This window comes from Gardnerella phocaeensis (assembly GCF_048545075.1).
Lineage (GTDB): Bacteria > Actinomycetota > Actinomycetes > Actinomycetales > Bifidobacteriaceae > Bifidobacterium > Bifidobacterium vaginale_J.
Map to the genome: position 1 here is coordinate 18,124 of NZ_JBKQXS010000002.1, position 57,671 is coordinate 75,794.

Genomic DNA, 57,671 nt, shown 5'->3' on the forward strand with positions numbered 1-57,671 from the left:
TGCCTTCGTCTTTACCGACGAAGGCAGACCTCGCTTGCGTTGAAAGCACACCGCGCTTTCAACCCTAAGCAAGCTCGGCGCTCCGAATTGCTTTCGCGCGCGCTGTGCTGCGCTCAAGCAGGTCGTCAGCGCACACAAAACACAACTAAATTCCCAATAAATTACCACACTAACCTGCCCTGCCTTCGTCTTTACCGACGAAGGCAGACCTCGCTTGCGTTGAAAGCACACCGCGCTTTCAACCCTAAGCAAGCTCGGCGCTCCGAATTGCTTTCGCGCGCGCTGTGCTGCGCTCAAGCAGGTCGTCGCGCTCACAGAAACTCAGCCATAACAATCGGCAAACATTCAATCGCACCAACGCGCTGATAGTCTTTAGTGTAAATCAGCAGCTCGCGCGCAATACGCGAAGAAAACTTGTTCGAGAAAACATCAAGCGAAGCATGAGTTTTATAGCCAGAACTTTTCACTTCAATCGGCACAATTTTATTATTTTCCGCAATCAAAAAATCAATTTCGTAATTGCTCCTGCCACGCTTTTCCGTACTAATCGCAGCACCAACACTTGTGCCATCACCACTTGCGAAATCGCCTTCGTCAATCAGATCCTCCGCAAAAGTGTGATAATACAACTCGTGCCCATTCGCACTCAAGATTTGTGCAACCATATTCTCATAAACGTACCCAAGATTCGCTTGCAACTTACCGCTCAACAATCGCGCGTAAATATCATTGCTCGTAAACGACTTATCCTTAAAAGCCAGCGTAACAAACAATCCAGTATCCGCAAGAAAAAGCTTAAATTTAGTCAAATCCTTATATTGAGCCATTCCTGCAGAAGGGTCAGAAGTATGATTCGCAATGAGAACGGTTCCGGAATCCTTTAACTGTGCGAGTTGCTCAAGAATATCATCCGCACCTTTCCCAGCAAGAACACTAGAAACGTGGTATCGCGACGTATTAGACATGAGTTGTGCCGGAATAGCGTCGAAAATCGCGGAAATTTTACCAGTTGCGTCAATCTTCCTAAAATCATCCTCATACAGTGAAAGAATGTTGCGTTTCACTTGATCCACAGCACTAAAATCGTTAGTCTCAATATAACTTTCTACAGCTTGCGGCATCCCTCCAACCAGCATATAAAGACGAAAATCTCTCAGAATCTTCCTGTATGCAGCCTGACCGATTGGCTTTTTAGAATCATATAGTTTACGCAGAAGCGGAATCGTAACTTCATCACCAAGCGCTCGAGTGAACTCCTCATAATCCATCGGATACATTTTCAGCTTGTGTTCTTCGCTCGGAATAAGAATATCCTTAACATTTTTGTGAATCGAAATTAGCGAACCGGTTTCTATATAGTCATATCTTCCGTCGCTTACTAAAGCTTTTATGGCTTGACGTGCTTTAGGACAAAGCTGTACTTCGTCAAAGACAATGCAAGATTTGCGCTCTTTTAAGCTTGTTTTGTACGCTAGTTGCAGCTGCAAGAAAATATAGTTTACGTCCGAAAGATCGTCGAAGAGTTCCTTTACTTCTTTCGATGCGGTGTAAAAGTCAACAATAATGTAGCTTTCGTATTCATTTTGGACGAATTCTTTTACGATTGTCGATTTGCCCACGCGACGCGGACCTTCGATAAGCAGCGCTGTTTTACCGTTGGACTCGCGCTTCCAGGCGAGCATTTCGGAGTAGATTTTGCGTGGGAATTTTAGGGTTGATTTATCACCTTCGTAAACCATTGTAATTCCGCCTTTCTTCCCAAAATCGACAATTTTATTTTAGCAGATTACCCCAAAATCGACAATTTTATTTCGCAAATTTACCCCAAAATCAGCATTTTACTACTCTAATGTGAATAAGCGCATGTACATATACTCTGTACATTCAAAAGTTACTAACGCAGAAAACATGCTGCACTAATAACGATAATAAGCACAACACCGTTACTAACTCAGTCAACCAACTGAGAAAATAACAGCAATAAGCGAATATGAACATCTATTGCGTTGAAAGCACACCGTGCTTTCAACCCTAAGCAAGCTCAGCGATCCGAATTGTTTTCGCGCGCGCTATGCTGCGCTCAAGCAGGTCGTCGCGCTAACGCAGAAACAGTACTGCACCAGTGTCCCAAAACAAGCAACCAGAGACCCTAACGCAGAACGCCATCTGCGCCAATGTCGAAAAACGACAACACCGCGCGTTCTAAAAGCACTCGATATCAACCAACGCGCATAATCCTCGGCACACCAGCCTCAACAAGCTTCCGCTCAAGATTCTTAACGCCAACAACATACGCAAAATTAAAACGCACTACAACTTAGCAATGCTTAATTAATTCTTTCGAGAGTTACCATATTGAATCATATCGTTAACACTATCTCTACTAATCAAGAGTATAACGCGACAATATTTAGATGAGTCGATGTTGGAATTAATGTTTGCAAACATACCTGGATTATATATTCCACCGCACTTATCGGAAGAGTTATATCTCATGAATACTCCGTAGTCTCCATGAAAATAATAACCTACGTGTGGTTTCTTCTTATCATAATAAGTTTTAAATACTTTTAATTCATCTTTTAAAGCAGAATCATTCGGAGCAATAGAATCAGCTAAACAGTTTGCTTTATTATAAAAATCATCAAAAGACGAGAAATTATTCTTTATATAAATATCTTCCTTATTATATAACGGTTCCTTAGAAAGCTCGGTTATACCACAATTATTAGCAACTAAACTAATATTATTAACTACATTGTTTTTAACACTATTACCGTCTGAGCCGCAACTGCACAAACACATTACAACAACAGCCATTGCAACAGATGCAAACACTTTCTTAAACATACTCAAAAACTCCTTCGCATAAATAAAACCAACTACTTACTACCATTACGTTTAATAATCACTTCAAAAAATACTTGTTAAAATTATCAAAACTTAAAACACGAAATTCAACTGCATCATCCTCAACGCGTAACATCATTACATACGAACGTCCAACATAATTAATAAACGAGAGGTTATTTTCTTTAAGATAGTCCTTAAGATTATCAGGATTACACTTGCTAAGTTTTCTCTCAATTTTAGAAGCTAATTCTAAAGCCTTAGGATCATCATGATTTAATCCTCGAAGAATACATGGAATATCTTTAGTCAATAAATGAAAAGCCTTACTCCTCATTTCTTTAGAATAATCATGTGTATCATCGTCATCAGGGTCAATATATTCCATATCTAACGCGTAGCCATCAGAGAAAGCTCCATTGTCAATGACATTACTTTCGGGGATATTGCATGCAATAACTGTCTCTCTAAGAGTTACATTTTTAGAATGGTTAGTTACATTGTTAACAGAACCCGCAACAGTAGCACTATTTTGAACAGACTCACCACATGCGCTCAAACCACACATGCAACCAAGAGCCACAACCAAACAACCCGAAACAATACTATACTTACGCTTCACCTTCACACTCCTTATCACTACTTCGCGCTAGTTTGCACAACTTCGCACTACTTAACGCTACCTTGCAATATTTAAAAAATTCCGCAATATTCATTTCTTTTGATCCAACTGATCAAGATTGAACTTGTTTAAATCTTCTTTCGTCATAATGAAAATAGAATTAGAACAACTTTCCTTATAGGGATTTTTACCACAATTTAATAAAGGCAATGACCAGTTGTATAACCTAGAATCTTTAAAATCATCATTGTATTGTGCAATTGCAACAACATCCGAGTTTAAATATCTAAAAGAATTTTCAGTATCATCTGAACCAAGAAAACTAATATTATCTTGATTTGAGGTATAAATATTAGATTTTAGCAAGCACAATTTAGTTTTATTAAAATCCTTAAACGTTTTAAAACCCTTAATAATAGCCATATTGTATTTAGAATATACAGGATCCTTCATGACTTTTAATCCACACTCTGCAGCTAACGACTTAATAGGATCTCCCGACGGACTCGAAGAATTTATTTTATAATTATTCTCACCGCAACCAGATAAACCTGTTAAGGCTATTGATAAAGATGCTACAAAATATATAAATTTTTTTGCTCTACTCACAACTACTAATAACTCCATTATTTATACATATAAAAATCTAATAATCAATGTCTGATGCCGATATTATGAAATACGAACTAACTCAATAATATTCTTTTGACATTAAACAGATAATTAGCCAATAAAATACTTATTTAACTTTATCTATGTCTATTTCACTGTATGTAGAATATATATAATATGCGCTACTAAGATATGGTGGCATATACTTGGTATAGCCATCAGTATCAGCAGAGAAAAAAGAACTGATATCTGAAGATGCTATCTTATCACTGAATTTCTCTGCAATCGGATCTCCAGGATTGGCATTTTTTATAGCACAAGCATAATCTCTCTTAAAGGTTTCTCTTTCGCTAGAACTATCCTGATCTTCACCTATAGTAAGTGAGTCAGGTGCAGAATTTGAACTATGAGAGCCCAAAGACTCGAGACGCCAAAACTTGAAATTGCATTTTTTAGCTATATCTTTAAGAGATACATTTTTTGACAAATTCTTACTACTGGAGTCATCGGAAACGGAAAAACCGCTTGTAGAATTAGCATTGTTATTAGTTTGAACATACTTACCGCACGCGCTCAAGCTACACATGCAACTAAACACCAAAACTAAACAACCAGAAACAAGACTACACTTACGTTTCACCTTCACACTCCTTATCACTACTTAGAGCTAGTTTGCGCAACTTCGCACTACTTAACGCTACCTTGCATCACTTAGCTATATTCGCCATATTTCGCAATATTTCTCAGCATTTCGCAATATTTAAAAACATAGCAAAAGCAAAATTTTCTCTCAACACTTACAAATATACTCCAACCACCAAAAAACGCTGCTAGCCACGCAACACCGTTACGCACGCAGAACGCTATCTGCGCCAGTGTCCCAAAACAAGCAAAATGAGACACTAACGCAGAAACAGTACTGCGCCAGTGTCCGAAAGTAGGCAAAATGAGACACGCACGCAGAAAACAAACTGCGCCAGTAACGAAAAAACGGTAAAGCGTGCGCGTTCTAAAAGCGCTCGATATTATCCAACGCGCATAATCCGCGGCACACCAGCCTCAACAAGCTTCCGCTCAAGATTCTTAACGCCAACAACATCCGCAAAATTAAAGCGCACAATCTTACTCACGCCGCACTCCCTAAAAAGCACAGACTCACGCTCCGCCTGCCTATCAATATTGCGATTAATAGCGGCCTGATTGTAGGAATTACGCAACATTTGAGTATCAGACGAAGAATTAAAGTTGATATTCGCATGCGTAGAATTAGTCGAATCAACAAAATACTTGTCATACCCATCAAGCTCACCAACAATCAGGCCACCGCCCGAAACCCGCCACAAAAAATCACACCTATACTTAACCCTAGAATTTGGCGCAACAAACTCATGCTGCAACTCAGGCACCATAAACCCAAGATCAATCATCGTGCCGCGCGCAAAAGACTCGCCGCCATTCTCGCTTAAACCATTCTTAAAAAAGCAAAGGCGACGCAGCCTAAGAAGCGAATATTCCTCACTCCCAGATTTTCCGAACCCGCCGCCCACGAATGCATTCGCAAACGACTCCGCAGAATTAGCAGTAACTACACTCTTCTCACGAGTACGCAAATCTTCATACTCTTCATTGAATGAATCGTACTCATCATAAACGTCTTCCACGTATTGAAGCTCATTAACGCAACCATTTCTACGTCCACCAGCAAAAGTCCCGTATCTTCTACCGCAAATCTCAAGAACCTTGTTAAAGTTCACGTTATCACGCGCAGCAGAATCAAAAATCGGCAGCGCTGTCCTAAAATTCACAGTATTCGCAACATCAAAAAGCATCGTGCTCTTGTCAACAATATGACTTCTAATCTCATAACTTACCCTGTCACTTGAATGCGGAAGCGTAACGAGACGTCTACCATGATTTCGACTCGGCTGCACAATGCGCACGTCATCACTTGTACCATCCTGCTCTCTGCATGTTCGCATAATCCTATGCAAATACGGATTATCGTTAGCAGACTTGTGCACAGAACTACGAATATAAATCTTCGTTGAACTTACAGAAGAACTGAAGTTGCGCTGAATATTATCACTGCCATCTTCTACATCATCATAATTTTCCACAATATCATAGCCAAGTAGCGCAGCAGCAGTAGGACCAGTGAACTTCCATTCTGGATAAATCTCCATTAAAGAAATAGCTATGTGACGCATTTTTTCATACGGATATAGCTTCTTCCAGTACTCAGTTCGCGCGTAAAGATTGCGAAAAGTGCGCACAAAAGTGCCTTTTTTCACGCACCTATACGCATACTGCTTTTGCGCACTAGTAATTGGTCGTATGCAGTGATGATTACTTTCTGCATTTTCAATCATGCGTATTATTTCGTTACTGGTATTGCTCATACAATTTATTATTCAAAGATACAATATTTGCGCAATAAATTTTGAGCATTGTGGATAAAAGGTATTACAGGAAGATAGTGAGCGTTACTAACTCAGTCAACGAACTGAGAAAATAACAGTAATAGGCACAACACTGTTAAAAACTCAGTCAACCAACTGAGAAAATAACGGTAATAAGCACAACACCGTTAAAAACTCAGTCAAGTATCTGAGAAAATAACGGTAATAAGCAAAACACCGTTACTAACTCAGTCAACCAACTGAGAAAATAACAGTAATAGGCACAACACCGTTAAAAACTCAGTCAACAAACTGAGAAAATAACGGTGATTACTTGCCAGAAAGAGTTCGCCAGCGAGATTTGGTTAAAACGTTACGATGGCGCACGCGAGTTTCGTGCATAAGAGGCACGTCAACGGAAGAATCCACGCAATATGCTTCAAAACCACACTTTTCCTGAACTCGTTTCGACTTATTGTTGCCATCGTAATATCCGCACCAAATAGTCGTCATGTTAAGCCCGTCAAAACCGTACTGAATCAAAGCTTTCGCCGCCTCCGGAATATAACCGTTACCCCAAAAAGGCTTACCAACCCAATATCCAAGCTCACACTCATCATCTCTAGTAGTCATATCCGTATGACCGTTAAGCTTTAGCTCAATACATCCAATCGCCTTGTTACTCGACTTTAAGCACACAGCATAACATTCTTTTGCATTAAGAAAAACATTCTTAATAATAGATTTGCTATCCTCAATACTTTTGTGAACAGGCCATCCTGCAATAGGACCCACATCTGGATCCGTGGCATACTTAAACAAATCTTCAGCGTCATCTTGAGTCCAAGAGCGCAAAATTAATCTTTCCGTTTCGATTATCTGCTTACTCATTTTTACTCACAATCTTGTAAAAAGGTTCGAATTAAGCCAGCTGGCAACGCCGTCGTCATTGTTGGAAGCGCAAACTTCGTCCGCAATCGCAAGCAAACGCGAGTTGCTATTCGCCACCGCTACCCCGTAACCGCCGGCACGGAACATGTCGATGTCAATAACATCGTCACCAAAAACAACAGTACGGCTAGGCTTCACGCCCAAACGATCGCAAATAACGTTCAGCGCATGTCCCTTGTTTGCAAGAGGATTCGTGAGCATCCATAAAACGTCTTCGCTAATATGCAACGAAAAATCGTCCGGAAGAATGCGCTGAAGCTGCTCCTTCTCGCTATCTCGCGGAACAATAATTATTTTGTCTGCAGTTCCGCGCGGCACATTCGAAAAGTCGGTAATAACAAAATCCTGCTTACTCCAAAGCATACGAACGTCAAAATTCGTGTAACGAACGTCGTTCATAACAATACCAAGACGCAGCGTAGGGATTTTATCAAGCAAACGCAAACACACATCGCAAGCATGCTTAGAATCAAAACCAAAACGTAATAATGTGCTTATTTCACGCTGAGAAGTAAGCTCCGAAATCGTGCTATTAGCGCAATCAAAATCGATTAACGCGCCATTGAGATACGCACAAACTTGAGCATTTAAATCGTGAATAAAATCAAAAGCACTTCCGACAGGACGAGCCGTAATAATCGCAAGAGGAATTCCGTTTTCGCGCAAACACTTAGCTGCTTTCACAGTTTCGTTGCTTAAAAAGCGACTTTCAAAAGTATCGGCATCGTGAAGCATGGTGCCATCAAGATCCGCAATTACTAAAGAAGGAGAAAAACGCATAATATTAAACACTTATATAAATAAAAAGCGCACAATCTGACGACCATGCGCTTTTCAAAAAGAATACTCAGATGAGCGAGAACTTAGTCATTAAGTTTAAAGCCACAATCACAGCAACCCAAATTAATGCAATAATAACCGTCCAACGATTTAAGTTCTTTTCTGCAACACCAGAGCTACCAGCGTTCTTCGTTAAACCGCCGCCGAACATATCGGAAAGGCCGCCGCCCTTGCCCTTGTGCATCAAAATTAACAATGTGAGCAAAATGCTAGTGAGCACAAGCAACACCTGCAAAATAATCTTCACAGTGGACACAACCAACCTCCTGTTTTACAATACTCGGTTAAGTTTAATAATAACCTTTGACCGCTTAAGCTTATTTAGTTTCTAGACGCGTTTGCGCAGCCGTTAGTCGCACAATATTAGCAAGTTCTTGCGCATCAAGAGAAGCGCCACCAATTAAGAATCCATCGACATCTGGCTCTGCAATAAGACTTGAAGCATTAGAAGAAGTCACGGATCCGCCGTAAAGAATGCGGACAGTATCTGCAACATCGTCACCAAACGTAACACGCAAGTCTTCACGAATAGCCAATGCAGCTTCCTGAGCGGATTTAGCAGTGGCAACCATACCAGTACCAATTGCCCAAACTGGCTCGTACGCAATAATTAAACGCTTAGCTTGCTTCGCATCCAAATCGCGCGTAACGTCGTGAACCTGCCCTACAGCAAAATCGAGCGCAACACCCTGTTGTCGTTCTTTAAGACTTTCACCAACGCAAAGAATTGGCTGCATTCCTGCGGCAAGCACAGCTCGAACTTGATCAACTATATTTGCATCATCTTCAGGATGATACTTGCGTCTTTCAGAATGACCAACAATAACCATTGAGCATCCAAGACTTGCAAGCATATCTGCAGAAACATCACCAGTAAAAGCACCTTGAGCAGTAACAGAAACAGCTTGAGCTCCGTACAATATTGGCAAATGGTCAGACTCAACAAGAACTTGCACGCTTCTTATTGAAGTAAAAGAAGGCATAAGTGCAATTTCACAATCGTGATAGTCGTAATGCGCGTCACGAAGCAGCCACGCAAATTTTTGTATAAAATGCGTAGCTTCGCGGTGATTGAAATTCATTTTCCAATTACCAGCGACTAACGGCTTTCTTTTGGAAACCATAATCACCCTTAAAAGTTTACGATTGAGATTAATAGTATTGCGCAAATTAGTGTTATGCCGACCTCGATTTACAAAGCGGATTCATAAAATCGAAAGTCGGCATAAGCGGAAATATTTAGTTTATACTTGCTCGCGTAAATATTACTTACTCAAGCAATACTACATGCTCAAGCAATATTATTTACTCAAGTAACATTACTTACTCAAGCAATGTTATTTACTCAAGCACGCTCAAACCTGGAAGAGTCTTGCCTTCCAAGAACTCGAGGGAAGCGCCGCCGCCAGTAGAAATGTGCGAGAAGCCATCTTCCGCAAATCCAAGGTTGCGCACTGCAGAAGCAGAATCGCCACCGCCGACGATAGTGAAAGTGCCGTTCTTAGTTGCGTCAACCAAGCCCTGAGCTACAGCGCGAGTACCGGCTGCAAACTCTGGAACCTCGAACACGCCCATAGGACCGTTCCAAACAACAGTCTTGGAGTCAACAATCTTGTCGTGGAAAAGCTTCTGAGAGTCAGGACCAATATCCAAGCCCATCTTGTCTGCAGGAATAGCGTCTGCTGGAACTACTTCTGGAGCAACTGGAGTATCCCCTGCTGGGAAGCCAGCATTCACAACAATATCAGTTGGAAGCACAAGCTCAACGCCATTCTTCTTAGCGGTTTCAATGTAGCCCTTAACCTTTTCGAGCTGATCCTCTTCAAGCAAAGAAGTACCAACTTCGTGACCCAAAGCCTTGAGGAATGTGAACACCATACCGCCGCCAATAACAAGACGATCGGCCTTAGAAAGCAAGTTCTCAATAACGCCGAGCTTGTCGGAAACCTTAGAGCCACCAAGCACAACAGTCAAAGGACGCTCTGGGTTTTCAGTTGCGCGAGAAAGTGCCTTAACTTCCTTCTCAACAAGCAAGCCTGCAGCTGCTGGAAGATCGGCAGCAACATCGTAATTTGAACCCTGAGCGCGGTGCACAACACCGAATCCGTCGGAAACAAATACTTCGCCAAGAGAAGCAACCTTCTTAGCGTAAGCTGCGCGCTCGGAATCATCCTTGCTGGTTTCTTCGGCGTTGAAACGCACGTTTTCAAGCAAAACAACGTCGCCATTATTCATGGCAGCTACCTTAGCTTGAGCATCTTCGCCGTAAGTATCTGCAGCCAAAACAACATTTGTGCCGAGCAATTCACCTAAACGCTGCGCAACTGGAGCCAAGGAAAGCTCTGGAACAACCTGACCCTTTGGACGACCAAGGTGAGCCATCAAAATCACCTTAGCACCCTGCTCACGCAAAGCCTTAATGGTTGGTAAAGCAGCACGAATACGACCATCATCAGTAATCGTCGTACCCTTGAGAGGAACGTTAAAATCAGCGCGAACCAATACGCGCTTACCACTCAAATCTCCCAAATCTTTCAGTGTCTTCATTGGTATCCTTTCCAAACCATATTGGCTTACCATATTTGACTTACATACTGGCTTACCGTGCCGGCTTACTTCGTTCAACAAAACGCAAAATCAGCCTCAAACATCGACACATTGCCGGGTGCAATTATACCGCACATCTTCAACAATCCATCCTAACCACCAAACCACCCGCAGCAACAAAAAGCCGGGTAAAATTCCAACAACTGTTTCTGTAGCTTTGCACCAGTGCTCTGCAGACGGTGATTTTGTAGCTTTGCAGTAATGCTTTGCAAACGTTGCGTCTGAAGCTTTGCAGTAATGCTTTGCAAACGTCGATTATTTATTGCTTAGTGAACTTTAGCAGTATTGCTCTGCAGACGTTGAGTATTTATTGCTTAAAGAACACCAGCATTCATGCTGCTGCACACTCCACGCCAAGAATAATCTCCCAACCACCAAACCATCCGCAGCTTAATTTCGCTGCTCTAGTTGCACTTAGTAGGCAACGCATTTTGCGTAACTTTCTGCACGAGTCTATGAGTTTTGTGTTGTTGATTAATGTGTTGAGAGGCTGGAAAAATTGTGTTCAGTGCTAAAAGAGGACTGAGAAGCTACATTCTTTAAAGATAGGCGAACACACTAAACTCTTTTAGCAGCCAGAGCGCACGAAGGACGGGACGCACGCAAACACAAATTTTCTAGCCTCGTCAAAACCAAAAAACTAAATCAGTTACAAAACTCATAGACGAAACTCAAGAATATCGCAACCAAAAAAGCGCGAGAAGAAAAAACAACTCACGCAATTAAAAAATTAACTCTGCAATAATCACGCAAAATCAGCATTAAAGCTGCTGCATACGCGACTTCTCAACCTTCGCCGAAAGCTGCAAAAGTCTACGAATTCGCCCTGCAATCGCATCCTTTGTAATAGGAGGATCAGCCAAGTGACCAAGCTCTTCCAAACTTGCGTCGCTATGCTCAAGACGAAGCTTTCCAGCCATCAACAAATTATCTGGAATATCGTCGCCCAAAATATCGAATGCGTGACGAACTTTTTCGCATGCCTCAGCAGCAGCCTTAGCGCTACGACGCATATTCGCATCGTCGAAATTAGCCAAACGGTTTGCTTTTCCGCGAGCTTCACCGTCCGAACGCTTACCGGTCCATTCGCGAGCAGAACGAGGAGCGCCAATCAAAATCAACATTCGCTCAATTGCGTCAGAATCGCGCAACGTCACTCGCTCAGAGCTACGAACCTGACGAGCCTTGGCGCTAATACCAAGTCGCGCTGCCATAGTTTGCAAAGCATTCGCAGCCTCATGAGTTGGGCAAACAACTTCCAAATAGCTAGCTTTGCCAGGATCTGAAATAGCACCGTGAGCCAAGAAAGCACCACGCCAAGCTGCTTTGATTTGGGCGATACTTCCACCAACAATCTCAGGCGCAAGACCAGCAACAATTCTCATACGTCGATCAAGAAGACCAGATTGCAAAGCCAATGCTGCAGCACCACGCTCAACTACCACGTCATAGCGAACTACAGTGCCCGTAGGAGTTTGACGAGAAACTTGAGCAATTGTTGCTTCCCTCTGGAAATGAGTTTTCAATACATCAACAAGCCACTGAGCTGCGCGCTGAGAATCCAACTGAGCGCGAATAACAGCCTGATTATTTACTGGCCTTAAGCCGCCAGCAAAGCGCATCATTGCTGCAGCTTGAGCCATAATGACAGTCGGGAGCTCATTGTTGTTTGAAACGAGTTCATTTTTGACGTCGTCAAGAAGAGCCAAGGGACAACCTCCTACTTTTGTTCTTCTTAAAATATGAGTGCTGTTGGGTACTTGCATGATGCTGTGGCACACGACATGCCCGGCTTTCTGTGATACAGAATACGTTGGACATTTTACCGGTTTTTGCACATGCTTTACATGCTTTTAGTACAAGATTTTTATATTTTATATAATTTACACAATTTTATTTAATTTTTTAATTAATTTTAATTGATTAGTTTCATAATCGCATTTCACTACTTTACTTTTCGCTACTTTACTTTTCGCTACTTTACTTTTCGCTACTTTACTTTTCGCTACTTTACTTTTTCACTTACTACGATCTTCTCTGCAGCTCTCTTGCAGATACCGTAACTTGCAAACCGTGCAATCTCAAACGTCTAGCAAGCTCAATACTTACTGCAACAGAACGATGCTGACCGCCAGTACATCCTACAGCAATAGTCACGTAATGCTTGTCTTCTTTAGCAAATCCGTCGATAGCTGTAAGAAGCGCATTTTCGTAAGAATCTAAGAATGCAATTGCCGCAGGATTAGATAAAACATAATCTTGCACAGCTTGATCCTTACCTGTAAGCTCCCTTAATTCAGGGACCCAGAAAGGATTCGGCAAAAATCGCATATCGGCAACAAAATCAGCATCCATTGGCATGCCATATTTAAATCCAAAACTGAAAATATGCACAGAAACCGTAGAAGAGCCTTTTCCAAGCAATCCCTCGTAAAGCTTTGTAGAAAGTTGGTGAATACTAAGTGCAGAAGTATCGATAATAATATCCGCGCAATCTTTCAAATGACTGAGCAACTCTCGCTCTTCTAAAATACCGTCAATAAGTCTGCCGCCGCGCTGCAAAGGATGAGGTCTACGCACAGACTCGTAACGCTTAATAAGCACAGCATCCGAAGCATCTAAAAACAGAATTCGCGTTTTTACGCCAAGTTCGTCAATATGCGCAAGAACTGCAAACAGGTCGTCGAAATATCCTCTAGAACGCACGTCAATAACAGCAGCAAGCTTATGCACTTTAGAACCGGATGAAGTCATCATATCTACTAGCGGTATGAGCAGTTTTGGCGGAAGATTATCGATAACATACCATCCCATATCTTCCAACGCGTTAGCAGCGTGCGAGCGCCCAGCTCCGCTCATGCCAGTAATTAGCATAACTTCAAATCCGTCAGCTAGTTGCACACTAGTCGACGCGGAACGTTGCGTAGTATGTTGCGCATCACGTTGCACATCACTTTGCGTAGGTTGCGTAGTATGTTGCGTATTATCGCTCATAATGCCTCCTGTAAGGCTTTTCGCATGAGACTACTTAAGTCATCGTAATATCTAGCCTTGTCAGCACTAGGTTTATAACCAAGCCCAGAACCAGTCTCAGCACAATTCTCAGCGCCAGCCTCAGCACAATCCTCAGCACAATTCCCAAAATTTTCTTTAGATTGCCTGTAGTCAATCGTCATAAGACTTACTTGCGCTAAAGCTTGTTGCAAAAGCATTTCTTCTCCGCCAATAGCGCAACCGTATTGTTGCCATACGCTAAGTAGCATGCTTGGGCGAGGATCGTAAACTACGTCAAGCAATGTTCCTAATTTCGTTTGATTATTCGCACTATCTTTACAGTACGCTTTCAACGCAAGCGCAATTGGATCTGCTACGTGCGCTGGAACTGTGCTTATGACTATGTCTGCCTCTGCGATTGCACGAACTGCTTCGAGTGAATTTAAAGATTTCAAAATGAGAGATTTATCACATTCTGACAATTCTTCTGCGCTCAATTTTTCTGCGCTATAGTCTGCAAATTTTGAAAATACTTCTTCGCTTATTGTTGGGAACTCAATACCTTGCACAGGCTCATACATAGCGTCATTTTCTTCGCTTTTATTATTTTGACCTATGCTTATTTTATTTGGAAAATCAGCGCAATACTTTTGTATAAGATTATTAAAACGTTCAACGCCTTTTACACTACCGTCATCTTCAGTTCTAGCAATAACTTGCACCTGCTCAAGCTTTGCTACTTGCGCAATCTCAATTAAAGCTGCCAGTGCAGAGGACGCAGTGTTGCCGCTGCCAATAATAACAGCCTTTTTTACTTCGCATATGCGCTCATGTAATGCTTGCATAAATGTTATTAATATGCCACTTACGTCAGTGTTGTATAGCTTTATTTGCGATTGCGAAGCGGTTGCCGGATTGCTAGTAAAAACTGCAGTATTTGCCACGTTAAGCGCGCGCGACCAGTAGTCGCAAGGTGTGCCGAGTTTCATTACAGTTTTTTTAAGCGGCATAGTAAGGCTTAAGCCTTTCCAAGAATCGTCAAGATGCGCAATAAAATCGCGAAGCTCTGTTTCGCTTACTTTTTCCTTACTATATTGCCAATTTGTAAGACCTAAAGCCTTATAAGCCGTGTTGTGAAGCACAGGCGACAGCGAATGCGAAATAGGATCTCCCAAAACTGCGCAATGATATGTTTTTAACATTTTTCTCTCCCCCTTAGTAAGTTAGTACGCTAATAAATCTTTTGGATCAACACAAAAACGCAACTCTCCTGCAGCACGTGTTGCTACGTGACGAGCTACTTCCTTGTGCAATCGGTTCACTAATTCTTGTCTTAAATAAAGCGGAACTCTTACTACTGCTTTTACACGGTCGTAAATATCGTCAAAATGCTGGTATCTGTCTGTAACAGGCGGATGCATTGGAACAATTCCTAATAATGGAGAAATTGCTGAAGAATCAGCATCTTGACTACTTTCGCACCCAAGATTTTCTTGCATTGCACCAATATTTTCAAGCGCACGCATAACCGCATCACGAGCACCCCATACGCATGCTGCAGTTACACAAGGCGGCAATATTGCTTGAGCTCTTTCTGAAAGCTCATTGCAAGAAAGTTGAGTCGTATCCCACAATGTAAGCGCACGCGCAAGAACAGGATACGTTTCACCAATCAAAAGCACACTTCCTCCGCGCGCTCTAGGAGCACATAAAGCAGAAGCTTTCATCCACGAATTAAGCGTATCTATTCGCGCGTCAAGCCCCGAAGCGTACAAACTTACCCACGTATCGAGTATTGCTACAACACCATATTCTCCGTTACAATTTGCGTCTTGCGTTTGTACGCGAGGCTCACATCCAGGAGTTGCAACAACAATTACAGGTTTTTCATTAATACACTGGATAATTCCGTTCGGTTGGTGTTGTGACGAAATAATAATAGGCACATTGCGAAATAGTTTAGATAATTCTTCTGCAACGCCAGCAGCACCAACTCGTATAACTCGCATATTGCTACTGCCACAATTAGAACAAGACCAATTTATTGCACTAGCACCACACCATGAGCAACGTGCTGTTTGCTGACTATTTGCAACATCGAGAGGCCCAGTGCATCGTCTACAGCGCGCTTGACATTTGCAAGAAGAGCATATAGCCGATTGCGTCACGCCATCTTGCGCAATAGAAAGCAGTACAGGCTTACCATCCGAAAGAGCATCGTTAATAGCTCTTACTGCGCTATGCGGTATGCGAGCGCCAATGCTTGGGTCAGCTAATTTCAATAAAGCTTCACGATTAAGCCAACGAACCCACGGAACTAACCTTTCGCGAGCAAGTTTACTCGCGCTTACAGGGATGCTAGATCCGCTTATTGTTTCAGCAGTTTTAGCAGATTTAGTAGTTTGAACAGCTTTAGCAATTTGAACAGCTTGCTCACCTTGCACACTTTGCGCAGACTGAGCAAATTGAGTAGTTTGAGTAGTTTGCGTAGTTTGCGTAGTTTGCGTAGTTTGCGCATCTTGCGCATTCGACATATAGCAGTCTACTTCACTTTGACTAAGCGCGCTTCTGGAATACGACATTGACACAAATACGCCGCCATGCCTTTTCGCACGAAGCCGCATAACGCCACGCGCTTGAGCATACGGCATCATGCCATCAGCATATTGGTACGCGCAATCTTCAACAATCGCAAATAAAGCATCTCCCTCAACTGGAGCATACATTGCAGCTCTAGTGCCAAGAACGCAAGGAACTATTCCGGAAGCGATTGCACGCCAAGCTCTATATCTATCAGCTGGAGGATCAGCCGCACAAAGTCGAGCGACATCTCCATCAAAACTTCCAGCAGAAAAACCACGATGATTCTCACTGACGCGCTTATATGGCTTTAAACCGTAAACCATTAGTGCGCGCATTACATCATTTACTTCTCTTAGCGTCGGCAAAACTACAACAGCTTGCTTACACGCGCTTAAAGCAGTGACAATCATCCATGCTAAATCTTGTGCAAGTCGGCAAGAACCTGGTAAAGCGTCTACAATAAAAGATTGAGAAGAATTATTTTCTGCTTGCTTGACTAATTGATTTTCTGCTTTATTTTCACTAAAACTTGCGTCAATAGATTTTTTGATTAATGCATTGTATAAAATATTTGCATTTTCGTAATCATAAATCATGCGAGAAGTTGTAGCGTAACCTAGGTTTGTATCGTATCCTGTGTTTGTATTGTTATCGTTTTGCAAACGCTTCTTAAGATTTTCACGCCACTGTTTTCTGCGTTGCAAGCGTATGTTGTCAAAAACTTCTTCATGCTCAACACGAGCTACGCGTTGAGGCACAGCAAGACGCAAAATATTTGAGCTAGTTCCACCATAAGCTTTAGCTATGGCGTCAATATCGTCTCGCAAAGATTTAGAAAGCAAAACATCTGAAGGAAACACGCGCTCTAAAAATCTTAAAGCAGCATGAGGGGTGTCAGTATGCGAAGAACGAGACCAAATAACTCCAGTGAGCTTTTGTGCTCCAAAACGAACGCGTACAAACGCCCCAGGCTGAGCAGATTCATCTTGATCTTGCGATATCAAGTAATCAAAAGTACGACCTAAATGTGAAGCTTGAACATCAAGCATCACATGCGCAATAGGGCATTCATTAGCAGGCACTAGAGAAACAGCATTGCGCTTACGTCTTGTTTTACGCGCTAAGCCGTCTAGCGAAGGTTGCTCTGCCATAAATAACCCTTAGTTTTACTTGAATTACATCACATAATTACTGTTATTTTACAGCAAAATTTATCAATAAAACTACTTTTTTAGCGCATCTTTCAATTGCTCAATACGATTCGTTTCTTCCCAAGGGAATTTGACATCCGTACGACCAAAATGACCATAAGCTGCAGTTGGAGCATAAATTGGCTTAAGCAAGTTAAGCTCGTCAATAATCGCAGCCGGACGCAAATCAAATACTTCACGCACAGCACGCGCAATATCTGCGCGCGTAATACCTTCAGCTTCAGTTCCGAAAGTTTCTACGTTTACGCTTACAGGATCAGCAATACCAATAGCATAAGCAACTTGAACTTCTGCCCTATGAGCTAAACCAGCTGCCACAATATTTTTTGCAACCCAGCGAGCTGCATAAGCTGCAGAACGGTCAACTTTGCTAGGATCCTTACCGGAAAAAGCTCCACCACCATGATGAGCAGCACCACCATAAGTGTCAACAATAATTTTTCGACCAGTTAAGCCCGAATCAGCTGCAGGACCTCCCAAAACAAAGGAGCCAGTAGGGTTTACAAGCATACGGTACGAATCGTGCGCAACTTTTTGAGCAAGAACTTCGTCCAACACAGGATTAACAACATGCTCAACAAGCTGATCTTGTAACCAGTCTCTAGAAACTTCTGGATCATGCTGAGTAGAAATAAGCACAGTATCCAAACGTTTAGGCATGCCTTTGGAATCGTACTCAATAGTAACCTGAGTTTTCCCATCCGGACGTAAATGCGCAACAGTGCCATCTTTACGAACTTTAGCAAGCTTTTGAGCTAAACGATGAGCAAGATAAATCGGCAAAGGCATTAAAGTATCTGTTTCGTCGCTAGCGTAACCAAACATAACACCTTGATCGCCTGCACCTTGAGCAGCGTAGCGCTCCTCACGAGAAGATGCACTCTCGCAAGAAGCATCCAACCTAGCAACACCTTGATTAATTTCCGCACTTTGCTCAGTTAAAGAAACCATAACACCACAAGAATCAGCATCAAGACCAATTGTGGAGCTCGTGTAGCCAACATTACGAACAACTTGACGCACAATTCCCGGAATATCGCTATAAACTTCACCACGCACTTCGCCAAAAACCACGAACTGACCGACGGAAGCACAAACCTCTACAGCAACATGCGCATGAGGATCCTGACGAAGCATATCGTCCAATATAGCGTCAGCAATTTGATCGCATAACTTGTCAGGATGACCTTCAGTTACAGATTCTGCAGAAATTAATTTACGCTCTTCCACATTTCCCCCTTAAGTTTATAGTCGATAAAGGCTAAATACAGGCTAAATAAAGCGAAAACGCAGCCGTGCATCCGCTTTATTGAGCACGGATGATACGCGACTGCGAATACCCATAAAGACGTTTACTAGCAAGGCTTATTAATTACCTTCGCTTAAATCGTCCTCACCAAGAGTCTCTTCAAGCAATCCAGCATTAATTTCGCGGAAAGCAATAGCTAAAGGCTTTTCTTGATTTTGATACTCAACTAGTGGGCCAACATTTTGAAGCAAACCTTCATTAAGCTGAGTAAAATAAGCATTAATTTGACGTGCTCGTTTTGCAGCAAATAAGGCAAGCGCATACTTGGAATCCGCATGTTGCATTAAATCATCAATCGGTGGATTCGCAAGACCAGTAGGTGTTGGCTGAGTGCCTAATGCCATAATATTCTCCAAATTCTATGGTGCCACAATAGTTCCAAAAGGCTTATTATATGCTATCGATTGGATATTGCGTAAGTTTTAACTATAAGTCGTATTCGCTTGCAATAACATTCCACAGTTCATCTGCGGCACGCTCAGCATTATCGTTCACAATAACAACATCGAACTCTTTAGCTGCAGAAATCTCAACTTTAGCGGTTTCCAAACGTTTTGCTTGTTGCTCAGGAGTTTCAGTACCACGACCAATAAGACGACGCTTAAGCTCTTCAAAGCTCGGAGGCGCAATGAACACGTACACGACTTCTAATCCAAGACGAGCAGCCTCTTGTTTTACGCGCCTAGCTCCTTGCAAATCTATTTCCAGCAAAGTAGGAATATCTTGCGTAAGATGATCCAAAACAGGCTGAAGAAGAGTGCCATAATGAGCCATGCCATGAACCAGAGCAGTTTCCAAGAATTCGCCATTACGCCTACGACGCTCAAATTCTTCTTCATCTAAGAACCAATAGTGAATACCATTAAATTCACCAGGTCTAGGCGCACGAGTTGTAGCAGAAACAGATAGCCAAATATGAGGATGCTTCTCGCGAAGTATGCCTTCTACTGTGCCTTTACCAGCCGCAGTAGGACCCGTTAATACGATTAATCGACGTCTAGACTGCGAAACTGCAGCCTCATCTGTGGCACCCATTTGCTTACCTCTCGTTTACGCACATTCGCCTGAATCAACAAGAGCCTGACGAATATCCAATGCTATGCGTTCAGTTGCAGCCGAAAGTTCACCAATATTTGGACCATGCGACGCAATCGAACGCGAAACAGTTACCAATACATTACCATGTGTACCAGCAAAAACACGCTTTAAATCGTCAGCTTCTGCACCTTGCCAACCATAACCAGGAGAAAGAATTGGACCAGTAAAACTGGTTACGTCAATTCCGCCACCGTTCATCCAGTCGCCAATAGTAGCTCCAACAATTAAACCAACAGAACCCATTCCTTTAGTTTTATTGTTAAAACTTTGAGCTGTTTGAGCAATTCCGTGAGCTACAGTAGTTCCGCGGTAAGTTCCGCTTTGCCTAATAGCAGTTTGCAAACTTGCGCCTTCGCGATTAGAAGTTAGAGACGCAATAAAAACACCGCGACCGTTATTAAGAGCTTCGTTAATTAAGCCGCCCATAGAACGTGCACCATAATAAGGAAGCAAAGTAATAGCATCAGCAAGAAGCGGAGCTCCAGGCTTAAAATATGCGTCTGCAAGCGCAGAAATAGTAGTAGACAATCCACCATGGCCACAGTCAACGATAGTAATAATATCCATTTGACGTGCAGCATACAGCACACGCTCAAGCGCTGCGAAACCCTTAGAACCGTAGCGCTCAAACATGCTGGATTGGAATTTAACTGCTGCTGCCCTACCATTCATAGCTTGCAGCATTCGCATAGAGAAAAGCTCAGCTCCAAGAGCATCCATGTTGTATCCCCAATTAAGCAGCATTTTGCGATGAGGATCGATTCCAACACACAATGGTCCATATTTTGCCATAGCGTTCTTCAAACGCAAACCAAAATCGGATCGTTGCGCCTGCACTTCTTGATCACGAATGCTCTCGGTCATGTATTAAGCCCGACTTTCTTGACTTTCTGCCTGTTCAATTGCAAACAGCTGCTGAGCATGTTCTTGTATGCTCATCACCTGATAATCGTTGTTCTTAACAGCTTCAATAGCCATTAATACTGGTGCGAATTCGGTAATAGTAGTGAATTGCGGAAGATCAGCTGCTACAGCTGCCGCACGAATGGCATAACCATCAGTGCGCGATCCCCTTGAATTCGGCGTATTCAATACCATATCAATCTTACCATTTTCGATAAGCTCTACAACATTCTTACCGATTCTTTCGTGCGCTTTCTCACTATTTGTCATATCTTTCGCCGTGTCGCCTTGACTAGAAAGCTTGTCGACAATCACGGAATCAATGCCATAACGACGAAGCACAGAAGCTGTACCTTCAGTAGCCCAAATAGTAAAACCAAGCTCCACTAATCGCACTGCAAGAAGCGGAAGTTGACGCTTATCTGCATCACTTACAGACACAAACACGTTGCCGCTGGTAGGCAAACCACCCTTGTATGCTGCAAGCTGGCTCTTAGCAAAAGCATGTGGGAAGTCACGGTCGAAGCCCATAACCTCGCCAGTAGAACGCATTTCAGGGCCGAGCAAAATATCAACCGTGCGTCCAACAGGAGTGCGGAAACGCTTGAATGGCAGCACAGAAGCTTTAATAGCAACCTGCTGACCTGGATGAATGTCACCACCGTCGCCCTTTGGAAGAAGAAGACCGCGCTTGCGCTGCTGTGCAATTGTTTCACCAGCCATAATTCTTGCAGCAGCTTTGGCAAGAGCAACACCAGTAGCTTTAGAAGCAAACGGAACAGTACGAGACGCTCGAGGATTTGCTTCGATTACATACAAAGTGTTTGCCATAAAAGCGTACTGCACGTTAATCAGACCGCGAACTGAGCAGCCGCGTGCAATCGAGAGCGTGCCTTCGCGAAGGCGGCGAATCTGATCGTCCGAAAGCGTGCTTGGAGGAAGAGTACAAGCAGCGTCACCAGAGTGCACGCCAGCTTCCTCAACATGCTCCATAATGCCGCCAATATAAAGCTCGTTGCCGTCGTAAAGCGCGTCAACGTCGATTTCAATAGCGTCCTGAAGGAACTTATCGATCAAAAGCGGCGAAGGCAAGCGGCCAGAAACAACAGTGTCTGCTCGAGCTTCATCCAATGCGCGATCAACATACTTTGCAAGCTGAGCGTCGTCGTATACAATTTCCATGCCACGACCGCCGAGCACGTAGCTTGGGCGCACAAGAACCGGGTAGCCAATTGCATGAGCTGCATCTTTTGCTTCCTCAAGACTTAACGCTGTGCCGTATCGAGGAGCATTCATGCCTTCTTGACGAAGAACCTCGCCGAAAAGCTCACGGTTTTCAGCCAAATCAATAGCCTCAGGAGTCGTTCCCAAAATTGGAACTCCTGCAGCTTTAAGACGAGCAGCAAGCGAAAGTGGAGTTTGACCACCAAGCTGCACAATCACGCCCTTAACAGGACCAAGCTTCTTTTCTGCTTCGTAAATTTCAAGCACATCTTCGAAAGTGAGAGGCTCAAAGTAAAGGCGATCAGACATGTCGTAATCTGTAGAAACTGTTTCAGGATTGCAATTGACCATAATAGTGTCGTAATCCTTGCCCAATTCCTGAACAGCGTGAACGCAAGTGTAATCAAACTCAATACCCTGGCCGATTCTGTTTGGACCAGAGCCAAGGATAATAACAGCTTCGCGATCGCGCTTTTTCAACTCACTTTCGTCAGCGTAGCAAGAATAGTAGTACGGAGTTGCTGCGTCGAACTCAGCTGCGCAAGTGTCAACAGTCTTGTAAACAGGGCGCAAGCCGTAAGCCCAACGAAGCTCACGAACCATGTTTTCGCCTTCGTCTCCAAGATTACGCAAATGCGCAATCTGCACGTCCGAAAGGCCAGCAAGCTTAGCGCGCTTCAAAACTTTAGGAGTTAAAGTTTCAGCTTCGCGAACTGCGAGCGCAGTTTCGTTAATTTGAGCCAGCTGCTCTACAAACCAAGGATCGATTTTTGTTGCTGCAAAAATCTGCTCCGGCGTAGCTCCACCCCAAAGCGCGCGCTGAATTTGCAAGTAGCGATGCTCTGTTGGAGTGTGCATTTCTTCGAGAAGCTTATTAACTTCTTCCTTGCTTGGGCGCTCGCCATCCCAGCTAAAGCACGCGTGACGCTTGTCGATTGAGCGCATTGCTTTTCCAAGGGATTCCTGGAAGTTTCCAGCCAAAGCCATTGCTTCACCAACCGACTTCATAGAAGTTGTAAGCGTAGTGTCTGCTCCTGGGAACTTTTCGAAAGCAAAACGCGGAATCTTCGTTACAACGTAGTCGATTGTTGGCTCGAAGCTTGCAGGAGTTGAACGCGTAATATCGTTTTGAATTTCGTCCAAAGTGTAGCCGAGAGCAAGTTTCGTTGCAATTTTTGCGATTGGGAAGCCGGTTGCTTTAGATGCGAGCGCGGAAGAACGAGACACGCGCGGGTTCATTTCGATTACAATAATGCGACCAGTTTGAGGGTTGATTGCAAACTGAATATTGCAACCGCCGGTATCGACGCCAACGCCTCGAATAATAGCGATACCAATATCGCGCATCTTTTGATACTCGCGGTCGGTAAGCGTAAAGCAAGGAGCAACTGTAATCGAGTCGCCAGTGTGCACGCCTACAGGATCGACGTTTTCGATTGGGCAAACAACTACGACGTTATCTTTTGCGTCGCGCATAAGCTCAAGCTCAAACTCCTTCCAGCCTTCAATGCCTTCTTCAATAAGCACTTCGTTGGTTGGAGAATAGTGAATGCCGGCTCCTGCAATGCGGTGAAGCTCTTCTTCATTATGAGCAATACCAGAGCCCAAGCCGCCCATTGTGAAGCTTGGACGTACTACTACCGGGTATCCTAAAGTTTCAACAATTTTGTCTACTTCTTCGATTGAGTGAGCAATAAAGGATTTTGCTGACTCAGCTCCAGCTTTTTCAACAACTTTTTTGAAAAGCTCTCGGTCTTCTCCGCGGTCGATTGCTTCCAAAGAAGCGCCAATAAGCTCAACGTTATATTTTTCTAGGATTCCTGCACGACCCAAATCCATTGCAGCATTAAGCGCAGTTTGACCACCAAGCGTTGGAAGAAGCGCATCAGGACGCTCCTTTGCAATAATTCGCTCCAAAATCGAAGTGTCAATTGGCTCAATATATGTTGCGTCCGCAAGTTCCGGATCGGTCATAATCGTAGCCGGGTTGGAATTAACCAAAATTACGCGAATACCTTCTTCGCGAAGAACTCGGCAAGCCTGCGTTCCGGAATAATCAAATTCTGCAGCCTGACCAATAACAATCGGACCGGAACCAATTACCATAACCGACTTAATATCAGTACGTTTTGGCATAGTAAACTTCTCTTTCCGTAAATATTAAAATCTTACTTGCTTTTTCGAGTATTACTTGCTTTTTCGAGCGTTTTCGCGCATCAATTGCACAAAACGATCAAATAGATAGGAAGCGTCGTGCGGGCCTGCTGCAGCTTCCGGATGATATTGCACTGAGAACGCTGGAATATCAAGGCATTGCAAGCCTTCTACAACATTGTCGTTCAAGTCAATATGCGAAACTAGCACGCGACCAAAGTGTCCGTTTTCGTAAGGAGATTGGACAGGGCCGTCAAGAGGTGCGTCCACAGCAAATCCATGATTGTGAGCCGTAACTTCCACTTTTCCGGTTGTAACGTCTTTTACAGGCTGATTAATACCGCGGTGACCAAACTTCAACTTGTAAGTTCCAAAGCCGAGCGCGCGACCAAGTAACTGGTTTCCAAAGCAGATACCAAAGAACGGGTAGCCTGCGTCCAAAACTTTACGCAAAAGTTCAACTTCGCGATTTGCTTGGCCAGGGTCTCCAGGACCATTTGAGAAGAATACGCCGTCTGCGTTAAGAGCTTGCAGCGATTCGAAGCTTATTGAGGAGCTTACGACGTGCACGCGGCAGCCGCGCTCAGCCAAACGGTGAGGAGTCATGGATTTAATACCAAAGTCAACTGCTACAACTGTGTAAAGCGGATCTTTTCCTTCAAAATCACCGCAAGGCTCAATCGTATACGTTTCTTTAGTGCTGACTTCATCCGTTAAGCGCAAGCCCTGCATTTGAGGAGTCTGCTTAATTTCGTCAACGAAAGAAGCAACGGTACGAAAAGCCCCGGTTGACGGATCAACCAGGGCCTTATTAGAAAAAATGCCGGCACGCATAACGCCTACCGAGCGTAAATGACGTACCAGCTTTCGAGTATCAATACCACTAATGCCAACGATACCTTGCTTTTGTAAATCGTCTTCCAAGGAACCTTCAGCTCGCCAATTGCTAACTACTGGGCTTGGCTCCTTAACCACGTAACCTGCAACCCAAATGTGGGCAGATTCTGGATCTTCATGATTCATTCCCGTATTACCTATATGTGGGAATGTTTGAACTACGATTTGTTGATCATAACTTGGATCAGTTAATGTTTCTTGATAACCAGTCATGCCCGTGGAGAACACAATCTCAGCGCGCGTAGAACCTTGCGCACCAAAAGGCTTACCAACGTAAACCTGACCATCCTCCAACACCAATACTGCATCATCACTGCCGAATCCGGCAAAGGTGTCGTTGTAATCCACCTTAACCCCCTTATGGCTTTAGGATATTCGTGGTAAGTCTACTCAGGTTGGCGGACGGGCGACGCGCCGCGCGACAACCTGCTTTCGCGCTCAGAGCGTAGCGCGCGAAAGCAACTCGGAGCGGAAACTCGCTCAGGTTGGAAGTCCAGTGGACTTCCAACGCGAGTTTCGTAGCGAGCGCGCTAACCGCGCGAGCGTCCCTCGCTCAGTGCAAAAAATCTCAAATCTCTACCTCACGAATACTTTCTTCTTGAGATTCGCCGTTAAACTTTGCCAAGCAAGCGTCCTTATCTGCCATAATCGCGCTTAGAAGTCCGTGAATAAATGCAATAGCTTCGTCGTCACTATACATTTTTGCGAGCGCAATCGCCTCGTCAATAGCAACTTTGTCTGGAATCTCATCATTAAGAAGCATTTCCCACACAGCAATGCGCAAAATATTTCGATCGATAACAGCCATTCTGCCAACTTTCCAGCCAGTCGAATAGCGGTTTAGCGTCTTGTCGATTCTGTTACGTCGCTCTCCTACGCCTCGAACAATCTCAACAGCGTACTCTGGGAGCGGAGTTTGAGCGCCAGGCTCCTTAACTCGCTCCTCAAGCAAAGAAAGAATATGCTGATTCTTCTCATCCGCCTCATACAGCGTATTCAAAGCCCTTTTACGAGCGGTAGAACGTGCCATCGTAACGCCCTTCTGTGTAACGTATAAAAATTACTTAATAAAGTTGTATCAAAAATTACGCGACCCAGCAACGAATAATCGCCACCGGGTCACTCTATAAAAATTATTTAGAAATAAATAGCTAATTTAATTAGATAACTAATTATTTTAATTAGATAATTAATTCTTTAGTTTTCACGACCAAGGTAAGAGCCGTCACGAGTGTCAACCTTCACCTTTTCGCCTTCACCCACGAAGAGTGGAACCTGGATTTCAGCACCGGTTTCCACGGTTGCAGGCTTAGTACCAGCGTTAGAACGATTGCCTTGCAAGCCTGGCTCAGTGTGAGTAATAGTCAAAATAACGGAAGCTGGAAGCTCAACACTCAAAGGAGTGCCGTCATGGAAGCTTACGATGCAGTCGGTGCCTTCAAGCAAATACTTGCTCTGCTCGCCAACCAAAACCTTAGGAATATAAACCTGGTCGTAAGTGGTCATATCCATAAAGACGAAGTTGTCGCCATCTTCGTATGAATATTGCAACGTGCGGTTATCAACGGTCTCGAACTCCATCTTCATGCCGGCATTAAAAGTCTTGTCGACAATCTTGCCCGAGAGCACGTTCTTAATGGTGGTACGCACAAAAGCAGGACCCTTGCCTGGCTTCACGTGCTGGAACTTAACGACGGTCCAAAGCTGACCGTCAAGGTTCAAAACCGATCCATTCTTAATATCATTGGTAGTCTGTGCCACGAGTTACCCGTTTCTTTCGACGTAGGCCGTTTAACGCGGCCATGTAATAAACCTTGCTAATTATGCCACAATGCCTCAACTAATTAAAATAACAACACTTTCCTAGCGCAATTAGTTGATTATTGTTTATCATTTTGATTTGAAGATTCCGGATTATTGCTGCGACCCATTGGAATATAACCGCCTTGATCATCCTTAGGATGTGGAGCATTTAACGGATACCCATTGCCATCAAGATTTGTAAAATCTGCGCTTATCTTCTTAATTTTCGCCAAATAATCTTTAATAGCATTTTGCAAATCTGTAATACACTGGTTTAATTCATCGCTGTTGTTACTGCTTTTAGCAAGAGCTTTTCCTGCAGTATCAACAACTTTTTCTAAATCGGCTTTAGCTGCACCAAAAATAGGAACATTCTTAGTTTTATCTATAAGCTCTTGACCTTGCTTAACTAATTCTAATAGCTTATTAGAAATTTCTTTTCTACCTGTTTCCAAAGCTGTTTTAGCAGATTTTACAAGAGCGTCTCCGTCTTTATTAAAAGAGTCGACTTTATCTGAAAGCTTATTTTCAACAGATGAAGAATTATCAGAATCAGTTCCAGCAGGACAGTTAGGTATTTTCTCTTTAGAATCAGATTTCGCGTAATTTAATGATGATTCAAAATCTTCAAACGCACTTTTAGCTTCATCTGAATACGAATTGAATTCAACTTTTTTAATATTAATAGCGCGAATAACGTCATCATCTGAAAGAGATTTTATAAGATTTTTTTGAGCATTAACTGCTTTTTCTCGCATTTGAATACAAGTTTTAGAAGGAGCAGAAACACTATTTTTCGGCTTGTTTTTATTGGTAGTTAAGAAGAATACTGCTGCGACTACGATTGCAACTACTATAATCGAAACAGCAACTACAGCAATAACGACTTTACTATTTTTAGAAACAGAACTATTTTGCTCTCTCATAATCAGTCATTCCACCATCTAAAAAGTAACTAAAATAGACTTTAATTAGCAGACAGAATTAGACGCTAGTTTAAAATCTACTTATAAAATACGAATCTTATAAATTCTATCATTTAAACTATTTACGCACCATATTCTCGCAAATAATTTTCAGCCCTACTACTTAGATTATGGATTTATAGATTATTTTTCAACAAATTCAACAGTTTTGAAACAAATTCAGCAACGTCATCTTTATCTGCACTTTTTGTTAGAACAGACACTCCGATCCTATTCTTGCCCTTCTTAAGAATCAAGAAATAGTTATAAACATTCTTAATTCCTTGACCACGATGAGCCATAACCTCTATGCCGTCTGGAACATTCACGCCATCAGCAGAAATATCGTAACCCGTTGCATTGGCAATAGTCGAATTTTGCATAGCTTTTGAAAGCATCATCGCAGCATCATGAGAAGAAGTAAGATTTTCGTGACCATCGTTCGATGCATCAACATCACCATATTTGCGAGTAAAAGATGTATTTGAATAGCCATTATCTGACAGCCATTGATCTAATCCGTCTATGCCACCTTGATCATCTAAAAGCTCATTAGCGGAGTCATTACTCATTGTCTTAATAACATCTTCACACTTATCTTCATAATCATGCTGTTGATTGTCCTTAGTATAAAGAACAACAGGGAAATAAAAACCTACAGCAGGGAATGTTTTACGAGAATTAGAAGACTCATACAATATGCCCTTCTTGCCAGAAATTGCTACAGACACGCTATTATTTGAAGCAAAATTGTTTACTAATTTATTGATTTTTTTAGTATTGAGCTTTTCACTCGCGCCAACAGCGTTATCCTTATCGCTGCTAGCATCGCTATCTTCATCGTCTGAATCTAAATCATCATTGGTTAGAACATGCTGCTTAGATCTATTATTCTTTGATTTTGATGATTTTAATTCAGTTTTATTATTTGATTTAGCTGTTCGCGCATTATTTACATACCACCATGCACCAGCACCTATAACCAAAACACAGGAAATAATAGCGGCTATTAAAGTAATAATTACTTTCTTCTTGCGCTTATCCTCATCTGAATGAGAATAATTAGCCGGAGCTTCGCCTTGCGCATAAGATGAATTATTCATAGAAGATTGTTCGCTCGAAGAACCCATAATAGGAGAACCTGAAACGCTTAGATTATCCGGTAAAGCTTCCTGCGCATGAAATACAGTAGTAGGAGCTTCGTTAGTAGGCAATTCGTATTGTTGATTTTGGATTGCTGACTCGGCTGCTGGCGTAACTTCTAAAAGCGCTCCGCAAGTATTGCAAAACTTGCTATTATCAGCATTTTTATTACCACATTGCGTGCAGAACATATTCTTCCTTTAAATAAATACATCTATTGCAACGCATTATTTTACACCCGCTTACAATAGATTACTTATCAAAAATCATACTTCATTAAAACTTAAAAAACTTATATACTACTTTTATGAAACTTCTTGGCAATATTGTGTGGCTGATATTCGGCGGTCTTTTCATTGCTGCAAGCTGGTTATTTATGAGTTTCCTTCTTTGCATAACCGTTATTGGCATACCATTAGGCATTCAAGCATTCAAAATGGCAAAGCTCACGCTCACACCATTTGGAAAACACGTTATTTACCAAGGCGGCACTAGCACAATTTGGAACATACTATGGATTGTATTTTTCATTGGGCCAATGCTTGCATTAGGCTATATCGTTTCAGGATTCATTTGCTGCTGCACAATTGTTGGCATTCCATTTGGCATACAATCTTTCAAAATGGCAAAACTTGCGTTGTGGCCGTTTGGTTCCGAAATTGTAGAGGATAATTACGCACCATACGTGCGCAAGTAGTCTGCAGCGCGCGAAGCTAATTCCTCATCCATAACTGGCTTACCGTCAGCATTAGTGAGTTTTTGAGCTGCAGCGAAAATTTCGCGCACATTAGCAATTGGCAAAACCGGGAAGCCAAACTCCTGCTCTACTGCTTTTACTGCAGAAAGCTCACTGTCTTTCGTGCGTTCCATTCTGTCTACTGCCAAAATCAATCCAACAACTTGCACATTCGCTTCCGCTTTAAGCTTTGGCAAAGTTTCGCGAACTGCAGTTCCAGCGGTCATCACGTCGTCAACTAACAGAACTTTCATGCCGTCTTTTAGCGGTTTTCCAACCATAATTCCGCCGTCGCCGTGATCCTTTCGCTCTTTGCGATCGAAAGTAAAGCCGACTGGCATATTGTGATTATTCGTCAAAGCCATTGCCGTAGAAACTGCCAACGGAATGCCCTTATAAGCAGGACCGAAAACAGTGTCGATATCTTTCGGAAGTTTGCCATCTTCGATTGCTGCAACAACGCGCTCAGCGTAGTATGCACCTAGGCTCGCGATTTTCATTCCGTCGTCAAAAGCGCCAGCGTTAATAAAATAAGGTGATTGACGACCAGATTTCAGTGTAAAGTCACCAAATTTAAGCGCGCCTGAATCAAGCAAAAACTTTGTAAAACGTTCATCTAATTCTGCCATAATTAACTCTCTTTCTTAAAATAATTTTAAATACTTTCTAAATACGCTTACTTTCTTAATTTCAGCGCCAAGTCTTTCCTTCAGCAAGCAAAGAAGCAAGCTTTGGACGAGAATCAAGCAAATCGTCAAGCTCACGAGCAATGCGAATAGGAGCAGTAGGATCCACCAAAGCCGCCGCACCAACTTCTACAGCATTCGCGCCAGCATACAAGTATTCCAAAGCTTTTTCGCCAGAATCAATGCCGCCAATACCAATAATTGGAATATCTGGCATAGCTTGACGAACTCGCCACACGAATCCAAGTCCAATCGGGAAAATCGCAGGGCCGGAAACGCCACCCGTACGGTTTGCAATAATCGGCTCACCGGTTCGAATATCAATTCGCAAACCAACAAGCGTATTAATCATACTTAAAGCGTCCGCTCCAGCATCAACAGCAGCTTTGCAAATCGAGACGATATCCGTCACGTTTGGCGTCATTTTTACAATCATTGGCTTATCTGTCATTGCGCGAAGTCGCTTAATTAAGCGGTGTAACGCAACCGGATCCGTGCCGACGCTCATTCCGCCGTGAGTCACGTTTGGGCAGCTTACGTTAATTTCGAGCATGTCTGCAGCAGAATCCGCGAGCTTTTCAACAACTTGCGCATAATCGTCGTCACTGTGACCTGCAACATTAGTAATAACAAGCGCTCCCATTTTCTTTAATTTCGGAAGCTCGTCTACTAAATAGTGGTCGACGCCAGGATTTTGCAATCCGACTGCGTTTACCATGCCGGATGGAGACTCTGCAGTGCGCGGAGAAGGATTTCCTTCCCAAGGAACAGGAGAAACGCCTTTTGTGCAAATTGCGCCGAGCTGGCTTACGTCGTAAAAGCGTCGGCAAGCTGCAAGCTGGAAAGTTCCAGAAGCTGTTCCAACCATGTTTTTCCATTTAACGCCTGCAACTTGAGTTGGATGTTTCCAAACGTGGCTAGTGTCAAAGCCAAAAGTTTCAGCGGAATTTGTTGCGGAATTTGTTGCGCAATTTGCGTTATTTACAGAATTATTTTCGGCATTATTTACAGCACTCATATTTTTTACTCCCAACCCAAACGATTCGCATCAAAAACAGGACCGTCGTTGCAAACTTTCAGCCTGCCTTCTAAAGTGTCAACAACGCAAGCAACGCAAGTTCCGTATCCGCATCCCATACGCGCTTCTAAACTGAGCTGGCACTCAATATTTCTTTCATGCGCCCAGTGAGCTACGGCTTTCATCATAGGCAAAGGACCGCAAGACAAAATAACAGTTGGCAAATCGTCGTCGAAATCAAAATGCTTAACTTTTTCAAGCTCGTCTAGCAGCGTAATAACAGTTCCTTCAGCATTCGTAATACTGTGTACGTCTGAAATATATTCTTTCGTTAAATCATCTGCAAAACGCTTGTTACGGTAGCCAAGCACTGCCGTTACGCTGGAATCTTCACGCTTTGAAAGCGCTTGAGCAGCACACAAAATAGGTGGCACGCCCAAACCGCCACTAACCAACACATAATGTGCAGGTTTGGAAATATTAAAACCTAATCCCAAAGGCCCAAGAGCGTCAACGCTATCTCCTGGCTTAAGCTCAGCAAACTTAGCAGTGCCTTTGCCAATCACAGCAAAAATCAAAGTAAAAGTATCGCCTTCTACGCTTGCAACTCCAAAAGGACGCGGAAGCATAGCAGTTGGGTCAGGGGAATACAAGTTCACAAATTGTGCAGGAGCAGCTTTTTTAGCAATCTCAGAATCTCGCAAAGTTAAACGGTACACGCCTTCGTCTAGCTTCTCATTATTGAGCACTTCTACAGCTCTACGCCCCCAAAGGCGCGAATATTTTGCATTATTGCTTTCGTCTGCAGAACTTGAGCCGGAAGAATCAAAAGCGTCTTCACGTAACGTAATTATGGCGTTTCCAGAGGCTTTTCGCGTTGGAATAAACATGCCATCACTCATGTGGTTTCCCCTACCCTTGTATGTGTTTTGTACCGTTGCGTTTTATTTTTAATTTTAATTATATTTTTAGTTATATTTATTTTAGTTATACATTCTAGCGATACACTGCATTGCGCAAGTCGTCACGCATGTTTTTCGCAGCAACAGCTGCAGAATCACGCACAATATCGAGAATGTCATCGAGAGACATATGCCGTTGATTTTTAGCGTAATCTTCAGACTTTTTCCAAGCAGCAATAATACCGCGCGAAGAATTTACAATAGCACCTTCAGAGTTTGCATCAAACATTCCAGCAACATCTTGAGCCGTACCGCCTTGAGCGCCATAGCCTGGAACAAGGAAGAAAGTGTGCGGCATAATCTCGCGCAAATGCTTGCCCTCCTCCGGATGCGTGGCACCTACAACTGCACCAACCTTAGAATAGCCATGCTTGCCAATGCTTGAAGCACCCCAGTTCTCAATCAAATCAGCCATATGCTCATACACTGGCTTGCCATCTTGCAAAATAAGCTCCTGCAGCTCTTTGCTAGAAGGATTCGAGGTGCGAAGCAGTACAAAAATGCTTTTATCGTGCGCTACTGCTTCATCGATAAAAGGCTTCACACCATCCGAACCCATATAAGGGTTTACTGTAAGCGAATCTTCATGCCAAACGTCAAGATTTTTAGAACTTTTTAGAAGATTTTTAAGAGATTGCGGCACCGCGTTGCTATTAGTGGCGTCGTCTTCAAAATATGAAGAAAGATTAGCGAAACCGCTTAAATGAGCAGCATACTGACCAGCTGTAGAGCCAATATCTCCGCGCTTTGCGTCACCTATTACAACTAATCCTTGCGATTTTGCGTACTCGCAAGTCATTGCGTACGTGTCCATTCCAGCGGAACCGAGAGCTTCGTACATTGCAATTTGCGGCTTTACAGCCGGCACAAAATCTGCAACCGCGTCGATAATAGCGCGATTAAACTCAAAATAAGCTGTAGCTAAAAGCGTTGGCAGCGCATCCTCGCCTTCTACTTCTTGCAAAACTTCGTCCGCAAGAGAGCTAATAATTTCCACAGGCACAATTCCAGGCTTAGGGTCCAAGCCCACAACACTAGGATTTTGCTTGACTGCAATCGCTTCAATAAGTTCGTCCATAATTTACTACCATTCCAAATTTATATTTAATCAATCACATTCTCGAGAAAGCAATTTCTGAACCAATAATCGTCGCAACCGGCCTTCCTGTAAGTTGCCATCCATCAAAAGGAGTATTTCGAGCTTTTGAGTGGAACAAATTTGCGTCAACCGCCCAATTTTCGCGCATATTAATCAGCACTAAATCAACGTTTTCAGGGTGCTCAGTAATACTTAAACGCAGCGTTCGCTTGTTTGCGCATCGCGAAGAAATATTAAGCAAAGCCGCAATATCAGTAGGTCTTCTGCTCATCAATTGCATTGGATTTACTGCCATCAATTCGATTAAATGCTTGTCATCCGTATACCCGGCTTCTACAAGCACTTTTCTGCAAACGCCATACGCGCACTCAAGCCCAATAATTCCGTTAGGAGTGCTTGCAAAATCTCCCGACTTTTCTTCCGCAGTGTGAGGCGCGTGATCTGTTGCAATCATGTCAATTGTGCCATCCGCAATAGCAGCGAGCGTTGCTTGACGATCCGCTTTTGAACGAAGAGGAGGATTCATTTTAGCCATCGCGCCATATCGCAAAACATCCTCATCACACAAAGCTAAATAGTGAGGCGCAGTTTCACACGTAATTGGCAAGCCCGCTTTTTTCGCTTTACGAATCGCTTCAAAAGCTGCCGCCGTGCTCACATGCTGGAAATGCACGTGTACGCCAGTTTCTTTGGCTGCATCAATATCTCTTTGCACAATTGCAAGCTCAGTAGAAGCTGGAATTCCACCAACACCAAGCATTTTTGCAATCGGGCCCTCGTTTACAGCTCCCGTATCATGATGCTCACAATGCTCAACGAAAGGCAAACCAGTTTGTTTTGCCATCGCTAATACATCTCGCAAAATCGGTTCGGGCACTGCAGCACCGTCGTCGCTTATAGCAGTAATCGGGTGCTTTTTCATAGGAGAAGTTTTTTCGTCGTCGTCGATTCCAGCAACATACTTTTTCCAAAGCTCAATATTGCTTGGCTTTAAACCTTTACGTCCCAATGATGCACACACGCTCAAATCGTAGCGAACTGGCAATTTTACGCCGTAAATGCAACCATAACGCTGCAAATAGTCAACTACATTTTCTACATCAAATGGAGCATCTTCCCAGGGCTCGCCGTCAAGAGCTGGAACAGTATTTGGCATAATCAAAACTTGCGTATAACCGCCAGCCGCCGCAGCCTCACTGCCGGTCATCATTGTTTCTTTTGCTGTTTGCCCTGGATCTCTAAAATGCACATGCGGATCTGCAAAACCAGGAGCAACAACCCAATCGCTTGCGTCAATGTCGCCAGTAACGCGCGCATTCTGCTCTATAAGGGCATCCTGACGAACGCCATCAACAATAAGATCAATACGTTCGCCAGTATCCCACACAGAGATATTGCGCAAAGTTAAGGTGCCTGATTCGTTCATTTCACTCCTGGTTTTGCGTAATTTTTACAGTTATACAATAATATTATTAAATTTTTTACTTAGTTTCTGCTTCTTCGTCGCAATACATGCAGCGATACTCATGCCTTACGGAATCAGCTTTGTAGAACTTGCGTTTAAGAGTTAGTTCGCTGTTTGTTATGCAACGAGGATTCGGGCAAGTAAGATTTTCAGGCGCATTCACGTCCGTCACATGCACGCGAGGATCCGCCAAAGAAATTCCGTGCGCGTCAACCGCTTGCAATTCGTCTTCTGGAACGTTCACAAAATCGGTTGGCTCGTAGCCGCAAAGCTCGTCGCCAAGAACGGAACTTTCCAAAGCCATGCGCATAAGCATACCGTTTTTAACCTGCTCAAAGTATGCTGCGCGAGGATCGTCGTCAACGTCAACAGCAATCTCGTTAATTCGAGGAAGCGGATGCAGCACAGGCATATGCGACTTTGCTTTTTGCAACTTTTCTTCCGTCAAAATGTACGTGTCACGAAGCCGCAAGTATTGCTCGCGATCCGTAAAACGCTCTTCTTGCACGCGAGTCATGTAAAGCACGTCAAGCTTGCCAATAACTTCCATCAAGTCGCGAGTTTCCTCGTAAGTACACGAAGGCGTATCATCAATGCGGTCGATTACGTACTGAGGAGTTTTAAGCTCATCCGGGCTAATCAGCACAAAATGAACGTTTCCAAAGCGGCACAAAGTTTCAATAAGCGAGTGAACTGTGCGTCCGTAAGTTAAGTCGCCACACAAGCCAACAGTCAAATTATTAAGGCGACCGAAACGCGCAAGAATAGTTGCCAAGTCTGCAAGAGTTTGAGTTGGATGCATGTGACCGCCGTCGCCCGCGTTAATAATAGGCGTGCTCACAGCTTGAGTTGCAACAAAAGCAGCACCCTCCTTTGGGTGACGCATTGCAACAACATCAACATAATTAGACACGACTTTCAAAGTATCGTTTACAGTCTCACCTTTGCTTGCGCTAGAAAGTTGCGCGCCTGCAAAGCCGATTACCTTGCCTCCTAAACGCAGCATTGCTGTTTCGAAGCTTAAGCGAGTGCGCGTGCTCGGCTCATAAAAAAGAGTGGCCAACACTCTGCCATCGCAAGTGTGAGCCACTTCTTTACGGTGCGAATCAATGTATCGCGCTTTGTCTAAAAGCATTCGTATTTGCGCAGTTGAAATATCGTCTAATGTAACAACACTTTTGCCCGCTAGAGAATTTGCAATTGAGCTTAGAGAAAAAGTTTGATGTAAAGAACTAGAAATTGCGTTCGTCATAATAAGTACCGCTCACCTTCCGTCAATTGGCAAGACGGTCGCAACCACACGCGACCTACGCAATTTTACTGATTAGCGTTGACGAATCTATATACGGAGTGGTGACATACTAGCATTTTCTGCATCTTGAGTAACAAGAATATTAAAAGAACTCATTACAAGCCCTTTTCTAACTCAGCAAAAACATCCGCATATGGGCGTGCTAAACCAGAAACTGACTGCTTATAACTATGCATAAGTTTTGCAGAAAAATCAGTAGATAATAATTCGTCATTTTCTTCTAAATTTTCACTACTGACTGCTTGTTTTATAGGTGCAGAAACATCAGCATAAAAAACTGAAGAGTTAGCTCTTTCTTTTACATCATTACTCATTACTGCATTTTTCATTAAAATCACCTCCCGTCCTGTAATTATATCCTAAAGAAGAGAATGCAACAATAAACGCAAATCGTACTAAGATGACGCAATTACGCCATAACGCCTAGCGAGCGTAGAAAAGGCGAGACATGATTTCGCGGCACTGACGCATGGTTGCTAGAAGATCGTTTTCAAAAACGCGGCCCTGGTTAGGCTCGTAACCAAGGTAAGTTGCAATTCCGCCCAAAGAATACGAGTCAGTTGGAATAATATCTGCGCGAGCCATTGAGCCAGACCACAAGAAGTTTGCGTTGCGCACTGCAGAACACATATGCCAGCAGCGGCTTAAAACTTCAGCATCCTCGTCGCTTATAAAATGCTCAGATTGCAATGCTTTCAACGCTTGCATAGTTCCAACTACTCGTAAAGACTTATGCTTTGAAGCATATTGCAATTGCATCAATTGCACGGTCCACTCAACATCGCTTAAACCGCCACGACCAAGCTTCAAATGCCTATCCCTACTCACACCTCGAGGCAAACGCTCCGCTTCCATGCGCGCTTTAAGCTTACGAATTTCAGCAAGCTGAGATTCACTAAGAGGATTTGCAGCGTAACGCAATTCGTTCACAACGCCATCAAGCAAAGCATCCGCCAACTTTTTAGAACCTGCAGCAAAACGCGCTCGCAACAACGCTTGATGCTCCCAAGTGCTAGCCCACTGACGATAATAATTTTCGCAAGATTCTAGCGAACGAACGAGCGGACCGTCTTTTCCTTCCGGACGCAAATCCAAATCGACCATGATTTTTGGTTCAAGCGTAAGAGGACCTTGCAAAATATTGCGCAAAATATCTACAGTTTTTTGCGCAAAGCGGTGAGCTGCGTTTAAATCGCAATCTTCACCAACCGGCTTGTAAATTACCATAATGTCTGCGTCAGAACAGAAGTTTACTTCTCTACCGCCGTAACGACCTAAAGCAATAATAGCAATTTCAGCTTGAGGAGCATTCAAATTCATTGCTGACACAGCTTCACGCATAGACCATTGCAAAGTCGCATCTAAAATAGCATCAAACACGTCACTCATTGCAAGCATAGAAGTATCGTCGTCAATAAGACCACACATCCAAGCTAAAGCAACTCGCTCAATTTCCTGCCGGCGAAGAGCACGCAAAGACTGCGCAAAATCCGCAATATTACTTGCATAACGCGCAACCATTGCACTAGTTTGCATGTCGAGACTTGCCCTATCGCGCGCAGATAACGCTTCGTCGTCACCAAGCCAAGTAATAGACTGCATCGACTGCATCATAGCGTCGCCAAGATATCGAGAATCCGCCAAAACGTGGCAAAGACGCTGAGCTGCGGAAGGAGAATCACGCAAAAAACCAAGATACGTGTTCTTTCCGCCAAAACGCTCCGCAAGACGCCTCCACGCAAGCAAACCCATATCTGGATTCTGCCCGTCGCCAAGCCACTTCAACACTGCCGGAAGCAGAATCCTATGAATTTTAGCAGCCCTAGAAAGCCCCTCCGTAAGCGCTTCAACATGCAACTGTGCTGCACGAGCATCCGCAAAACCAATAGAAGCAAAGCGCGCGCGAGCAGCCTCCGGCGAAAGTACAATAGGATCCGCATCCGTTTGAGCGTTAATAGGAAGCATCGGACGGTAGTAAATATCCTTATGCAAGTGCCGAATTTCACGACGAGCTTTATCAAAACGCGCAACCAACTCTTCCGGACGAAGCCGCACAGCACGAGCAAGACGGCAAATCTGCTCATTATTATTAAGCTGCTCTGTAGAAATTGTGCGCGCACGATCCAAACCGCCGTTTCCTTGCGCACCCAAATCTGGGAACAAATGCGTGCGATGCATACTCCACATTTGCTGACGATGCTCAAGAACGCGCTCAAAACGGTAGTGTTCTGCCAAAAGCGCCGCCTGAGACCTAGAAACGTAGCCACCTTGAGCCAACGCTTGCAAAGCAGAAATAGTATCCCTTACGCGAAGCGACTCATCCTCACTTCCGTGCACAAGCTGCAGCATTTGCACAGTAAACTCAACGTCACGCAAGCCACCGCGACCAAGCTTCATATCCAAATCGCGTTGAGAAGCCGGAATAAGCGACTCCACACGCTGACGCATATGCTGACAGTCAGCTACAAAATGCTCACGACCAGAAGCCTTCCAAATAAACGGCTCTACCATATCGCGATAAGCTTTTCCAAGATCCGCATCCCCTGCTGCAGGGCGCGACTTCAAAAGCGCTTGAAACTCCCAGCTACTCGCCCACTTCTCATAATATTCCCTATGAGAATCAAGCCTACGAACAAGAGGACCATCCTTACCTTCCGGGCGAAGCGCAGTATCAATCTGCCAAAGTGGAGGCTCCACAGAGCCCATAACCACCGACTGGCATACTTTTTGCAAAACCATCGCCATAGAAGCACCAACGCGCAAAGCAGCGTCCTGATTCTGCTTGTTGCCGGAGTCCGCAGGCTCCACAACGTAAATCAAATCGATGTCGGAAACGTAGTTAATTTCTTGCGCACCAAGCTTACCCATAGCAATAATCGCAAATCTGCATGCGGAAGAACCAGTAACCTGACCGCGCGAAATAGACAACGCTGCCTCTAGAACAGCATCCGCCGCGTCGGAAAGTTTGCGACTAATATCTGGCTGCACTTCAACAGGGTCTGCGCTCGCTAAATCAGCTGCCATAATTGCAGCAACATGCTCACGGTAGCGCGCACGAAGCGCAGAAACTGCTTGCGCAAAGCCGAGAGATGTTAAGTAAATTGTGTTGGAATCGCTGCTTTCAGAAGCAACAACTGTTGCAGTATACGCTTGTATTGCTTCGAGTAGGTCTTTTACGCGCTCTTCCCTAGTCATTGCAAAAAGATGATTCGGGTCGTTTGCCGCGGCTTTTATAAGATTAGGTCTTGTGCGCATAAGCATTGCAAGCGCGTTAGACGCACCTAATACTTGCATTAGGCTTGTTAATGAGTCAGATATTTGCGAATTTGAAGTTGAAATATTATTTATTATTTCGGGGTATGCTTCACTTAAATCTTGCAATGAAAGCAATGCAGAATCTGGATCTTCAACTGTAAGCGCGCTTCTTAGCAATGTTTCAAACGATATTTTATTGCAGTTTTTGCGTATTGCCATCATTGCGCAACGTGCAGCATCCGGGCGAGAAAAGCCGGCTTTAATAAGGCTTCTTGAGGTGAGTGCGGAAGAGTTTGTGCTGCTTTCGTTGCAGTTGGTTTCAGTAGTTGCACTATCTGTTATGTTCGCACTTTCCATACCGCAACTTTACACTGTGGTAATGTACAAAAATCCCTCGCGGATTATCGTAGGATAACCTGCGAGGGATTACTTAGTTATGAGCGAGACTACTCGTTGGAATGCTTGCGGCGGCGAGAAGCAACGCCAGCAGCACCAAGTCCTGAGAATACTGCAGCAAGACTTGCAAACAAGCCAGTTGCAGCACCAGTCTTAGCAAGACCACTAGCATTACCGGAAGCGCCAGAGGCATTACGCCACGCAGCCTTAGCAGCCTGAAGCTTCCTCAAAGCCTCATCAACCTGAGCCTGAGTAGCATTCTTATCAGCAAGCACACGCTTAGCTTCAGCCAAAGCACTCACGTAAGCTTTAGCAGCAGCAGTGTTCGACTTAGACGCAGCAGAAGAATCCGCTTCAGAATTATTAACTTCGACTTGCAAAGCAGACTTATCAACCAAAGCACTCTGAGAATCACTAGTATCAAAACCATCCCCAGCATCAGCATCGGTATCATAGCCGCTACCGCTACCAACACCACTGCCAGCGCCAAACGGGTGATTAAGCTTATACTTAGCAGCCTGAAGCTTTCTCAAAGCCTCATCAACCTGAGCCTGAGTAGCATTAGGATCGTTAAGTACGCTGTCAGCTTCAGCCAAAGCCTTCTTATAAGCCTCAATATCGTCGCGTTTGCCAATAATGAAGTACAAAGACTTACGGAACTTAGCATCATCATCAGCCTCATCCTGAAGCTTAGACTTATCAGTCTTATTAGAATCAGTAAGCTTCTTCTTAGCATCCTGAAGCTTCTTCAAAGCCTCATCAACCTGAGCCTGGGTAGCATTAGCGTCGCCAAGAACCTTGTTAGCGTCTTCGAGAGCCTTCTTGTAATCCTCAAGAGCCTTCTTAGACTCGTCATCACCATTAGCTTGAGCATTCTGATACTCAGGAGTCTTGGTGAAATCAGAATCCTTACCAGCCTCAGCAGTCAAATCAGACTTATTAGTCTTGTAGCCGTCAGTAATCTTCTTCTTAGCGGCTTTCAAGACATCTAGAGCAGCGTCAACTTCTTGCTGAGTTGGGATGTCCTTTTCTCCAGGCTTTGGCTTACCGTTCTCATCGAACTTGCCAAGAAGGTCATTAGCTTTCTTTAGAGCATCTTTGTACGTTTGTACATCTTTTTTGCCGTCAGCATCCGTTTTAGCAAGTGCATTCTGGTACTCAGCAGAGTTTTCGAACTTATCTTTGTCTTCCTTTGCTCCGCCGTCGTCATTAAGCTCTTTGGTTTCTTTCTTAAGAGCGTCAACTTTGGTCGTAAAGGCGTCATCGATAGCTTGCTTTGCCTTCTTCAAAGCTTCAAGAGCAGCATCAACCTGCTTCTGTGTTGGCTTTTTATCTGGATCAGCATTCGGATCGGTACTGTTTACCTGCGCAATCAAGTCTTGTGCAGCCTTCAGCTTCTTGTTGTAATCTTCCAGCTTCTTAGTTGCGGAACCATCTTTCTTTGCATCCTCTTCAGATTCAGCGTTCTTCTTTGCAAGCGCGTTCTTGTACGCAACCGACTCTTCAAACTTAGGAGTTACAGGCTGACCCTTGTCATCCTTATCGCCGACTTCGTTTTCAAGCTTGTCGGTCTTGGTCTTGTAGCCGTTGGTAACTGCGTCCATTGCTTCTTGCAAGGTCTTAAGAGCAGCATCAACTTCCTTCTGAGTCTTGCCAGTTGGATTATCAATGATGTCCTTGGCCTTCTTCAAAGCACTGTTTGCTACGGCATCATCGAGAGCTTCTACGACTTTTTTAGCTGCGTCTTTCGTATTTTGATCAGCCTTCTGATCATCTTTAAGATCTACCGCATTCTTATACTCAGGAGTCTTCTTAAAGTCGCCACCTGCAAAGTCTTTAGCAGAAGTCAACGGCTCAAGATTGGTCTTGTAGTTGTCAGTAATCTGCTTCTTAGCTGCTTTAAGAGCATCGAGTGCATCATTAATTTCTTGCTGCGTTGGATGCGAACTGTTCTTAGCACCCGGATCTGTAGGATTAGCAGCCTTTACAAGATCGCGAGCTTTCTTGAGCGCATCCTTGTAAGCCTTGACATCGTCATTATCCTTGTTGCCTTCTACCTTCTTGTCGTCGGCATTCTTGAACTCTGGAGTGTTCTCGAAGTCGCTTTCAGTAACAGCAGGAGCATATTCAGCAGTAGACTTATTAATTTCTTTTTCAAGATCAGTAGTAACAGTCTTGTACTTCTCAATCTCAGTGCGAGCAGCGTCAAGATTCTTCAAAGCCTCGTCAATCTGCTTCTGAGTTGGCTTAGCGTCAAGCGGTGTATTGCTCTTAGGGTCGTGCTTTGCAAGCAAGTCCTGAGCTTCAACTAATGCCTTGTCGTATGCCTTCTTAGCTTCCTTAGCAGCGTTATTCTTCTCGGTATCTTCAACTAACTTAGTTTGGTCAGTTTTATCTGCCTTCATGAAGTGAGGATCGGAGGCGTTGCGGTATGCGTCGGAGGTAACAGTACCTTCGGTAGCAGGTGTGTTACTCTGCTTCTCTTTACCGTGCTTTTCAACGCTGCTCTTCAGCGCTTCAACGTTAGTATCTTGAGCCTTAAGAGCATCACGCTTCTCATTAAGCTTCTTAAGAGCCGCATCCACCTGCGCCTGGGTAGCGGTTGGATCCGTCAAGAGCTTCTTAGCCTCAGTAAGCGCATCGTCATAATCCTTAGCCTTCTGCTTGATGGCGTCATATCCAGAAGTATCTTCCTTGCCATCAGTACCCAGCTTGTGCGGATCTTTAGCATTCTTATACGCCGGATCCTTCTGAGTATCAGTATCCTTGTTGATGGATTCCAACAGCTTATCGGTCTTGGTTGCAAACTTATCCAGTGCCTTCGCCGCTTCGTTCATTTCCTTAATGATATCGTCAACATCCCTGTTCAGCGGCTCACCGTTTTTGTGCGCCTGAATGTCTTTCAGGTAGTCCTTATCGTTAAGGTTGCCGTTCTTCTTAGGGGTATTCGTATCAGGAATATCCTTACCATCTGCTTGATCTTTCGGAAGCGTGTTAGTAAGCGCCTTATGCAGCTTCTCTACTGCGGCGTCATACTTCTTTTTAGCTTCTTTTGCTTCTTCGCTCGCATCATCTGCGGACACATTCTTGTAGGCTGGGCTCTTTTGTATTGCAACGTCATTAAGCGCAGCAGCCGAAAGTCTGCTGGTGTCGGTTGCATAGGTGTCGATAATCTTGCGCGCAGCAATTAGCTGATTCTGAACCGCATTAACCTTATCCTGCGTTATAGAACTGTTCGGCTTATTAAGCTCCGTCATCAAGTCTTTTGCAGCGTGATAAGCATCGTTGTAGGCTTTGAAGTCCTTCTTTGCCTGCTCATCACCTGCTTGCGCCTTATCAAAAGCGTTAAAGTACGCAGGCATCAAATAACCACTGAAGTTGTCAGCAAGAGCTTGCGCAAGGTCAGTTGACTTTGTTTGATAGGTATCAGCATGAAGTGCTGTTTCAGCATCTTCAAGCGCATTCTTTGCTTTATCTACATCGGCCTTTGTAGCGTTCTCGTCACCAAGCACTCTCTTAGCTTCTGCGAGTGCGTCGTCGTAATTCTTAACGGCTTGTTGAGCGGCGGCGTCTCCCGTCTTATTCTTTGCGTTCTTGTAGAACACACTTTGCTTGTTGGCATCGTTTGGATCGGGGTTATCGAAGCTCTTTTTCACAGCAGCATCCAAAGGAGCTTTGTTGGTTGCGTTAGCGTCGAGAACCGCTTTAGCCTTCTTAAGATCATCAATAGCCTTGTTTACTTCCTTCTGGGAAGCGTTTGGATTGGCCGCAACCTCGCCCGCCTTCTTTACAGCGTTGTCGTATGCTTCGCGCTGCTCAGTAGTAGAGTTTTGGTAAGTAGGGTCGGCGGTCTTAAGCTTCGCTTCACCTTGCTTATCAACATCTCCCGTGTTCACCTTGCCATCCGTGGCAATCGCTGCACTCAACCCATCTTTATTAGTGGTAAATTCGTTAAGCTTCTTGCGAGCCTCATCCAACTTAGCCTTCGCGTCGTCGACAGCCTTCTGCGTAGCGTTCTTGTCTTCCTTTAACGTCTTAGCGTCTTCAAGAGCCTTGTCGTAGGCTTTCTTGGCTTCCCTAGCGGCTTTGTTCCTGGCTTCGTCAGTTTTACCATCAGCTGTCTTAAAGTCAGGGTCGCTTACGTTCTTGAACTGATTCGTTGCTTGCGTACCAGTTGCAGCGGTAGTACCTTGAGCCGCTTTACCATTGGCTTCAATCGAAGTGTTCAGCCCGTCCTTGTTGGTGTCAGGACCATCAAGTTCGGCACGTGCCTTATTAAGATTAATCGTTGCGTTGTCGATTTGAGCCTTCTGCTCTTCGGTAAGCTTCGACTCGTCGGTATCCTTCACAGAGTCATACAGTGTCTTTGCAGTTTGCAACGCCTTATCGTACGCCTCTTTCTTCTTATCAGAAGCGTTGTAATAGGCTGGCTGCGTTGGAACTTCTTTGCCCTCAACAGGAACAGTCGTGTGACCATCAACCGACTTCTTCAAATCACTTGTCTTGTGATTCGTTTGCGGCACAAAGATAACGTTAATCGCCTTCGCTGTGTTGCCTGGGTTGCGACCCTGCTCCAAATACACGTCCTTGTAGTATGTCATTTCATACGGCTGAACGAACAAGCGCGCTTTGTAGATTTTGCCCTTTTTGCCGGCTACCTTTACCGAACCGGCTTCTGGATCCCATGAATACGAACCAGCTTCTGATAAATTATCACCGAGTTTTTCGTCGGAATGGCTCACCTTTTGGTTGCCTATCCAGTATGGACCGCTCATATTGCCCAGCGAAAGATCGCCTGTTGGTTCGTCACCTTTAAGCGCATAGTGCATGTGCGACTTGCGAGGTTTACCATTTGAACCTTCGTGGTCGAGATTCTCGCCGCCTTGAAGTTCGCGCAAACCAGCCTGCTGATCTTTCGGCGTAGCTTTCAAAAGTTTAATAATATCGTCAGTTTTAAGCTCTTTAGCAGCCGTTGGATCGTAGCGATAAATAATAGTGGTATGACTATCGTTGCTCCACGATAAACCTTCGTCAGAGTCGCGACCGTCAAGCTTATTCTTAGTATTGTCCCACGAAACGTCGTAATCTTTGCGGATATCTACAAGGCGCGTTAATTTATTTTGTTTTACGTCAGAAGTAAACTCAGCATAGGCTTTATCGGTCTTGATCTTAACGGTAATCTTATTTTCCGCCTGACCGTTTGAAATGCCCTGATTAGCTTTACCAGCTCCAGTAGTGTCGCCCGTAAGATACGAGAGTGTAATTTGATCTGTGCTGGTAAGGTCAAGATCTTTGTTATTTTTGTTTGCGTCGAGAATCGACTGCTTAATGCGTTCAAGCTCGGCATTGGAGTAGCCAAGTGGGTTGTAAACAACGGTTGCTTTGTCATTTGCAGGAACGCTAATCTGATTTTCTTCAAGCTTCTTCAGCACGAGGTCTTTGAGGGCGATCTTAGGAGCGTCGTTTTCATCCACGCCGTCGAAGTGGATTACAGCATTACCATCTGCATCAAACGTGATTTTATCGGTAGTTACGCCGTTAATCTTTGCAAGCTTCTTTGCGATTTCTTCCTTAACTTCAGCCGAAGGATTAGTCGGGTCTTCAACAATCGGCTTATCAATGCGATCATCGTAGCGCGCAACGGTAAGCGGAATATCCCCGGACTTAAAGCCCAAATCCGTAACCATATAGGTGTTAAGAGTCTTCGCACCAACTACGTAAGTCTTATCTTTTGCGCCTTGAGCTGAGGTTTCCTTATTAATAGCATTAAACGTAGTCTTGTCGTAAGCATCATCAGCTTTTACGTTAATATTTTGCGTAAACGCTCCAGAAAGCTGATCATTTACCGACTTTTTATCACTACGCGCGGTTTCAACATTGCCAGCTTCAGTAATTGCTGCTTGAACCTTTTCAGGAGTAAGCTCTTGGTTATACTTAAGCACCACAGAGCCAGAAGTCTTTGGCGGAACAAGCGTTACAGTGCGGAATACGTTTGTTTTATAAGCAATATCTTCTTTACCATCTTTATTAGTTACATACACGAAAATAGATCGACTGGCTGTATACTTCTCAGCGCCTCCATTAAGGTTACCATCCCTAAAAAGAGTTTTCATCTTAAGGTCAGCAGAACCATCATCATTCGCAGTAAACTCATATTCGCCAGAATAGGCTTGGTGTTTACCTGAATTTTTCGAGTAAAAATCAATACCTCTCTCACTTTTTTCATTATTGAAACCATTTGTCTTAGAAGGGAAAATAGCAATACTGGTAATCTTGCTACCATCTTTTGGCTTATCAAAGTGGAAGGTTACGGTGTGTGTTTCGCCAGCTTTGCTATACGTATTGTCTGAGCTTCCCCAAGCATACGCATTTGGCATAGTTTCAGCGTTATTCTCGTTAATTTCAATCTTGGTATTAGCGGAATCCGATGTATCAGGCTTAATTTTATTAGAATCTTGGTTTGCTGCATTATTATTAGAAGCGCGATCCTGATTTTCAGACGCAGTATCATCAGATTGTGGAGCTTTATCACTCAAATCACGCCTTGACCGACTCTTTACAACAGTCGATTCATCTCCATTATCGTCAGTAGTTACAGTGTTATTAGATTCCTCATCATTATCCTGCTTATTGGTCTGCTCAGTCTGTTCCTGCTTAGCAGCGTCCTCAGTCTCAGTTTCCTTAGCTTTATCAGACTTAGTAGTATCCTTACCATCCGCAGCCTTACCAGCGTCAGCCTTCTTATTAGCACCAGCATTCTCATCAGCAGTCACAGCAGTCGGCTTAGTATCAGGAGCCGCACCAGTCTCCGCCGCCATTGCAGGAGTTGCACCAAAAGCAAACGCAGCACCAGCCAACACGCCTGCGGCTCCAACCGTAAATGCCGCCACCTTGCGAGCATCCACAGCCTTCGCAATCGCGTTGCTTACTGCAGCATCCAATGTAACCTTGCGTGCGTGCTTGCCGGAATTTGAATTAGCCATTGTGTATCTCCTTAATATCGATTCTCTCTGAATAAGTCTTTATGAATTTATTAGCGAAAAGCTTAATGCAGTAATCAAACGCTGATTGAACTACGGTCAAATACATATGAGACTTCTGCTCAGCTCTCAAAAGCGCAATCTCTTTTGTTGAGATTTGTACTCAATAATACCGAATATACGAATATTTTGCAACGTATTTGTTATGATGTATAGCCTACTAACCCCCCCCCCCGCGAGACTTTATTTCAACGTTTTTGGCATATTTTTGGGGCGGAAACTCTCATAACAAATGTAAGCTAGATTACAGTTTTAATGGCGATTCCAAACACATGTTTAGAATAAATTGCATTTATTTTGTGCATATATACATTTTTGCGCATTTATATACAGTCGCACACTTCATGTTAAATTTCAATACTAACTACCACTCGGTCGTATGAATATTCGCGTGGTGAGATTTGAGATTTTTCGCACTGAGCGAGGGACGCTCGCGCAGCGCTTTGACCGAGCTTGAAATCAACAGGATTTCAAGCTCCTTCAAAGCGTGATTTGGCTCAATTGTGAAGCACGGTGTGCTTCACATGCCAAATCAGCCGAACGGCTACCAATAGCCGTGAGGAATAAACGCTCGCTGCTGAGCTTGCACGGAAAGTCCACTGGACTTTCCGTCTGAGCAAGCTCACGCTCCGAGTTGCCTTCGCGCGCTACGCTTTAAGCGCTCAGGCAGGTCGTCGCGCCTACCCAATCTTCGTAAAAAGTGGCTTCACATTCGCCCAAATCCTGCGCGCAATACCAGGATGATTCATGGTATACAAGTGAATACCGTCCACTCCTTCAGCAATTAAATCGTTAATCTGCTGGGAAGCAAAAATACTGCCAGCATCGCGCAAGCAATCAGCATTACTCCCCCAACGATTCATCATTGCGGAAACTTGCGAAGTAATTCGAGACGCACACAAGCTCGTCATACGCTTAACTTGCGAAGCATTCGCCACAGGCATCACTCCAGCCTCAATCGGCACATTAATGCCAGCCGCACGAGCTAAATCACGGAAGCGCAAAAAATCCTCGTTATCGTAAAAAAGTTGCGAAATTAAATGCGTAACGCCCGAGTCAACCTTGCGCTTCAGATTATCAATATCCGCCTGCAAACTTTCCGCTTCCGGATGCTTCTCCGGGTAACAAGCGCCCAAAATCGGCAAATCCGGACGCTTTGAACGAATATAGGAAACCAAATCGCTGGCATGTTCAAAAACGCCTGCTGCCTCCTGACCTGCAATCACGTCGCCACGCAAAGCCAAAACGCCGGAAACGCCAGCATTATCAAACATTTCCAAAGCTTCATCAACAGCATCGTAATCAAGGTAGCGAGCTGTTAAATGAGCAACTGCGTCAATACCGTATTCGGAGCGAATCGTATGAGCAATACGCGCAGTAGCAGTACGATCCTGCAGCTTTCCAGTGCCGTAAGTAACCGAAATAAAATCCGGGTCAAGACCCTTCAAGCCATCCAAAGTATCGTAAATCGTACCAATAGGAGATGTGCGCTTAGGCGGAAAAACTTCCAGCGAAAACTTTGGTTTATAAGCCACAACTCACCCCCTGCTCTGCTGATCGATTAGCTTGTTATCTTGCAATTCTTCCCTAACCTCGCGAGCAGCAGCAACAAGATTCTCCAAGCTCGGCCACGTTTCAGCGTCGCCTCGAGTTTTAAGACCGCAATCCGGGTTAATCCAAAGCTTCTGAGCAGGCATCTTGCGCAAAATCTCGTGAATACGCTCCACAAGCTCCGCCTTACCAGGTACGCGCGGAGAATGAATGTCGTAAACGCCAGGACCAGCCTCAGTCTCAAAATGCGCGTCGTGAATAGCATCAAGAACAACCAAGTCGCCGCGAGAAGCCTCGAAAGAAATCACATCCGCATCCATAGCGTCAATGTCACGAATAATGTCATTAAACTCCGAATAGCACATATGCGTGTGAATTTGCGTAGTCGCAGCAACTGCAGAATGAACCAGGCGGAAAGCAGAAATCGCCCAATCCAAATACTTCTTATGCCAATCAGAACGGCGAAGCGGCAACTTTTCGCGCAAAGCAGCCTCATCAATCTGAATCACACGAATACCCGCACGCTCCAAATCCAACACTTCATCGCGAATAGCAAGAGCCAGCTGCTGAGTCTGCTGCTCGTGAGTAATATCCTCGCGAGGCCAAGACCAGTTAAGAATCGTCACAGGACCTGTAAGCATGCCCTTAACAATATGCTTCGTGCAGCTTTGAGCGTAAGCGCTCCACTCCACGGTAATTGCAGACTCGCGAGAAACATCCGACCACACGATTGGAGGCTTCACGCAGCGCGTGCCATAAGACTGCACCCAAGCGTTCTTCGTAAACTTAAAGCCGCGCAAATGCTGGCCGAAATATTCAACCATGTCGTTGCGCTCAAACTCGCCGTGAACAAGCACATCCAAGCCAATTTGCTCCTGATGCTCAATGCACTTAGCAATGCGATCGCGCATAAACTCGTCGTAAGCTTCGCGAGTAATTTCGCCCTTGCGAAGATCAGCACGAGCGTTACGAATATCCTTAGTTTGTGGGAAGGATCCAATAGTTGTTGTTGGCAAATCCGGCAAGCCAAGAGCTTCTTTTTGCAAACGCTGACGTTCTGCCCTTTCCGGCAATCGCACAAAATCAGAATCCTTAAGATTCGCAAGACGATTGGCAACAGCAGCATCCGCTTTCACGCGCGAACCGTCAAATAAAGCCTGATTTTTAGCCAAAACGTTACTAGATTTGCGGCTTTCGTCACTTTCTACAGCAAGATTGGCAATATCGCGAATCTCCTGCAACTTTTCAACAGCAAAAGCAAAATGTTGCAAAACATCCGCACCCAAAGCATCCTCACCAACAGTGCTAAAAGGCACGTGAAGAAGCGAGCAAGCAGTAGAAACAGCCACGCGATCCGTAACATTCTCGCGCAAAGCGTCAATAAGCCCAAGGCTCACAGCATAATCGTTGCGCCAAATATTACGGCCGTTCACAACGCCAGCAAAAAGCGTAGTTTTTTCGTTCACGCCATAACGCTCAATGGCTGCAAGATTTTCTTCCTTGCCTTCCACCAAATCAACGCCAATGCCGTCAAAACCAAGATTATTCACAGTTTCGTAAGCGTCAGCAATATTGCCAAAATACGTGTTAAGAAGAAGCTTAACTTCCGCGCCCCTGGCCTCAAGCAAAGGCTTATACAAAGCTTTAAAAAGCTCCAAATCGCCTTGCTCTTTATCCAACGCCAAATAAGGCTCATCAAATTGCAACCAAGTTGCGTGAAGCTCGCCAAAACGCTTAACAATACTCGCATAAGCAAAAGCCAGAGCCGAAATCACAGACTCAGTTACTTCCAACTCCTGAGCTTCAGGAGTACGAGCCAACTTCAAAAAAGTGTACGGGCCAATCAGCACAGGCTTCGTTTCCAAACCCTGCGCACGAGCCTCCAAAAACTCGTCAAAAGGCTTAGTTCCAGCCAAATGCAAGCCTTCCGGATTCTCAACTTCCGGCACAATATAGTGGTAGTTCGTAGTAAACCACTTCTTCATTGGCAAAGCAGTCACATCGCCGCGCTCACCCTGGTAGCCGCGCGCAATAGCAAAAAGCGTATCCTCAGCATGCTCAAAATTCAAAGCATTATAACGCTCAGGCACAGCACCCAGCAAAATAGCAGTATCGAGCATTTGATCATAGTAGCTAAAATCGTTACTTGGAATTAAATCAATTCCAGCTTCAGCTTGCAAACGCCAATGCTTAGCTCGCAAAGATTGAGCAACTTCACGCACTTCATCCAAAGAAGCATCCTGCTTCCAGTAACGTTCAATAATCTTTTTCAACTCACGATTAGCACCAATACGTGGGAAACCGGAAACAGAAGTAAAAACCGCAGACATATATCCTCCAAAAAATTTCTTTGACTCGCTTTAGCCTAGCAAAGAAATGCTTGAATGCGGTCATTCAAGAACTTGGGGTGTCGTTATAAGCTTAATTTATATGCTTAATTTCGTATAGTTTTTTGATTAGTTTTATTTTTTCTTTAGATATTCTTGAGTATCGTCTATGAGTTTTGGCTGGTGTTTGGCTGGCGGGTTTCTTGCGTGGCTGTGTGAGATAGGAATTACTTGTCTCGCAGCGCTCCGCTCTTATACCTTATTTGGACTTAGCGGTTGCGTAGTTAAGTTTAGTTTTTTAGTTACTTTCTTTCAAAAATAGTATTCGTCAACAAGATTATTACTATCGTTCCGCTTTTATATTGCTCGACCAAGCAATTCCTATCTCCCACTATTAGTAAAACCGCTAGTGTTTTTTGGTGTGGTGGGTGCGTCTGGTGTGGCGTGTGCAGCAGCATGAATGCTAGTGTTCACTATGCAATAAATACTCAACGTTCGCCGCGCTCAGTGCGAAAAATCTCAAATCTCTACCACACTGGTATTCGTGCAACTAAAGTCACGAAATTAAGCTACGGGTGGGTGCGCAGCGGGGTATTATTCTCGATGCTGTGTGTGCAGCAGCACGGATGTTAGTGTCCTTTTGACAGTAGTAAATCAGCGTCTGCAGAGCAGTGGTGCAAAGCTAGGCAAAGGATTTGGGGGTGAGGATTGCGAGGGCTGTGGCGCCGCGCAAGCCGCAAGTCGCGAATGGGCGATCAGACACAAGCACCACAATCGACGCATTAGCAAGCCCCAAACGCATCGCCCCAAGCACATCCGGATCCGAATCCGGCGAAGAAAGCCACTGCGCAGCCATCGACATCGTTGGCTCATGACCCACAATCATCGTCGTATGAACATCGCCTCGAATAGCTTGCAACTCGGTCATAACCGACTGCATACCGCCATCGTAAAGACTTTTGCGCGACTCAACCACAGGCGCATCGCCAAAACGCTTCAACATTCGCTTCAAAGTTTGCTCAGTGCGGTTCGCGCTAGAACACACAATATAATCCGGCACAAGCTTCAAAGATTCCAAGCCTTTTGCCATAATTTTCGCCTGCTTTAAGCCCTTATCGGTAAGCCCACGACCCCAGTCGTCGCCCATTTCAGGCGCCTCAGCTTTAGCATGACGCATCAGCAACAAAACGTACTTACTACGATGTGCTTTCTTCATAAGCTTTTTCATTGGTGATGCCATAATGCTCTCCTACTTAGCTTGAGTATGCGCTGATTGTTGTGCAGACTGCGAATCTTGCAAATCTTGCGACTGCGAATCTTGCGGCAATTGCGCAAGTTGAACGTCTAAATCGCGCAAAACTTTACGCAATTTACGATCCGAAATATCGCGCAAAGACAAATCTTCCAACTGCTCAGCGCGCTCTTCTGCCGTCATATCGTCAATATCGCTCACAGTATCTTTAGTACCGTGCTCGCGCTTCTTCAAAGCGCTAAAACCTTCTGCCATCGCGCGCGAAACAATCAAAAATCCAGTGTGACCAATCATCGCATGATCCGGGCGCACCGCCAAGCCTTGCGCTTTCCACGTGCGCTCCAATGTTTCCTGAATTTCCGGCTCAGTCCACACGCCACTTTCTCGCAAAGCTTCAGCCATTCGAGACATTTGCGTAGTAGTCGTCACGTACGCAATAAGCACGCCTCCCGGCACAATAACGCGATGCGCTTGTTCAAGGCGATTCCAAGGATCAAGCATGTCTAGCATAATGCGGTCAACGCTGTGCGCGTCTAAAGTTTTTGCAACAGAATCAAAATCGCCAGTAAGCAAATTCCACCATTCTGGACGCTTTCCGTAGTACAAAGTTGCGTTAGACTCGGCAATTCGCGCAAAATCCGGGCGAAGCTCAATCGTCGTAAGCTTTCCGCACTCCCCAACTGCGTCCAAAAGACTTAAGCTCATAGCACCGGAGCCTGCACCCGACTCCAAAACGCGCATTCCGGAACGAATATCTCCTAAAGCGATTACTTGCGCAATATCTTTCGGATACATAATTTGCGCGCCTCTAGGCATAGAAAGCACGTAGTCAACCATGCGCGGTCGCATAACTACATAATCCCAGCCACCAATAGCGCGTGCTGCTTTCCAAGGCTTGTTGGACGATTTAGAAGGATCAACAATAGTTTGTTGCGTTTCGCGCTTTGCGCTAACAGTAGTAATTACAACGCCTTCGCTTTGACCAATCACGTCGTCGTGACAAATAAGACCGTGCTCAGTTTGCGTAACCCCGCCTGCAACAAGCTGTGCAGTAATTCGCTTACCTTTACGATCGGTGAACTGAATCTTCTCACCTACTCGCAACACTCCACTACGCGAATTAACTGACTGCACAAAACACCTCACTTATTTTAGAGCGACTTTTTAGCGCGATTTTTATTATTTCTACTATTATAAGCTCACCGTTGTAAGCGGCATAGCAGAATCGATTGCAAAATCAGGAGCAGAAGGACGAACGCCTGCTTCCACCAAATTCACGCCGAGCATTGCAACCATCGCACCGTTATCCGTGCAAAGCTTAAGCTCTGGCAAACGCACTTCAATTCCATGTTCTTTGCCGCAAGCCAACAAATGCTCACGAAGCTGCGAATTAGCGGAGAAGCCGCCACCAATCATCAACGTTTTAGAGCCATACTGCTCGCATCCCATCATAGCTTTGCGTGAAAGCACTTCCGCTACAGAATTAGCCAAAGAAGCGCACACGTCGTCAACTGGAATTTCAAGCCCCTGAGCCTCACGTGCTTCAACCCAGCGAGCAACAGCAGTTTTTACGCCCGAGAAGCTGAAATCGTAAGGATGCTCTTTGCCGGAACGACCTTGCGTCAAGCCTTGCGGAACTTTCAAAGTATCCGGATTTCCAAGCCTGCCATGCCTATCAATATGAGGGCCACCCGGGTATGGGAATCCAAGCAAGCGCGCAACTTTGTCGAAGCACTCGCCTGCAGCATCGTCCAAAGTCGTACCAACAACGTCAATACTTCTAGCAATATCGTTCACGTGAAGAAGCGAAGTGTGACCGCCGGAAACAATTAAAGCAAGCACATCTTCCGGCACTTCACCGAATTGCAATTGCGTTACTGCAATATGCCCGATTACGTGATTAATGCCATAAATCGGCTTATTTGCAGCCCAAGCTAAGGCTTTAGCTCCCGAAACTCCCACAGCTAAGCAGCCAGCTAAACCAGGACCTGCACTTACTGCAATCGCGTCAACATCGCTTAAATCCATGTTTGCGTCTGCTAAAGCTTTAGAAACAACCGGCACGAAAGCTTCGGCGTGAGCGCGAGAAGCAATTTCTGGAATCACACCACCGTAGCGCGCGTGCTCTTGCATTGAAGATGCCACCACATTTGATACCAACGTGCGTCCGCGCACAATAGCTGCGGCAGTTTCGTCACAAGTTGATTCAATTCCCAATACGATTGCTTCGCTCATTTTATCCTCGTTATTCCTCGTTATTCCTCAGTTCCGTTATTTTTTGCGGTTAGATCAGCGCACATTGTGTACGCATCCACGCCTTCCGGCTGATAGTAACGTTTTCGCAAACCCATTTTCACAAAACCAAAGCGTTCATACAACGCGAGCGCAGGAACATTGTCAACTCGCACTTCTAGCAACATGCGTTTGGCACCAATTTTTTCTGCGGTTTTGATCATAGTTGATAAAAGTTCCGACGCTAAGCCTTTTCTTTGATATTTTTTCGCAACGCCGATTGTCATTATTTGCGCATCGTCGCCGTCAAACCAGTAGCCTGCATACCCGCATAACGTATGCGTATTTTCGTCGATTTGAGCGTAATACGCGCGCATAGGAGCTTGCAATTCTTGCGAAATCATGCTCTCGTTCCATGAGCCTTTGCCAAACAAATCAGCTTCGATAGGAGCTATTTTTTGCGCTAACTCATCGCAAGTAAAATCGCATTTCGGCACTATATTGCAATTCTCGACTACTGCTGGAAATTTAGAACGCGTTATATCAACAATCATAATTACTCAAATCGTTAAACGCTTCTATTTTTCTTTTGCTTTATTCGCTTCGCCAGAGCCAAGCACATGCTTAAGCGGATTTGGCACAGACACGTCCGGACGGCGCAAATACAGCGGTTCAACAGCTTTTACGTGCTCATCTTTATTGACACATTCCAAAGAGCACTGTTCGAAAATTTGCAAACCTTGCACACCCAAGTCAAGCGCGCAAACTTCTGCAATAACGCCAACATGCGCGATATTTCGCCAATCCTCAACGTACTTTTTAGCACCGTGACCGAGCACATCCACGCAATAATTTTCGCCATTCTCGCTCGCTAAATACTCGTTTACACGAGTCACAACATTTTGCGGATAGTCAATATCCATATTGATTAGCGCATTGCCTTCGTCGTCATATAAACACATATACACTTGGCGACGACGCGCATCGTTTAGCGAAAGCACGTAGTGACGAATAGTAGAGTCGCAAGAATCAGCATCATTCGGAATATCTAGTAGCAAATCCTTGCAAATAACGCCATTTTTGCGAGCTTCTTCAAACGCTCCTGAACGCATCATAAGGCTTTGAGGAAGAAGACTATCGCAACCCAAAATTTCAGCATTATTTGCAAACGCAATCGCTTTTGCTGCAACTAATCCTGCGCGAAGACCAGTAAAAGGAGCAGGACCTACTCCCACAACCACGCGATCAATATCCGAAGGCTTAAGCCCCGCATTTTCCACGACTTTTGCAATATTTACTTGCAAACGCTCCACGTGAGTGCGAGAGTCGGTTTCAACAATCGGCTCATGGCCCACAATTCCAACAGTAGAGCCAAATGATGTGTCAATAATCAGCGTATTACTCATGTTTATTCCTCGAAATCACGTACCAGACTAGCTTACTCGCTTAGCACAACTTGATTTATTTGTTGCGATATTTGTTGCGATATTTACTCGCGTATTTCTAGTTACAATTTTGCAAGTCGATTAAGCCAATCCTTGCCAACAGCTTTCAAAGTTACAATTCGCTCGCCATCGCTAGTAAAATCGTCTGCTTGCGAAGAGTCAATAGGTCTTGCAATATGAACCTCTAAGCGCTCAGCAGCAAGCACTCCAGCCATTTGCTCACCCCACTCCATAAGCACAACAGTGCCATCTCCTGGCTCTTCCAAAGCTTCGTCAAGCCCCAAAGATTCAAGCTCGTCAAGCAAACGCGAAACAGTATCTTGACCCGGAGCAAAATCTTCGCCACCCAAACGGTAAGCGTCAACGTGAATTAAAGTCGCAGGCTTGCCATCCGCAAAAGTGCCGTGCAATTCTCGCGCAATCGTAAAAGTTGGAGACACAATCGGCTCGCTAATTGAAAGACCTGCTCCAAAACCTTGCGCAAACGTTGTTTTACCAGCTCCAAGAGGGCCAGAAAGCAGCAAAACGTCGCCTTCTTTAACTAGTTTTGCAACAGCTTTGCCAAGCTCGCGCATATCAGTATCCGTAGGCACAGTACAAACTTTTTGCTGTTCTGACACCGTTTCTTCTTTCATACTTAACACAATCTTTCTAATTTGCAGTTATTAATTTACGATTTTTAATTTGCGCTTCCTATTTGCGCTTCCTATTTACGTTTCCTATTTACGATTCTTAATTTACGCTTTCTAATTTCCTCGAGCCGCAATGAGCATAATACATTTTTCAAGCGCATAATTCGCGTCACTAGATCCGCCTTTGCACTGCTCATCCGCCCAAGCTAAAGATTGCAAACATTGAGAAACACCTGCACTATTCCAGCCAGCAAGCTGACGCATTGCCATTTTAAGCGCCCACGGGTTTACTTTCGCTTCAGCACTAGAAATCGTGCCGTTACGAACCGCCATTGCGAGCGCAATTACGCGTACTTTTGCAGCCAAAGCACCTATTAATGCTATGGCGTCAACTCCTTGAGCAATTGCAGTTCTTGCTGCAAGCACAGCAGAACCTGCATGACCTGCAACAGCTTTATCTGCAACAAAAAAGCCGGTAACTTGCGGATCTGCAATCAAGTATCGGTCGACAATATCAAGCGTTATTGGATTATCGTCATAGTCGAAGCATAATTGCGAGCATAATGCTGCAAGCTCGCCTGTTTTGCCACCCAAAACCGCCACAAGACGTTGTGCTGCTTGAGGCTCAATGCTTCGATTGTGACGCTCAAATATGCTCATAACAAAGTTGAGTTTTGCATCGTCTTTTTTAAGATCCGGCACTGTAATTGTGTTTGCGCCAGCTTTCGTAAGGCGCGTAATAATAGACTTTCCTTTAAGCCCACCTTCGTGACGTGCAATAACCCAAGTTGCAGAAGAGTCTACAAAATTATTTTCGTTATTTTCACTATTTTGCGCATTATTTTCGCTATTTTGCGCTTGTTTGCAGAAATTTTCGATTGCGTCTACTAAAGACTCGTCTGCTTGTTGCAAATTATTTATTATTACAATCGTTCCGTCGCCGAAAAGCGAAGGACCTACAGCTTCGTCAAATGCGTACTGATCCGCAGTTGACGCATCGAGTTCAATAATTTCAGCATCCGGAGCACTTTTTTGAACTTTTTCACGCACATTTCGAGCATTAAGCTCGTTTAAGTAAGCGTCACCTCCAACTACCAG

At 44.3% G+C, this 57,671-nt stretch carries 44 protein-coding genes (1 of these 44 running past the window's edge); 1 reads left to right on the plus strand and 43 read right to left on the minus strand.

Features of this window, described 5'->3' with window-relative positions:
* Positions 1–311: 311 nt before the first annotated feature.
* The 25 genes from ACJV2T_RS02930 to ACJV2T_RS03050 all read right to left on the minus strand — a co-directional run bounded on the left by ACJV2T_RS02930 (position 312) and on the right by ACJV2T_RS03050 (position 29,356).
* Positions 312–1,739: an ATP-binding protein gene (locus ACJV2T_RS02930; protein ID WP_419399092.1), complete on the minus strand. Its 1,428-nt coding sequence runs from the start codon at positions 1,737–1,739 to the stop codon at positions 312–314.
* 592 nt (positions 1,740–2,331) lie between these two features.
* Positions 2,332–2,850, minus strand: a complete 519-nt coding sequence (locus ACJV2T_RS02935) for a hypothetical protein (protein ID WP_415686747.1) — start codon at positions 2,848–2,850, stop codon at positions 2,332–2,334.
* Between the two features lie 58 nt (positions 2,851–2,908).
* Positions 2,909–3,490 carry a hypothetical protein gene (locus tag ACJV2T_RS02940; protein ID WP_419399093.1) on the minus strand — a complete coding sequence of 194 codons (582 nt, stop codon included), beginning with the start codon at positions 3,488–3,490 and terminating at the stop codon, positions 2,909–2,911.
* Between the two features lie 72 nt (positions 3,491–3,562).
* A complete protein-coding gene (locus ACJV2T_RS02945; protein WP_419399094.1) occupies positions 3,563–4,099 on the minus strand; it encodes a hypothetical protein in 537 nt (178 codons plus the stop codon).
* Positions 4,100–4,211: 112 nt separating this feature from the next.
* Positions 4,212–4,730, minus strand: coding sequence for a hypothetical protein (locus ACJV2T_RS02950; protein ID WP_419399095.1), 519 nt, complete (start codon positions 4,728–4,730; stop codon positions 4,212–4,214).
* A gap of 379 nt (positions 4,731–5,109) precedes the next feature.
* Entirely contained in the window at positions 5,110–6,483 is a 1,374-nt protein-coding gene (locus ACJV2T_RS02955; RefSeq protein ID WP_419399096.1) for an AMP-dependent synthetase, read from the minus strand.
* 330 nt (positions 6,484–6,813) lie between these two features.
* Positions 6,814–7,374: a GNAT family N-acetyltransferase gene (locus tag ACJV2T_RS02960; RefSeq protein ID WP_415687130.1), complete on the minus strand. Its 561-nt coding sequence runs from the start codon at positions 7,372–7,374 to the stop codon at positions 6,814–6,816.
* 6 nt (positions 7,375–7,380) lie between these two features.
* Positions 7,381–8,217 (minus strand): HAD hydrolase family protein, encoded by an 837-nt coding sequence (locus ACJV2T_RS02965; RefSeq protein WP_419399255.1) that lies wholly within the window; start codon positions 8,215–8,217, stop codon positions 7,381–7,383.
* 64 nt (positions 8,218–8,281) lie between these two features.
* Positions 8,282–8,530, minus strand: coding sequence for a preprotein translocase subunit SecG (secG, locus tag ACJV2T_RS02970; RefSeq protein ID WP_004119067.1), 249 nt, complete (start codon positions 8,528–8,530; stop codon positions 8,282–8,284).
* Positions 8,531–8,591: 61 nt separating this feature from the next.
* Complete coding sequence (tpiA, locus tag ACJV2T_RS02975) at positions 8,592–9,398, minus strand: triose-phosphate isomerase (RefSeq protein ID WP_415682898.1); 807 nt, start codon at positions 9,396–9,398, stop codon at positions 8,592–8,594.
* A 217-nt stretch (positions 9,399–9,615) separates the two neighbouring features.
* Positions 9,616–10,821, minus strand: a complete 1,206-nt coding sequence (locus tag ACJV2T_RS02980; protein WP_419399097.1) for a phosphoglycerate kinase — start codon at positions 10,819–10,821, stop codon at positions 9,616–9,618.
* A gap of 821 nt (positions 10,822–11,642) precedes the next feature.
* A complete protein-coding gene (gene whiA, locus ACJV2T_RS02985) occupies positions 11,643–12,590 on the minus strand; it encodes a DNA-binding protein WhiA (RefSeq protein WP_419399098.1) in 948 nt (315 codons plus the stop codon).
* A 316-nt stretch (positions 12,591–12,906) separates the two neighbouring features.
* Positions 12,907–13,755 (minus strand): RNase adapter RapZ, encoded by an 849-nt coding sequence (rapZ, locus tag ACJV2T_RS02990; protein WP_119526791.1) that lies wholly within the window; start codon positions 13,753–13,755, stop codon positions 12,907–12,909.
* Between the two features lie 116 nt (positions 13,756–13,871).
* Positions 13,872–15,077 (minus strand): shikimate dehydrogenase family protein, encoded by a 1,206-nt coding sequence (locus tag ACJV2T_RS02995; protein ID WP_419399099.1) that lies wholly within the window; start codon positions 15,075–15,077, stop codon positions 13,872–13,874.
* 21 nt (positions 15,078–15,098) lie between these two features.
* Positions 15,099–17,609: a primosomal protein N' gene (locus ACJV2T_RS03000; RefSeq protein ID WP_419399100.1), complete on the minus strand. Its 2,511-nt coding sequence runs from the start codon at positions 17,607–17,609 to the stop codon at positions 15,099–15,101.
* Between the two features lie 72 nt (positions 17,610–17,681).
* Positions 17,682–18,899 carry a methionine adenosyltransferase gene (metK, locus tag ACJV2T_RS03005; protein WP_419399101.1) on the minus strand — a complete coding sequence of 406 codons (1,218 nt, stop codon included), beginning with the start codon at positions 18,897–18,899 and terminating at the stop codon, positions 17,682–17,684.
* Between the two features lie 138 nt (positions 18,900–19,037).
* Positions 19,038–19,322: a DNA-directed RNA polymerase subunit omega gene (gene rpoZ, locus ACJV2T_RS03010; RefSeq protein WP_004108619.1), complete on the minus strand. Its 285-nt coding sequence runs from the start codon at positions 19,320–19,322 to the stop codon at positions 19,038–19,040.
* Positions 19,323–19,404: 82 nt separating this feature from the next.
* Complete coding sequence (gene gmk / locus ACJV2T_RS03015; RefSeq protein WP_419399102.1) at positions 19,405–20,013, minus strand: guanylate kinase; 609 nt, start codon at positions 20,011–20,013, stop codon at positions 19,405–19,407.
* Positions 20,014–20,028: 15 nt separating this feature from the next.
* On the minus strand, positions 20,029–20,940 hold the full coding sequence (pyrF, locus tag ACJV2T_RS03020; RefSeq protein WP_119526452.1) for an orotidine-5'-phosphate decarboxylase: 912 nt from the start codon (positions 20,938–20,940) through the stop codon (positions 20,029–20,031).
* 3 nt (positions 20,941–20,943) lie between these two features.
* Entirely contained in the window at positions 20,944–24,339 is a 3,396-nt protein-coding gene (gene carB / locus ACJV2T_RS03025) for a carbamoyl-phosphate synthase large subunit (protein WP_415682892.1), read from the minus strand.
* Between the two features lie 51 nt (positions 24,340–24,390).
* Positions 24,391–25,602: a glutamine-hydrolyzing carbamoyl-phosphate synthase small subunit gene (gene carA / locus ACJV2T_RS03030; protein ID WP_415682891.1), complete on the minus strand. Its 1,212-nt coding sequence runs from the start codon at positions 25,600–25,602 to the stop codon at positions 24,391–24,393.
* A 220-nt stretch (positions 25,603–25,822) separates the two neighbouring features.
* Positions 25,823–26,284 (minus strand): transcription antitermination factor NusB, encoded by a 462-nt coding sequence (gene nusB, locus ACJV2T_RS03035; RefSeq protein WP_419399103.1) that lies wholly within the window; start codon positions 26,282–26,284, stop codon positions 25,823–25,825.
* Between the two features lie 167 nt (positions 26,285–26,451).
* Positions 26,452–27,015: an elongation factor P gene (efp, locus tag ACJV2T_RS03040; protein WP_004111770.1), complete on the minus strand. Its 564-nt coding sequence runs from the start codon at positions 27,013–27,015 to the stop codon at positions 26,452–26,454.
* 119 nt (positions 27,016–27,134) lie between these two features.
* On the minus strand, positions 27,135–27,983 hold the full coding sequence (locus ACJV2T_RS03045) for a hypothetical protein (RefSeq protein ID WP_391495856.1): 849 nt from the start codon (positions 27,981–27,983) through the stop codon (positions 27,135–27,137).
* A 176-nt stretch (positions 27,984–28,159) separates the two neighbouring features.
* A complete protein-coding gene (locus ACJV2T_RS03050; RefSeq protein ID WP_419399104.1) occupies positions 28,160–29,356 on the minus strand; it encodes a zinc-ribbon domain-containing protein in 1,197 nt (398 codons plus the stop codon).
* A gap of 116 nt (positions 29,357–29,472) precedes the next feature.
* Here ACJV2T_RS03050 and ACJV2T_RS03055 point away from each other — a divergent pair, with 116 nt between their 5' ends.
* Positions 29,473–29,862 carry a YccF domain-containing protein gene (locus ACJV2T_RS03055; protein ID WP_415682888.1) on the plus strand — a complete coding sequence of 130 codons (390 nt, stop codon included), beginning with the start codon at positions 29,473–29,475 and terminating at the stop codon, positions 29,860–29,862.
* On the opposite strand, the gene pyrE is transcribed toward ACJV2T_RS03055, so the two are convergent.
* The 18 genes from pyrE to holA all read right to left on the minus strand — a co-directional run.
* Positions 29,838–30,530, minus strand: coding sequence for an orotate phosphoribosyltransferase (gene pyrE, locus ACJV2T_RS03060; RefSeq protein WP_419399105.1), 693 nt, complete (start codon positions 30,528–30,530; stop codon positions 29,838–29,840). The genes ACJV2T_RS03055 and pyrE overlap by 25 nt on opposite strands.
* Before the next feature lie 61 nt (positions 30,531–30,591).
* Positions 30,592–31,605 carry a dihydroorotate dehydrogenase gene (locus ACJV2T_RS03065; RefSeq protein ID WP_419399106.1) on the minus strand — a complete coding sequence of 338 codons (1,014 nt, stop codon included), beginning with the start codon at positions 31,603–31,605 and terminating at the stop codon, positions 30,592–30,594.
* A gap of 5 nt (positions 31,606–31,610) precedes the next feature.
* Positions 31,611–32,507: a dihydroorotate dehydrogenase electron transfer subunit gene (locus ACJV2T_RS03070; protein ID WP_419399107.1), complete on the minus strand. Its 897-nt coding sequence runs from the start codon at positions 32,505–32,507 to the stop codon at positions 31,611–31,613.
* Positions 32,508–32,601: 94 nt separating this feature from the next.
* Positions 32,602–33,645, minus strand: a complete 1,044-nt coding sequence (gene pyrF / locus ACJV2T_RS03075; RefSeq protein ID WP_419399108.1) for an orotidine-5'-phosphate decarboxylase — start codon at positions 33,643–33,645, stop codon at positions 32,602–32,604.
* A 34-nt stretch (positions 33,646–33,679) separates the two neighbouring features.
* Complete coding sequence (locus ACJV2T_RS03080) at positions 33,680–35,092, minus strand: dihydroorotase (protein WP_419399109.1); 1,413 nt, start codon at positions 35,090–35,092, stop codon at positions 33,680–33,682.
* Between the two features lie 55 nt (positions 35,093–35,147).
* Positions 35,148–36,383: an aspartate carbamoyltransferase gene (gene pyrB / locus ACJV2T_RS03085; RefSeq protein WP_415682883.1), complete on the minus strand. Its 1,236-nt coding sequence runs from the start codon at positions 36,381–36,383 to the stop codon at positions 35,148–35,150.
* A 155-nt stretch (positions 36,384–36,538) separates the two neighbouring features.
* Positions 36,539–36,772, minus strand: coding sequence for a hypothetical protein (locus ACJV2T_RS03090; protein WP_415689854.1), 234 nt, complete (start codon positions 36,770–36,772; stop codon positions 36,539–36,541).
* A gap of 94 nt (positions 36,773–36,866) precedes the next feature.
* Positions 36,867–40,055 carry a bifunctional [glutamine synthetase] adenylyltransferase/[glutamine synthetase]-adenylyl-L-tyrosine phosphorylase gene (locus ACJV2T_RS03095; protein ID WP_419399110.1) on the minus strand — a complete coding sequence of 1,063 codons (3,189 nt, stop codon included), beginning with the start codon at positions 40,053–40,055 and terminating at the stop codon, positions 36,867–36,869.
* Between the two features lie 89 nt (positions 40,056–40,144).
* Entirely contained in the window at positions 40,145–47,077 is a 6,933-nt protein-coding gene (locus ACJV2T_RS03100) for a peptidase (RefSeq protein WP_419399111.1), read from the minus strand.
* Between the two features lie 737 nt (positions 47,078–47,814).
* A complete protein-coding gene (gene metF, locus ACJV2T_RS03105) occupies positions 47,815–48,669 on the minus strand; it encodes a methylenetetrahydrofolate reductase [NAD(P)H] (protein ID WP_415683832.1) in 855 nt (284 codons plus the stop codon).
* A 3-nt stretch (positions 48,670–48,672) separates the two neighbouring features.
* Entirely contained in the window at positions 48,673–51,015 is a 2,343-nt protein-coding gene (metE, locus tag ACJV2T_RS03110) for a 5-methyltetrahydropteroyltriglutamate--homocysteine S-methyltransferase (protein ID WP_419399112.1), read from the minus strand.
* 679 nt (positions 51,016–51,694) lie between these two features.
* Positions 51,695–52,252 (minus strand): SixA phosphatase family protein, encoded by a 558-nt coding sequence (locus ACJV2T_RS03115; RefSeq protein ID WP_419399113.1) that lies wholly within the window; start codon positions 52,250–52,252, stop codon positions 51,695–51,697.
* 9 nt (positions 52,253–52,261) lie between these two features.
* Entirely contained in the window at positions 52,262–53,398 is a 1,137-nt protein-coding gene (locus ACJV2T_RS03120) for a tRNA (adenine-N1)-methyltransferase (protein ID WP_419399114.1), read from the minus strand.
* Positions 53,399–53,455: 57 nt separating this feature from the next.
* Positions 53,456–54,499 carry a tRNA (adenosine(37)-N6)-threonylcarbamoyltransferase complex transferase subunit TsaD gene (tsaD, locus tag ACJV2T_RS03125; protein WP_419399115.1) on the minus strand — a complete coding sequence of 348 codons (1,044 nt, stop codon included), beginning with the start codon at positions 54,497–54,499 and terminating at the stop codon, positions 53,456–53,458.
* A 20-nt stretch (positions 54,500–54,519) separates the two neighbouring features.
* Positions 54,520–55,050 carry a ribosomal protein S18-alanine N-acetyltransferase gene (gene rimI, locus ACJV2T_RS03130; RefSeq protein WP_419399116.1) on the minus strand — a complete coding sequence of 177 codons (531 nt, stop codon included), beginning with the start codon at positions 55,048–55,050 and terminating at the stop codon, positions 54,520–54,522.
* Between the two features lie 24 nt (positions 55,051–55,074).
* Positions 55,075–55,902 (minus strand): tRNA (adenosine(37)-N6)-threonylcarbamoyltransferase complex dimerization subunit type 1 TsaB, encoded by an 828-nt coding sequence (gene tsaB / locus ACJV2T_RS03135; protein ID WP_419399117.1) that lies wholly within the window; start codon positions 55,900–55,902, stop codon positions 55,075–55,077.
* 101 nt (positions 55,903–56,003) lie between these two features.
* Complete coding sequence (gene tsaE, locus ACJV2T_RS03140) at positions 56,004–56,576, minus strand: tRNA (adenosine(37)-N6)-threonylcarbamoyltransferase complex ATPase subunit type 1 TsaE (protein ID WP_419399118.1); 573 nt, start codon at positions 56,574–56,576, stop codon at positions 56,004–56,006.
* A gap of 111 nt (positions 56,577–56,687) precedes the next feature.
* A protein-coding gene (gene holA / locus ACJV2T_RS03145; protein WP_419399119.1) for a DNA polymerase III subunit delta crosses the window boundary here: on the minus strand, positions 56,688–57,671 show its 3' portion. The gene runs 45 nt beyond the window's last position; the window shows 984 of its 1,029 coding nt (coding positions 46–1,029); its start codon lies off the right edge, out of view; the stop codon is at positions 56,688–56,690.

What these genes read in the sequence shown, in the direction of transcription:
- ACJV2T_RS02930 (WP_419399092.1), bottom strand. Translation starts at nt 1,739, where the DNA reads ATGGTTTACGAAGGTGATAAATCAACCCTAAAATTCCCACGCAAAATC.
- ACJV2T_RS02935 (WP_415686747.1), bottom strand. Translation starts at nt 2,850, where the DNA reads ATGTTTAAGAAAGTGTTTGCATCTGTTGCAATGGCTGTTGTTGTAATG.
- ACJV2T_RS02945 (WP_419399094.1), bottom strand. Translation starts at nt 4,099, where the DNA reads ATGGAGTTATTAGTAGTTGTGAGTAGAGCAAAAAAATTTATATATTTT.
- ACJV2T_RS02955 (WP_419399096.1), bottom strand. Translation starts at nt 6,483, where the DNA reads ATGAGCAATACCAGTAACGAAATAATACGCATGATTGAAAATGCAGAA.
- ACJV2T_RS02960 (WP_415687130.1), bottom strand. Translation starts at nt 7,374, where the DNA reads ATGAGTAAGCAGATAATCGAAACGGAAAGATTAATTTTGCGCTCTTGG.
- tpiA (WP_415682898.1), bottom strand. Translation starts at nt 9,398, where the DNA reads ATGGTTTCCAAAAGAAAGCCGTTAGTCGCTGGTAATTGGAAAATGAAT.
- ACJV2T_RS02980 (WP_419399097.1), bottom strand. Translation starts at nt 10,821, where the DNA reads ATGAAGACACTGAAAGATTTGGGAGATTTGAGTGGTAAGCGCGTATTG.
- rapZ (WP_119526791.1), bottom strand. Translation starts at nt 13,755, where the DNA reads ATGCTAATTACTGGCATGAGCGGAGCTGGGCGCTCGCACGCTGCTAAC.
- ACJV2T_RS02995 (WP_419399099.1), bottom strand. Translation starts at nt 15,077, where the DNA reads ATGTTAAAAACATATCATTGCGCAGTTTTGGGAGATCCTATTTCGCAT.
- ACJV2T_RS03000 (WP_419399100.1), bottom strand. Translation starts at nt 17,609, where the DNA reads ATGGCAGAGCAACCTTCGCTAGACGGCTTAGCGCGTAAAACAAGACGT.
- rpoZ (WP_004108619.1), bottom strand. Translation starts at nt 19,322, where the DNA reads ATGGCATTAGGCACTCAGCCAACACCTACTGGTCTTGCGAATCCACCG.
- gmk (WP_419399102.1), bottom strand. Translation starts at nt 20,013, where the DNA reads ATGGGTGCCACAGATGAGGCTGCAGTTTCGCAGTCTAGACGTCGATTA.
- pyrF (WP_119526452.1), bottom strand. Translation starts at nt 20,940, where the DNA reads ATGACCGAGAGCATTCGTGATCAAGAAGTGCAGGCGCAACGATCCGAT.
- carB (WP_415682892.1), bottom strand. Translation starts at nt 24,339, where the DNA reads ATGCCAAAACGTACTGATATTAAGTCGGTTATGGTAATTGGTTCCGGT.
- nusB (WP_419399103.1), bottom strand. Translation starts at nt 26,284, where the DNA reads ATGGCACGTTCTACCGCTCGTAAAAGGGCTTTGAATACGCTGTATGAG.
- ACJV2T_RS03045 (WP_391495856.1), bottom strand. Translation starts at nt 27,983, where the DNA reads ATGAGAGAGCAAAATAGTTCTGTTTCTAAAAATAGTAAAGTCGTTATT.
- ACJV2T_RS03050 (WP_419399104.1), bottom strand. Translation starts at nt 29,356, where the DNA reads ATGTTCTGCACGCAATGTGGTAATAAAAATGCTGATAATAGCAAGTTT.
- ACJV2T_RS03055 (WP_415682888.1), top strand. Translation starts at nt 29,473, where the DNA reads ATGAAACTTCTTGGCAATATTGTGTGGCTGATATTCGGCGGTCTTTTC.
- pyrE (WP_419399105.1), bottom strand. Translation starts at nt 30,530, where the DNA reads ATGGCAGAATTAGATGAACGTTTTACAAAGTTTTTGCTTGATTCAGGC.
- ACJV2T_RS03065 (WP_419399106.1), bottom strand. Translation starts at nt 31,605, where the DNA reads ATGAGTGCTGTAAATAATGCCGAAAATAATTCTGTAAATAACGCAAAT.
- ACJV2T_RS03070 (WP_419399107.1), bottom strand. Translation starts at nt 32,507, where the DNA reads ATGAGTGATGGCATGTTTATTCCAACGCGAAAAGCCTCTGGAAACGCC.
- pyrF (WP_419399108.1), bottom strand. Translation starts at nt 33,645, where the DNA reads ATGGACGAACTTATTGAAGCGATTGCAGTCAAGCAAAATCCTAGTGTT.
- ACJV2T_RS03080 (WP_419399109.1), bottom strand. Translation starts at nt 35,092, where the DNA reads ATGAACGAATCAGGCACCTTAACTTTGCGCAATATCTCTGTGTGGGAT.
- pyrB (WP_415682883.1), bottom strand. Translation starts at nt 36,383, where the DNA reads ATGACGAACGCAATTTCTAGTTCTTTACATCAAACTTTTTCTCTAAGC.
- ACJV2T_RS03090 (WP_415689854.1), bottom strand. Translation starts at nt 36,772, where the DNA reads ATGAAAAATGCAGTAATGAGTAATGATGTAAAAGAAAGAGCTAACTCT.
- ACJV2T_RS03095 (WP_419399110.1), bottom strand. Translation starts at nt 40,055, where the DNA reads ATGGAAAGTGCGAACATAACAGATAGTGCAACTACTGAAACCAACTGC.
- ACJV2T_RS03100 (WP_419399111.1), bottom strand. Translation starts at nt 47,077, where the DNA reads ATGGCTAATTCAAATTCCGGCAAGCACGCACGCAAGGTTACATTGGAT.
- metE (WP_419399112.1), bottom strand. Translation starts at nt 51,015, where the DNA reads ATGTCTGCGGTTTTTACTTCTGTTTCCGGTTTCCCACGTATTGGTGCT.
- ACJV2T_RS03115 (WP_419399113.1), bottom strand. Translation starts at nt 52,252, where the DNA reads ATGGCATCACCAATGAAAAAGCTTATGAAGAAAGCACATCGTAGTAAG.
- tsaD (WP_419399115.1), bottom strand. Translation starts at nt 54,499, where the DNA reads ATGAGCGAAGCAATCGTATTGGGAATTGAATCAACTTGTGACGAAACT.
- rimI (WP_419399116.1), bottom strand. Translation starts at nt 55,050, where the DNA reads ATGATTGTTGATATAACGCGTTCTAAATTTCCAGCAGTAGTCGAGAAT.
- tsaB (WP_419399117.1), bottom strand. Translation starts at nt 55,902, where the DNA reads ATGAGTAATACGCTGATTATTGACACATCATTTGGCTCTACTGTTGGA.
- tsaE (WP_419399118.1), bottom strand. Translation starts at nt 56,576, where the DNA reads ATGAAAGAAGAAACGGTGTCAGAACAGCAAAAAGTTTGTACTGTGCCT.